66 protein-coding genes and 12 pseudogenes are annotated in these 56339 nt (G+C 33.8%); 30 read left to right on the forward strand and 48 right to left on the reverse strand.

The window, feature by feature from the left end; all coding sequences use genetic code 11:
• Positions 1 to 829: IS4 family transposase (locus MKX37_RS26930; protein ID WP_341089565.1), on the reverse strand; the 829-nt coding region annotated here is incomplete at its 3' end.
• Between the two features lie 367 nt (positions 830 to 1196).
• Between MKX37_RS26930 and MKX37_RS26935 the strand changes: the two genes are divergently transcribed.
• Positions 1197 to 1952 carry an SDR family oxidoreductase gene (locus MKX37_RS26935; RefSeq protein WP_341089568.1) on the forward strand — a complete coding sequence of 252 codons (756 nt, stop codon included), beginning with the start codon at positions 1197 to 1199 and terminating at the stop codon, positions 1950 to 1952.
• A 1176-nt stretch (positions 1953 to 3128) separates the two neighbouring features.
• Here the strand turns inward: MKX37_RS26935 and MKX37_RS26940 are convergent.
• Positions 3129 to 4076 carry a DUF4179 domain-containing protein gene (locus MKX37_RS26940; protein ID WP_075313394.1) on the reverse strand — a complete coding sequence of 316 codons (948 nt, stop codon included), beginning with the start codon at positions 4074 to 4076 and terminating at the stop codon, positions 3129 to 3131.
• A gap of 3 nt (positions 4077 to 4079) precedes the next feature.
• Positions 4080 to 4610, reverse strand: a complete 531-nt coding sequence (locus tag MKX37_RS26945) for an RNA polymerase sigma factor SigX (protein WP_033728808.1) — start codon at positions 4608 to 4610, stop codon at positions 4080 to 4082.
• A 512-nt stretch (positions 4611 to 5122) separates the two neighbouring features.
• Between MKX37_RS26945 and MKX37_RS26950 the strand changes: the two genes are divergently transcribed.
• Complete coding sequence (locus MKX37_RS26950) at positions 5123 to 5566, forward strand: DUF5065 family protein (protein ID WP_002169336.1); 444 nt, start codon at positions 5123 to 5125, stop codon at positions 5564 to 5566.
• A 524-nt stretch (positions 5567 to 6090) separates the two neighbouring features.
• Here MKX37_RS26950 and MKX37_RS26955 read toward each other — a convergent pair.
• A complete protein-coding gene (locus MKX37_RS26955) occupies positions 6091 to 6495 on the reverse strand; it encodes a hypothetical protein (RefSeq protein ID WP_078206805.1) in 405 nt (134 codons plus the stop codon).
• A 206-nt stretch (positions 6496 to 6701) separates the two neighbouring features.
• A complete protein-coding gene (locus MKX37_RS26960; protein WP_078206804.1) occupies positions 6702 to 7106 on the reverse strand; it encodes a YkvA family protein in 405 nt (134 codons plus the stop codon).
• Positions 7107 to 8688: 1582 nt separating this feature from the next.
• Between MKX37_RS26960 and MKX37_RS26965 the strand changes: the two genes are divergently transcribed.
• From MKX37_RS26965 to MKX37_RS26975, 3 genes are all read left to right on the forward strand, one after another.
• Positions 8689 to 9510 (forward strand): ParA family protein, encoded by an 822-nt coding sequence (locus tag MKX37_RS26965; protein WP_078206802.1) that lies wholly within the window; start codon positions 8689 to 8691, stop codon positions 9508 to 9510.
• A 1-nt stretch (position 9511) separates the two neighbouring features.
• Positions 9512 to 9880, forward strand: a complete 369-nt coding sequence (locus MKX37_RS26970) for a hypothetical protein (RefSeq protein ID WP_078206801.1) — start codon at positions 9512 to 9514, stop codon at positions 9878 to 9880.
• A gap of 122 nt (positions 9881 to 10002) precedes the next feature.
• Complete coding sequence (locus MKX37_RS26975) at positions 10003 to 10353, forward strand: hypothetical protein (protein WP_078206800.1); 351 nt, start codon at positions 10003 to 10005, stop codon at positions 10351 to 10353.
• A 114-nt stretch (positions 10354 to 10467) separates the two neighbouring features.
• On the opposite strand, the gene MKX37_RS26980 is transcribed toward MKX37_RS26975, so the two are convergent.
• Both MKX37_RS26980 and MKX37_RS26985 read right to left on the reverse strand, forming a co-directional pair.
• Entirely contained in the window at positions 10468 to 10839 is a 372-nt protein-coding gene (locus tag MKX37_RS26980; protein WP_078206799.1) for a hypothetical protein, read from the reverse strand.
• 138 nt (positions 10840 to 10977) lie between these two features.
• Entirely contained in the window at positions 10978 to 11304 is a 327-nt protein-coding gene (locus tag MKX37_RS26985; protein WP_078206798.1) for a hypothetical protein, read from the reverse strand.
• Positions 11305 to 11513: 209 nt separating this feature from the next.
• Here MKX37_RS26985 and MKX37_RS26990 point away from each other — a divergent pair, with 209 nt between their 5' ends.
• Positions 11514 to 11675, forward strand: a complete 162-nt coding sequence (locus tag MKX37_RS26990; RefSeq protein WP_165690509.1) for a hypothetical protein — start codon at positions 11514 to 11516, stop codon at positions 11673 to 11675.
• Positions 11676 to 11752: 77 nt separating this feature from the next.
• Here the strand turns inward: MKX37_RS26990 and MKX37_RS26995 are convergent, their stop codons facing one another.
• On the reverse strand, positions 11753 to 12340 hold the full coding sequence (locus MKX37_RS26995; RefSeq protein ID WP_078206797.1) for a DUF3967 domain-containing protein: 588 nt from the start codon (positions 12338 to 12340) through the stop codon (positions 11753 to 11755).
• A gap of 294 nt (positions 12341 to 12634) precedes the next feature.
• Here MKX37_RS26995 and MKX37_RS27000 point away from each other — a divergent pair, with 294 nt between their 5' ends.
• A complete protein-coding gene (locus MKX37_RS27000; RefSeq protein WP_254841671.1) occupies positions 12635 to 13450 on the forward strand; it encodes a hypothetical protein in 816 nt (271 codons plus the stop codon).
• 338 nt (positions 13451 to 13788) lie between these two features.
• Here the strand turns inward: MKX37_RS27000 and MKX37_RS27005 are convergent, their stop codons facing one another.
• From MKX37_RS27005 to MKX37_RS27015, 3 genes are read right to left on the reverse strand one after another with little or no spacing between them, the layout of a single operon-like run.
• Positions 13789 to 14397 carry a replication-relaxation family protein gene (locus MKX37_RS27005; protein WP_078206796.1) on the reverse strand — a complete coding sequence of 203 codons (609 nt, stop codon included), beginning with the start codon at positions 14395 to 14397 and terminating at the stop codon, positions 13789 to 13791.
• Positions 14387 to 15553 carry an FtsK/SpoIIIE domain-containing protein gene (locus MKX37_RS27010; protein ID WP_078206795.1) on the reverse strand — a complete coding sequence of 389 codons (1167 nt, stop codon included), beginning with the start codon at positions 15551 to 15553 and terminating at the stop codon, positions 14387 to 14389. Before MKX37_RS27010 ends, MKX37_RS27005 begins: the two co-directional genes overlap by 11 nt.
• A gap of 12 nt (positions 15554 to 15565) precedes the next feature.
• Positions 15566 to 15760, reverse strand: coding sequence for a hypothetical protein (locus tag MKX37_RS27015; protein ID WP_078206794.1), 195 nt, complete (start codon positions 15758 to 15760; stop codon positions 15566 to 15568).
• A gap of 299 nt (positions 15761 to 16059) precedes the next feature.
• On the opposite strand from MKX37_RS27015, the gene MKX37_RS27020 reads away from it, so the two are divergent.
• From MKX37_RS27020 to MKX37_RS27030, 4 genes and pseudogenes are all read left to right on the forward strand, one after another.
• Entirely contained in the window at positions 16060 to 16281 is a 222-nt protein-coding gene (locus MKX37_RS27020; protein WP_078206793.1) for a helix-turn-helix domain-containing protein, read from the forward strand.
• A gap of 88 nt (positions 16282 to 16369) precedes the next feature.
• Positions 16370 to 16504 carry a hypothetical protein gene (locus MKX37_RS27535; protein ID WP_373688949.1) on the forward strand — a complete coding sequence of 45 codons (135 nt, stop codon included), beginning with the start codon at positions 16370 to 16372 and terminating at the stop codon, positions 16502 to 16504.
• Positions 16483 to 16608, forward strand: a pseudogene (locus MKX37_RS27540) (YolD-like family protein); the annotation flags it as partial. The gene MKX37_RS27535 and the pseudogene MKX37_RS27540, both read left to right, overlap by 22 nt.
• A 210-nt stretch (positions 16609 to 16818) precedes the next feature.
• Positions 16819 to 18900 (forward strand): zinc-ribbon domain-containing protein, encoded by a 2082-nt coding sequence (locus tag MKX37_RS27030; protein WP_078206792.1) that lies wholly within the window; start codon positions 16819 to 16821, stop codon positions 18898 to 18900.
• A gap of 192 nt (positions 18901 to 19092) precedes the next feature.
• Here MKX37_RS27030 and MKX37_RS27035 read toward each other — a convergent pair.
• Positions 19093 to 19773, reverse strand: a pseudogene (locus MKX37_RS27035) (hypothetical protein).
• Between the two features lie 446 nt (positions 19774 to 20219).
• On the opposite strand from MKX37_RS27035, the gene MKX37_RS27040 reads away from it, so the two are divergent.
• Both MKX37_RS27040 and MKX37_RS27045 read left to right on the forward strand, forming a co-directional pair.
• Positions 20220 to 20393 (forward strand): hypothetical protein, encoded by a 174-nt coding sequence (locus MKX37_RS27040; RefSeq protein ID WP_254841672.1) that lies wholly within the window; start codon positions 20220 to 20222, stop codon positions 20391 to 20393.
• Positions 20394 to 20527: 134 nt separating this feature from the next.
• A pseudogene (locus MKX37_RS27045) lies at positions 20528 to 21054 on the forward strand (IS6 family transposase).
• Between the two features lie 102 nt (positions 21055 to 21156).
• On the opposite strand, the pseudogene terS reads toward MKX37_RS27045, so the two are convergent.
• The 8 genes and pseudogenes from terS to MKX37_RS27090 form a co-directional block, all read right to left on the reverse strand.
• Positions 21157 to 22000, reverse strand: a pseudogene (terS, locus tag MKX37_RS27055) (phage terminase small subunit).
• Positions 22001 to 22360: 360 nt separating this feature from the next.
• Positions 22361 to 22657 (reverse strand): hypothetical protein, encoded by a 297-nt coding sequence (locus tag MKX37_RS27060; RefSeq protein WP_078206790.1) that lies wholly within the window; start codon positions 22655 to 22657, stop codon positions 22361 to 22363.
• A 122-nt stretch (positions 22658 to 22779) separates the two neighbouring features.
• Positions 22780 to 23124 carry an HNH endonuclease gene (locus MKX37_RS27065; protein WP_078206789.1) on the reverse strand — a complete coding sequence of 115 codons (345 nt, stop codon included), beginning with the start codon at positions 23122 to 23124 and terminating at the stop codon, positions 22780 to 22782.
• A gap of 77 nt (positions 23125 to 23201) precedes the next feature.
• The gene (locus tag MKX37_RS27070; RefSeq protein ID WP_078206788.1) at positions 23202 to 23777 is read right to left on the reverse strand and encodes a recombinase family protein; all 576 of its coding nucleotides are present in this window, start codon (positions 23775 to 23777) and stop codon (positions 23202 to 23204) included.
• Between the two features lie 255 nt (positions 23778 to 24032).
• Positions 24033 to 24257, reverse strand: a complete 225-nt coding sequence (locus tag MKX37_RS27075; protein ID WP_033728886.1) for a hypothetical protein — start codon at positions 24255 to 24257, stop codon at positions 24033 to 24035.
• A gap of 492 nt (positions 24258 to 24749) precedes the next feature.
• Positions 24750 to 24947, reverse strand: a complete 198-nt coding sequence (locus MKX37_RS27080; protein ID WP_016119215.1) for a hypothetical protein — start codon at positions 24945 to 24947, stop codon at positions 24750 to 24752.
• Between the two features lie 829 nt (positions 24948 to 25776).
• A complete protein-coding gene (locus MKX37_RS27085) occupies positions 25777 to 26148 on the reverse strand; it encodes an ArpU family phage packaging/lysis transcriptional regulator (RefSeq protein WP_078206787.1) in 372 nt (123 codons plus the stop codon).
• A 136-nt stretch (positions 26149 to 26284) separates the two neighbouring features.
• Positions 26285 to 26918: pseudogene (locus MKX37_RS27090) on the reverse strand (Holliday junction resolvase RecU).
• 131 nt (positions 26919 to 27049) lie between these two features.
• Here MKX37_RS27090 and MKX37_RS27095 point away from each other — a divergent pair.
• Positions 27050 to 27340, forward strand: a complete 291-nt coding sequence (locus MKX37_RS27095) for a hypothetical protein (RefSeq protein ID WP_033728788.1) — start codon at positions 27050 to 27052, stop codon at positions 27338 to 27340.
• Positions 27341 to 28033: 693 nt separating this feature from the next.
• On the opposite strand, the pseudogene MKX37_RS27100 reads toward MKX37_RS27095, so the two are convergent.
• Positions 28034 to 28769: pseudogene (locus tag MKX37_RS27100) on the reverse strand (DNA cytosine methyltransferase).
• Between the two features lie 351 nt (positions 28770 to 29120).
• On the opposite strand from MKX37_RS27100, the pseudogene MKX37_RS27105 reads away from it, so the two are divergent.
• A pseudogene (locus tag MKX37_RS27105) lies at positions 29121 to 29310 on the forward strand (hypothetical protein).
• Between the two features lie 740 nt (positions 29311 to 30050).
• Positions 30051 to 30524 carry a CDI toxin immunity protein gene (locus MKX37_RS27110; protein WP_078206786.1) on the forward strand — a complete coding sequence of 158 codons (474 nt, stop codon included), beginning with the start codon at positions 30051 to 30053 and terminating at the stop codon, positions 30522 to 30524.
• A 207-nt stretch (positions 30525 to 30731) separates the two neighbouring features.
• Here MKX37_RS27110 and dut read toward each other — a convergent pair whose 3' ends face one another.
• From dut to MKX37_RS27195, 17 genes are all read right to left on the reverse strand, one after another.
• Positions 30732 to 31178: a dUTP diphosphatase gene (gene dut, locus MKX37_RS27115; RefSeq protein ID WP_078206785.1), complete on the reverse strand. Its 447-nt coding sequence runs from the start codon at positions 31176 to 31178 to the stop codon at positions 30732 to 30734.
• Positions 31179 to 31190: 12 nt separating this feature from the next.
• Positions 31191 to 31358, reverse strand: a complete 168-nt coding sequence (locus tag MKX37_RS27120) for a hypothetical protein (RefSeq protein ID WP_165758161.1) — start codon at positions 31356 to 31358, stop codon at positions 31191 to 31193.
• Positions 31324 to 31446 carry a hypothetical protein gene (locus tag MKX37_RS27125; RefSeq protein ID WP_265177111.1) on the reverse strand — a complete coding sequence of 41 codons (123 nt, stop codon included), beginning with the start codon at positions 31444 to 31446 and terminating at the stop codon, positions 31324 to 31326. The genes MKX37_RS27120 and MKX37_RS27125 overlap by 35 nt, the downstream gene beginning before the upstream one ends.
• Positions 31446 to 31574 carry a Fur-regulated basic protein FbpA gene (fbpA, locus tag MKX37_RS27130; protein ID WP_078206784.1) on the reverse strand — a complete coding sequence of 43 codons (129 nt, stop codon included), beginning with the start codon at positions 31572 to 31574 and terminating at the stop codon, positions 31446 to 31448. Before fbpA ends, MKX37_RS27125 begins: the two co-directional genes overlap by 1 nt.
• 8 nt (positions 31575 to 31582) lie before the next feature.
• Positions 31583 to 31981, reverse strand: a complete 399-nt coding sequence (locus MKX37_RS27135) for a hypothetical protein (protein ID WP_341089587.1) — start codon at positions 31979 to 31981, stop codon at positions 31583 to 31585.
• Between the two features lie 10 nt (positions 31982 to 31991).
• Positions 31992 to 32255, reverse strand: a complete 264-nt coding sequence (locus MKX37_RS27140) for a hypothetical protein (RefSeq protein WP_078206782.1) — start codon at positions 32253 to 32255, stop codon at positions 31992 to 31994.
• Positions 32252 to 32539, reverse strand: coding sequence for a helix-turn-helix domain containing protein (locus MKX37_RS27145; RefSeq protein ID WP_088045506.1), 288 nt, complete (start codon positions 32537 to 32539; stop codon positions 32252 to 32254). The genes MKX37_RS27140 and MKX37_RS27145 overlap by 4 nt, the downstream gene beginning before the upstream one ends.
• Positions 32454 to 32717: a hypothetical protein gene (locus MKX37_RS27150; RefSeq protein ID WP_078206780.1), complete on the reverse strand. Its 264-nt coding sequence runs from the start codon at positions 32715 to 32717 to the stop codon at positions 32454 to 32456. The genes MKX37_RS27145 and MKX37_RS27150 overlap by 86 nt, the downstream gene beginning before the upstream one ends.
• Positions 32717 to 33544 carry an ATP-binding protein gene (locus MKX37_RS27155; protein ID WP_078206779.1) on the reverse strand — a complete coding sequence of 276 codons (828 nt, stop codon included), beginning with the start codon at positions 33542 to 33544 and terminating at the stop codon, positions 32717 to 32719. Before MKX37_RS27155 ends, MKX37_RS27150 begins: the two co-directional genes overlap by 1 nt.
• The gene (locus MKX37_RS27160) at positions 33492 to 34352 is read right to left on the reverse strand and encodes a phage replisome organizer N-terminal domain-containing protein (RefSeq protein WP_078206778.1); all 861 of its coding nucleotides are present in this window, start codon (positions 34350 to 34352) and stop codon (positions 33492 to 33494) included. Before MKX37_RS27160 ends, MKX37_RS27155 begins: the two co-directional genes overlap by 53 nt.
• Positions 34353 to 34574 carry a hypothetical protein gene (locus MKX37_RS27165; protein WP_078206777.1) on the reverse strand — a complete coding sequence of 74 codons (222 nt, stop codon included), beginning with the start codon at positions 34572 to 34574 and terminating at the stop codon, positions 34353 to 34355.
• Positions 34575 to 34743: 169 nt separating this feature from the next.
• The gene (locus MKX37_RS27170) at positions 34744 to 35685 is read right to left on the reverse strand and encodes a RecT family recombinase (protein ID WP_078206776.1); all 942 of its coding nucleotides are present in this window, start codon (positions 35683 to 35685) and stop codon (positions 34744 to 34746) included.
• 3 nt (positions 35686 to 35688) lie between these two features.
• Positions 35689 to 37224 carry an AAA family ATPase gene (locus MKX37_RS27175; protein WP_341089589.1) on the reverse strand — a complete coding sequence of 512 codons (1536 nt, stop codon included), beginning with the start codon at positions 37222 to 37224 and terminating at the stop codon, positions 35689 to 35691.
• 329 nt (positions 37225 to 37553) lie between these two features.
• Positions 37554 to 37742, reverse strand: a complete 189-nt coding sequence (locus tag MKX37_RS27180; protein ID WP_341089592.1) for a hypothetical protein — start codon at positions 37740 to 37742, stop codon at positions 37554 to 37556.
• Positions 37743 to 37892: 150 nt separating this feature from the next.
• A complete protein-coding gene (locus MKX37_RS27185; RefSeq protein WP_265177112.1) occupies positions 37893 to 38027 on the reverse strand; it encodes a hypothetical protein in 135 nt (44 codons plus the stop codon).
• A 116-nt stretch (positions 38028 to 38143) separates the two neighbouring features.
• Positions 38144 to 38911 carry a phage antirepressor gene (locus tag MKX37_RS27190; protein ID WP_078206774.1) on the reverse strand — a complete coding sequence of 256 codons (768 nt, stop codon included), beginning with the start codon at positions 38909 to 38911 and terminating at the stop codon, positions 38144 to 38146.
• A 65-nt stretch (positions 38912 to 38976) separates the two neighbouring features.
• Complete coding sequence (locus MKX37_RS27195; protein ID WP_078206773.1) at positions 38977 to 39177, reverse strand: helix-turn-helix domain-containing protein; 201 nt, start codon at positions 39175 to 39177, stop codon at positions 38977 to 38979.
• Positions 39178 to 39372: 195 nt separating this feature from the next.
• Here MKX37_RS27195 and MKX37_RS27200 point away from each other — a divergent pair, with 195 nt between their 5' ends.
• Positions 39373 to 39723 carry a helix-turn-helix domain-containing protein gene (locus MKX37_RS27200; RefSeq protein WP_078206772.1) on the forward strand — a complete coding sequence of 117 codons (351 nt, stop codon included), beginning with the start codon at positions 39373 to 39375 and terminating at the stop codon, positions 39721 to 39723.
• A 5-nt stretch (positions 39724 to 39728) separates the two neighbouring features.
• Here the strand turns inward: MKX37_RS27200 and MKX37_RS27205 are convergent, their stop codons facing one another.
• Positions 39729 to 39866 (reverse strand): hypothetical protein, encoded by a 138-nt coding sequence (locus MKX37_RS27205; protein ID WP_165758162.1) that lies wholly within the window; start codon positions 39864 to 39866, stop codon positions 39729 to 39731.
• A 363-nt stretch (positions 39867 to 40229) separates the two neighbouring features.
• Between MKX37_RS27205 and MKX37_RS27210 the strand changes: the two are divergent.
• Positions 40230 to 40331, forward strand: a pseudogene (locus tag MKX37_RS27210) (NUDIX pyrophosphatase); the annotation flags it as partial.
• A gap of 176 nt (positions 40332 to 40507) precedes the next feature.
• Entirely contained in the window at positions 40508 to 40639 is a 132-nt protein-coding gene (locus tag MKX37_RS27215) for a hypothetical protein (protein ID WP_000442756.1), read from the forward strand.
• A gap of 280 nt (positions 40640 to 40919) precedes the next feature.
• On the opposite strand, the gene MKX37_RS27220 is transcribed toward MKX37_RS27215, so the two are convergent.
• Positions 40920 to 41390, reverse strand: coding sequence for a DUF6773 family protein (locus MKX37_RS27220; protein WP_254841674.1), 471 nt, complete (start codon positions 41388 to 41390; stop codon positions 40920 to 40922).
• Position 41391: 1 nt separating this feature from the next.
• Positions 41392 to 41589 carry a helix-turn-helix transcriptional regulator gene (locus MKX37_RS27225; RefSeq protein WP_002016851.1) on the reverse strand — a complete coding sequence of 66 codons (198 nt, stop codon included), beginning with the start codon at positions 41587 to 41589 and terminating at the stop codon, positions 41392 to 41394.
• Positions 41590 to 42403: 814 nt separating this feature from the next.
• On the opposite strand from MKX37_RS27225, the pseudogene MKX37_RS27230 reads away from it, so the two are divergent.
• Both MKX37_RS27230 and MKX37_RS27235 read left to right on the forward strand, forming a co-directional pair.
• A pseudogene (locus tag MKX37_RS27230) lies at positions 42404 to 42526 on the forward strand (recombinase family protein); the annotation flags it as partial.
• Positions 42527 to 42585: 59 nt separating this feature from the next.
• Positions 42586 to 43046, forward strand: a pseudogene (locus tag MKX37_RS27235) (IS6 family transposase); the annotation flags it as partial.
• 92 nt (positions 43047 to 43138) lie between these two features.
• On the opposite strand, the gene MKX37_RS27240 reads toward MKX37_RS27235, so the two are convergent.
• From MKX37_RS27240 to MKX37_RS27260, 5 genes are all read right to left on the reverse strand, one after another.
• Positions 43139 to 44446, reverse strand: coding sequence for an HlyD family efflux transporter periplasmic adaptor subunit (locus MKX37_RS27240; protein ID WP_078206828.1), 1308 nt, complete (start codon positions 44444 to 44446; stop codon positions 43139 to 43141).
• On the reverse strand, positions 44439 to 46658 hold the full coding sequence (locus MKX37_RS27245; RefSeq protein WP_078206827.1) for a peptidase domain-containing ABC transporter: 2220 nt from the start codon (positions 46656 to 46658) through the stop codon (positions 44439 to 44441). Before MKX37_RS27245 ends, MKX37_RS27240 begins: the two co-directional genes overlap by 8 nt.
• An 81-nt stretch (positions 46659 to 46739) precedes the next feature.
• On the reverse strand, positions 46740 to 47090 hold the full coding sequence (locus MKX37_RS27250) for a PH domain-containing protein (RefSeq protein WP_078206826.1): 351 nt from the start codon (positions 47088 to 47090) through the stop codon (positions 46740 to 46742).
• Between the two features lie 102 nt (positions 47091 to 47192).
• Positions 47193 to 48587 (reverse strand): glycosyltransferase family 2 protein, encoded by a 1395-nt coding sequence (locus tag MKX37_RS27255; protein WP_078206825.1) that lies wholly within the window; start codon positions 48585 to 48587, stop codon positions 47193 to 47195.
• A gap of 82 nt (positions 48588 to 48669) precedes the next feature.
• Positions 48670 to 48897, reverse strand: a complete 228-nt coding sequence (locus tag MKX37_RS27260; protein WP_078206824.1) for a hypothetical protein — start codon at positions 48895 to 48897, stop codon at positions 48670 to 48672.
• 247 nt (positions 48898 to 49144) lie between these two features.
• On the opposite strand from MKX37_RS27260, the gene MKX37_RS27265 reads away from it, so the two are divergent.
• From MKX37_RS27265 to MKX37_RS27300, 8 genes and pseudogenes are all read left to right on the forward strand, one after another.
• Complete coding sequence (locus MKX37_RS27265; protein ID WP_078206823.1) at positions 49145 to 49633, forward strand: CPBP family intramembrane glutamic endopeptidase; 489 nt, start codon at positions 49145 to 49147, stop codon at positions 49631 to 49633.
• Between the two features lie 106 nt (positions 49634 to 49739).
• Positions 49740 to 50773: pseudogene (locus MKX37_RS27270) on the forward strand (IS4 family transposase); the annotation flags it as partial.
• Between the two features lie 470 nt (positions 50774 to 51243).
• A pseudogene (locus MKX37_RS27275) lies at positions 51244 to 51402 on the forward strand (DUF6241 domain-containing protein); the annotation flags it as partial.
• A gap of 208 nt (positions 51403 to 51610) precedes the next feature.
• Complete coding sequence (locus MKX37_RS27280) at positions 51611 to 52093, forward strand: PH domain-containing protein (protein WP_078206822.1); 483 nt, start codon at positions 51611 to 51613, stop codon at positions 52091 to 52093.
• Positions 52094 to 52118: 25 nt separating this feature from the next.
• Positions 52119 to 52589 carry a stress protein gene (locus tag MKX37_RS27285; RefSeq protein ID WP_078206821.1) on the forward strand — a complete coding sequence of 157 codons (471 nt, stop codon included), beginning with the start codon at positions 52119 to 52121 and terminating at the stop codon, positions 52587 to 52589.
• 146 nt (positions 52590 to 52735) lie between these two features.
• Positions 52736 to 53377, forward strand: a complete 642-nt coding sequence (locus MKX37_RS27290) for a hypothetical protein (protein WP_078206820.1) — start codon at positions 52736 to 52738, stop codon at positions 53375 to 53377.
• 18 nt (positions 53378 to 53395) lie between these two features.
• Positions 53396 to 53740, forward strand: coding sequence for a DUF4064 domain-containing protein (locus tag MKX37_RS27295; RefSeq protein ID WP_078206819.1), 345 nt, complete (start codon positions 53396 to 53398; stop codon positions 53738 to 53740).
• Positions 53741 to 53813: 73 nt separating this feature from the next.
• Complete coding sequence (locus MKX37_RS27300; RefSeq protein ID WP_078206818.1) at positions 53814 to 54638, forward strand: NADH dehydrogenase; 825 nt, start codon at positions 53814 to 53816, stop codon at positions 54636 to 54638.
• A gap of 282 nt (positions 54639 to 54920) precedes the next feature.
• Here the strand turns inward: MKX37_RS27300 and MKX37_RS27305 are convergent, their stop codons facing one another.
• Entirely contained in the window at positions 54921 to 55055 is a 135-nt protein-coding gene (locus MKX37_RS27305) for a hypothetical protein (RefSeq protein WP_265177113.1), read from the reverse strand.
• Positions 55056 to 55434: 379 nt separating this feature from the next.
• Between MKX37_RS27305 and MKX37_RS27310 the strand changes: the two genes are divergently transcribed.
• A complete protein-coding gene (locus tag MKX37_RS27310) occupies positions 55435 to 55776 on the forward strand; it encodes a hypothetical protein (RefSeq protein WP_078206817.1) in 342 nt (113 codons plus the stop codon).
• 242 nt (positions 55777 to 56018) lie between these two features.
• Here MKX37_RS27310 and MKX37_RS27315 read toward each other — a convergent pair whose 3' ends face one another.
• Complete coding sequence (locus tag MKX37_RS27315) at positions 56019 to 56339, reverse strand: hypothetical protein (protein ID WP_078206816.1); 321 nt, start codon at positions 56337 to 56339, stop codon at positions 56019 to 56021.

The raw sequence follows: 56339 nt of genomic DNA on the forward strand, positions 1-56339 counted from the left end.
CATCAGCTATTTCACATGTTTGTCCTGGTTGAAGGGAGTTCATTAACGTCTCCATATCTATCTGTATATACTCGGTACCCTTCTTAATTCTTCCATCTTGAAAATAATCAGGGCTAGGATTTTTTTGATACATACGTGTATTCGACTTGATACGAGAGATATAGTAGGCCTCTTTATCTTGTATATATTGAAGGTCTTTTAAATGAAAATAACCTAAATCTCGGATACATAAATCATTCGCTGTCACAGTTGGGGCACACAGAGAGCCGTAAGTGCGATCATGTTGTTTACCTGGACCTGTATGAATATGTAGGAACTGTCCACTTAACAAATCATACTCAAGTTGAATTTTTATCCCAGCTGTATGGCTGCATCCTCCTGCACCTGGATAAACCGATGAAAATACATCCGGGAGTTGAAATGCAGTTGAATCTAAAATACGAATACGCTTGAAAACAGAAGTGCATGGAGAAGAAATCGGCATAGATGCGGCCAATTTTTTGCTTAGTAGTTCGGCTAGTAGGTGTTGTAAAAGTTGGACGGCCGCCTTATTAAACCGTTGATTCAGTCCTTCAGGACTGACGAGTACTTCAGGACTGACGAGTACTTCCGTTGATGCTTCTAAACAGCTAGATAACTGAGTTAAAGAAGTCATAGCTACATTTTGGCTCACCCATACACATAAAGCGACTAAATCTTTTGCTTGGTACTTACTAGTTCGTTGTACAAAACCAACATCTCTAGCAAGATCCCGTAAGGTATTTGGAGATAAAAAACTTTGAATCTCTTGAGCAAATAGTTGTAATTCATCAGATACAGAAATAGACATACAAAAACGCCATCCTTTCCTATGATTCTATAGAAAGAATAGTACATTTTTTTGTTTTGGAGTAATTAATTTCTTTAGCTTGCTAGCAATGTAGTCGAACCTCTAATAGTTACTAGTAATAATTTCATGTTAATAATTGGATATATTGATTATCACCAGCAAGAAAAGTATAATAATGGTAGAGATGTATACATATACGGGTGAAGTATGTCTATTCATTGCAAGAATAATCATTCAAGGAATGTATGGTGTTATCATTCTATTTACTAGGTGGATACCTTTATGTATCGGCTTATATTAGTGATGAGAATAATACATCTCTAATTACACATATCATCATGTGCTTATTTATTAGGGGGAATATGAAATGACACATTTACAAAATAAAGTTGCTCTTATAACAGGAGTAAGTAGTCCAAGAGGTATCGGCGCTGCTATATGTCGTAAATTTGCTTCTCAAGGTATAGATATTTTCTTTACACATTGGCAGTCTGAGGCTAGTTGGCCAGAGAAATTTCAAAAAGAGATTTTAGAGTTAGGAGTCCGCTGTGAAAACCTAGAAATTGATCTCTCAGATACAAATGCTGCATTTGAAATAATGGATATTGTTACAAAGCAGTTTGGTACTCTTTCAATTTTAGTTAATAACGCAGCATACTCAGACAGAGATGGATATGCAAAGTTAGATGCTCAAATACTTGATAACCATTATGCAATTAATATGAGAGCAACCTTTCTTCTTTGTGCGGAATTTGCTCGCCGTTTTGAGAACTCGAATATAGATGAAGGAAGAATTATTAATATGACATCCGGACAAGAATTAGGGCCAATGCTTGGGGAATTAGCATATGCTGCAACAAAAGGAGCAATTGCAGCTTTTACTAAGTCTCTATCAGCGGAACTGGCTCCTTTAGGAATTACGATTAATGCGGTAAACCCAGGACCAACAGATTCAACGTGGATGACAGATGAAATTAGAAACCACCTTTTGCCTAAATTTTTAATGGGGCGTATTGGTATGCCGGAAGATGCAGCGTGCATAGTGGCATTTCTTGCTAGTGACGATGCAAAGTGGATTACTGGTCAAGTTATAAACTCAGAAGGTGGATTTTTACGAAGTTAAATGAAGTAAAGGGTTTATAGTTGCCGTATTGAGTGTCCTTATGTATGTTGTAACCGCTCTGTATCTCGAAAATGTAGTATATACATGGAAAGTATATGTTAAAATATTTGCTGCAATATTAGTGATTGTTGCTAAGTCAAATCATCTCGTTTACTAATGCCGCATTACCATACTACAATATTACTATTAATGACAGCAAAGATGATGGATGGACGATGATTAACTAATCCTATTTTCCATAAGAAAGTAACACCATTTAATAAAATAGATTATTTGAGTATAAATAATATAACCACTAATCCTGCCAAATTTAATTGGGAGGATTTTTTATTCTCCTTTTAAAGAGAGTAATAGAAGGTACGAAGAAACCTTTTAAAATAAGGGGTGTCTCCGTGGAAATAATAGGGAATACTGTATTTAAACATAGGAATTTCGTTTTGGGGGCAACCTGTTCTGTTAGCTTGATAGCGATGTGGCGGTACCCCAAATATAGATTTGAACAACATATCTCAATGTGTGAAATAACTTAACGGGGTAAAATAATATTCGGATGAAAGTCCAATACATATTATTAAAATTAAGATGGTTCAAGTCGGAGGAAGGCACCTTAGGGTGTCTTTTTTTATTATAAAAACCCCCGAGCATTCATACACTTGAGGTTTTATCGATTGAAAGGTAGGGCTGTCTGGAATTCCTTAAATTAAGAACAAAGTGGGATTACTCCTAAACCAATTAATAGAGCTGCAGCAAATGTTAGAATTGGTACAGGAATCTGGATACCTTCTACAACTAAGAAGTATTGTCCACTCACTACTTTAAAACATATGATGTTTTGCTATTCTTAGAGTCCTTATGGTGTCTTTACAAAAGGCCTGTTCAATTCATTCATATAAGCATAAAGTAAAGAGAATCCATTAAAATACATGAACGACTCCTTGTTTTTCTCCTACTAGGGGTCACCATATCCAAAAAAGAAAATTGTATGTTTAGACACAAATTAACCGATCCCCTGTACGTTAAGGAACCGGCTATTTACTTTACTACCTTTTTATGATTATGAAATTAAAAAAGATATAGTAGAAATCATGTATGAAATAAATGCAAGTAACACAAGGAAGAATATAAGCATGGTATTGGAAACACATCGTTCTATTCTTTTTTTCATTTGAACTTACTTTATTTTTTTAATTTGGTAGGGTCAATTTGAAGTTGTGTTTTCCAAGACCCAGATACTTTTCCAATTCTGTTTATGTGTACATCTAACGTGAGCGGTTGTTTGAAAGAATCTTTGCCTTTAAGACCTTCGATAAATGTGATGACGCCTTCAGGTCTATCCTTAAAACGAATACCAATTTCCTTTAATGCTACACCTGATGCCTTTAGTTCGAATGGCCCATCATTTGCTCCGTCAATAAATGCTAATTGTCCGAAGTACCCATTTTTCTTATACTCTGGGTTTTTTTCTTGATGACCATTTACTTTGCCGTCATCTTCAAGTTCTAACCCTGTTGTATCAAATTCAAACGGTACTACATTTCCATCTTCTTTTTCAATTTTGTAATGAACGGATATACGTGCATCCGCTATATATAATTCTTTCAGATGTACTGTAACACCTTGATCTGTAATCTTTTCATCAATAGGAATAAATTGACCTTTTGTAACGTCTCTTCCTTCATCAATAATCGTATCATTTGATATTGCATTGGAAAAATAAGAGGCAACATCTGTAGCTGCAACTCGGACTTGTGGAATCATGGCTGTTGCAAAAAGCCCTGCTACCGCTACTGCAGTATACATGAAACGTTTTGATTTTTTATTCATATTTGTAAACAATCCCTTCTTCGGTACAGTTTTTTCATTGATATAAGAAACATTTTCTAATTTTGAGTGACTTTCAAATACTTTCCATGCTTGGTCAACATCAATCTCAATTTCTTTTGATGAATGTATTGTTGCTTCCTCTAACTTGACATTTTCCCATTGATTTAATTTGGTGATTTCGAGTAATAAATCTTGGCATGCGTTACAAGTATCTATGTGTTTTGTGAATTCTTTTCTTGTCCCATCAGATAATTCACCGTCTATATATGCTTGAATAAACCCCATATCATAACAATTCATTTATTATGCCTCCTCTAATTGTTGATAGATTTTACGAAATTTTTGCTTGGATCGGACTAATAATGTTCCAATAGATGATATGTCGATTTGAAGAACTTCTCCAATTTCTTTATATTGAAAACCAGAAAATTTCATTAATAAAATGGTTCGATCTTTCTCATTCATTTCACTAAGCGCCATTTGTACTTTTGTAATTTCTTCTTTTCTAATCCAATCATCATCTAGGGATGAAATGTGCTGTACTTCATGATATTGTATGGTTTTATCTACTCTCGCCTGATGTCGTTTTTCGGATCGTATATACTTATAAGCTACAAAAGTAGAAGATTTTATTAGCCATCCAGATAAGTTCTCAATCCCCTTCCAATTGTTGCGGTATAACTGTAAAAATACTTCTTGTGCCAATTCTTCAGCAATCGTCTGGTTTTTGACAATCCAAACAATCTGTTTCACAACGTACACATAGTTTTGTTTAAACAAATCTTCAAATGTCACATCCGAAACAGGCCTTTCTTCCCTTTTAATCTTAAACATGTCGGTTAAAACCTCACTCTCATTTGATGCCTGTATTATATAGAACCCGGATTAAGAATTTTTGTGACAAAAATTCTTATTTTTTTTATATGTACAAAAAAAACATTCATCTGATTGAAAGGTGAATGCAAAAATTAAAATCATTTTGGTTTCTTAGATTATTTGTGTATTTTAAACCAAAAAACAAATTTTAATAATCTAAGACCATTACGAGAGAAAAATTATATAAAAAAGTAAGTATCCGGTTTCTTAGCGTACGAAATTCGCGTTTTGTTGGCGAGACCTCAATGAACAAAATCACTTAACATGGTAAAATAATATTTGGATGGGAGTCCAATACATATTATTAAAATTAAAGTGGTTCAAGTCGGAGGAAGGCACCTGTTGGTGTCTTTTTTGTTTTTATGGATTTTTTTAGAAAATATTTGAAATATAATACAATCAATTATATTATTATGTGTGTATGACTTCTGATTTTGAATAATTCTGAAAATTAATAGGGGGAAACAATAATGAAATTAGGAAAATTAGCATTAATTGGGGCGTTAACATTTAGCGGGTTTACTGCAATAGAAATGAGTAAGCCTACCTCACAAGTTGCTGCAGCTTACTCAGATCCATTTAATGATGATTGGGGATTTAAAACCATTGTGGATCTGGAAAGTTCCGTGGAAAGTACATATCAACCTGATTGGAAGATTGGGAATTTAATAACTGGTGATACATTTTACTTAACACAGCACTTTGGTAGAGAACATTTTGGTGCGCAAATGAAAATTTTTAAAGTCCACACAAATGGTTCCCTAGAACGATTCCAAACAATAGAACCAGAATTTCTTCCTGGGGCAGAAATTTGGCAAACCCCTATCACAGATAGCTATACAAGTGGTACTTATGTAGCTGCAATTAAATATCGTGGTGAATTCACGTATTCAAATCAATTTACAATCAATTAAGGATGTAATTAATTAGAAACAGGCACTCAAAAGAGGGCTTTTATTATTTCTCAATAACTGAAATTATTTAACGTGGTAAAATAATAATTCGATTGGCATCCGATACCATATTACGATGGTTCAAATCGCAGGAAGGCACCTTTGGGTGTCTTTTTTTTATGTAAAAAATACATCCAATTGGGGTATAGCCGAGATACATGTAATTTTGAACATTGGTCATACATTTATTTCCAAACACACTTGTAATCACTAATTTCCCTATTATGTTTCAACTTATTATCATACAGTTGAAACAAAGTGTTTTCAGTAGCTAATAGATGGATGATTAGGGTGTACCCATAATAAACAAAACGGTATTTATAAGTCATATAAAGCCCATGACCTATTTTTACACGTATCTCGGCCAAACCCCAAAATGATAATCAAACAAAAAACATTCATGGAGGGAGATTAATTATATTATGAGAAAATCTTTTAATATAATTAATCCCCCATTAAAATTAAAATCCTCCTGTTCTACTAACTTATTCTAACTTTAATTTTACTAAATCATGTTGTAAAACAGTATCAACTGCCTCAGGATCAAAAATTGGATTACTGCTAATTCCAGAGACATTAATAACAACATCCTCATCCCCAGGATGAACTATCCTTACTTCATAAACTCGAACATTTGGAAGCGGAGGAAGACTGTTTGAAAAAAAGAATACAGCCTGATTAGGAGATACAAACTGTAAAGAAGGTGTTTGCAACGGAATAACAACAGGTAAATTTGATGACCAATCAAACATTTCAACAGATACTGAATGAACATTATTTGGATCAACATTCATAACATCAACAGCAATAAAAACAACATTAGAATGTCTACGTAAAATACCAGTTGATAAAGTTTGAGGACCCGATGGTTTAGGTGGTTTAGGTGGCATATTAATTACTTCCCCTTTCATTTATAATATTTGGACAAGTAGTCCTAATACTATAAAATGCTTTAAAAAGAAAAAGGCAACAGGCAAAAGTGGAAATACTAAAAAAATTTCACATACTATATCTGATTGATAAAACCAAATCCTGCAATAAGGCCTATTTTAACCATCCTCTACCTAAATAAAAACCCCCTAAATAGGAGGCTTTATTAATTAATCTTAGAATCTACTTCAGAAGTATCAACATCTTCACCAAATAGATCTACTAATTTATCTTTTGCTTGTCTTTTTACATCTTGATCTATATACATCATCACTTGCATTAAAGCTAACCCTAAGGCACCCAAATCATCCGCATAACCAACAACAGGCGTGAAATCCGGTATTAAATCAAAAGGTAAAATGAAATAACCTAAAGCACCAATTATAATCCCTTTAGTTTTCATTGGAACAGTATCTTTTTGAAGAACATAATACAGTAATAAAACTGTATATATAGCTTGAGTTCCTGCCTTCTTAGCATATTTCTTTACTTTCTCCCAAAACTTATTATCAGAATAATGTTCGCCTGAACTTTGCAGTTCTTTCTCTAAATCCTTAGGTGAAGTCGACATAATGAATATCCCCTTTCGTATATACAAAAATAATAATATCAGGTTACTGAATAAATAGTATAGTAAATAACTAAAAATATCCATAATCCCTATTCTAACCATCTGTCCCCTTATCCTCTAACCAAGTAAATAGTAATTCCTATATTTATTCCTCTATCTTAGTGAGTAGTTTCCCCAGGTCTTAAACAATCCCATGTTTTTTATCTTTTCTTGGCATTTAACCTTGACTGAAGGTTTTGAGGGTTTTTATCATGTGGGAACGATTATGGAACACGGCTGGAAGGCAGATTTATCCCCTATTTTGAAAGACTACAAAAAAGCAATCAGTCAAAATAGATGGATAAGCGTCTTTGTTTTCGCCATGCGGTCACTTATAAGGTATCCGTATGTATAGACCCTGTTCACTCAGCGATTTTCACCGCATACATCCTTTTTCTATGGCTTGTCCTTGTAATATCGTCCCTACACGACAAACTGAATGTATTCCCTAGCACCGTAATGCTAACGATAACCTCCCGAACCTTTTAGAGAATCGTCCCTGGGCAAGTTCTCGCCCACCCTCACTAGAAGAACAGGATTCCAATGAGGGGTGCTGTTTTTGTAGGCGTATACTCTGTACCCCCTGCACGACTAACAGCTAGCCACGCCGTAACACGTTCCCGCTAAATGTATGGCAGCACGGAATTACGGCTTATCAGTTTTTATTTACGTGGTATCAGGCAATTCCACGCGAACAAAAAACAAAAAGGACATCCCAAATTCCTAAATGGCCTGTACGTTCACAAGACTTCTAGATTTAGAAATGCCCGTTATATATCTTTTGGACTACAAAATAATAAAAACTAGTATTTACTAGTTGATATTTATCCAAACAATAGATAAAATGGGTATATCAAAGAAGCCTCGTGAAAAGGCATAGTTGTTTAAGGTTAGTGATGGTACACTACTTAAACGTAAACACTGTGGGTTAATACAGTTCATTCTAGCCAAGTGGTGGTACACTAGCTAGAAGAGTCATTCCCGTTATCGGTTGGTAGCCAATAGCATATGGGAGTGGCTTTTTGTTTTTTGTTCATATTCAATTGTTCTATGGATCTTCGTTTATGTAAAATATCAAATTATGTTTTGTTTTGTAGAATGTTGCTTGTTGTGTACTACGTTACAACAAGCTTTATCCTTTGTAAACAGCGAATTCACGCACTTTCCGAATAATATCCCTATTTCCCTATATCCCTATTTCTACTTATAGAAATAGGGATACTTCCCTATTTCCCTATATCTATATTTCCCTATTTTCGTTATTTTTTCCTCTACTAACTTCTCTACGAAATTACATATTTATTTCTTAACTCTCTCTACTTCATACATCAAGAGAATCTTTTGATACCAACGTTTTTGTTATTAATTACTAACTCTATGATTCTATTGCATAACCCAAATATCATTGTTATAATTTCTTTAAAGATATAGAAATATCCCTATTTCTATAGTTAGAAATATCCCTAATTCCCTATTTCTATTTTTCCCTATTTCTATAAAGGGATATAGGGAAATTTTAAATAATATAACTGGAGTGTTAAAAATGGCTATTACAATTACGGTAGGTAATTACAAAGGTGGAGTCGGTAAAACCACAAATGCTGTATTGAACTCTTATGAATTTGCTAAAAAAGGCAAGCGTACATTACTTGTTGACCTTGATCCACAAAGTAACGCAACTAAGTCTTTAATGTTAACAAAATCAATCCTTAATCCTGATGAGATTGTTACAGTTGAAAAAACATTAATGAAAGGAATACAAGAGGGAAACCTGGAAGGCCTAGAAGTGGAAATTATGGAGAATTTACATTTACTTCCTTCTTACGTTGATTTTCAGGACTTTGCAAAATTCCTTTATAAAAATTGTTCTTCGGAAGCTGAAGAAGATCATTACTTTAAAGGTTTGCTAGAAAAGATAAAACATAAATATGACTACATATTTATCGATGTTCCTCCAATGTCACTAGAAGTTACGAAGAACGCAGTTGTAGCTTCTGATTATGTTCTCATTGCTCTACAAACACAAGAACGTTCTCTTACTGGTGCAGAGAACTACATTAATGAACTTATCAAGTTAAAGGAACTATATGATCTTGATATTGAAGTAGTTGGTGTTCTTCCTGTCCTACTAAAAAACAACGGTAAGGTTGACGAATATATCATGGAAAATGCTCGTGAAATTTTCGGGGAAGAAAACCTATTTAAAAACATCGTCCCTCAAATGGAACGTATTAAAAGATTTGATGTGAATGGTATTACTGAAAAAGATCGACATGATATGAATGTAATTGAATTATACGAAACAATTAGTGATGAATTGTTATCTCGTATTGATATGTTTGAAAAAATGAAGGTTGGTGTGTAATATGGCGAAAACTCCTGGTTTGTTAGGTAGAAAGAAAAGTAACTTTGAACCTACTGAACCTTATGTACCAGAACAAGCTACAGTTGAAAATAACGAGGTAGCAGCTGTTCCTTCTCAACCTAAGACAGAAGAAAAACAAGTGAGTCGAAAAGAGAAAAGAAGCGAAAAAACTGAACCAAAAAAGAAATTTAAGAATCAGCAAGGAAGTATTAAAATTTCTTATCAATCAAAAGAAGAACTTGAAGTATTAATGAAACTTACAAACACAAAATTCAATTATGAAATCATCGATTTACTTATAGATCGTTATGTAGAAAACGAGCTAACACCTGAGCAGAAAAGGAAATTCAAGCTCTTAACAGAGCTTTAAAAAATATAGAAATATCCCTATTTAGAAATAGGGATATTTCTATATTTCCACCTTCCCTCTATCATAACACGCAAAATAGTTTTAACAGTTTAAGATAAAAAAACTAAATAGGAGTGGTAACTTTGGAAAGTAAAAGTAAATCTTTTGTAGTAACTGTGACACCTATTACCGAAAGTTCAGATTTAAATACTCAACTCGATCATGCTAACACGGAAAAGGAAATGCAGACATCAGAGAAACCAGATCAACGTTTAGTCCCATCTAAAACAGCTAAAATTTCACCTGCTGTTTTGCTAAAGTTAAATACCCTTAAACCATTTATTCAAGAGCAAGAAAGTATGGATAAAACATCAATTAATAATATCATTGATATGCTTGTTGATAGTTACGTAGATACCCAGCTAGCAAATCGACATTCTAAAGCATACAAAGATATGTATAAGCGCCTTTATGAGGTGTTAGAGAATAAATAAAGAAAAAGAAGCGTCCTTTTTTTATTAAGGATGCTTCTTTTTTCTGCTTATGTTACAACTCCTTACCAGAACCACCACTAGCTCATTTACATAATTATCGTTAGCTGAAGTTAATTATATTTTTCTACGTACTAAATAAAAAGCTAAGGAACCCATAATAATAGGTGTAACCAAACTAGAAGAATATGCACTAGTAATAGTAAAAAGAGAGAGTATAAGTATATAGACAACAGCTAGTCCTATAAATACAGGAATTCCAAATTGAAACTTTTTACATTGTTTTATGTTCCTGTATAATACTTCTCCAATTAGGCAAACTACAAGATCTAGTATACTACCAAATATGATGAGAATTATAATGAATCCAACTATGTTAGGCAAATTATTCTGGGAAGAATAACTAGGATCAGAAATATATGGTATTAAGAACCACATGATAATAAAAGTAAGCAGACTTGCAGCATAACTAATTAAAAATTTTTTCATTTGTATCTCCTGTATAATTCATAATGTTATTTCTATAACATTACAATTTCTTTACGCAAGATAGATAAAATATAATATGTATACCGCATTCATGATTGGTTGACATAATATCTCGTTAGCGGAAGTCATTTTAAAATTCTATGTGTCAATTTTTTCTTTGCTCTTGCGGAGAAACCACCATATCAAAGCTACAAATAGTATGAAAAGCGGAATTGCCTGAATGAAGAAAAATCCTTTCCAAAAATAAAATGGATTATTATATGTAAATTCTGTTGACGCCTCATGTGTATAAGAAACAAACGAACCTACCAAATAAGCCATTGGAATTGTGATTAGATTTATCCCTAGAAAGACCATTATCAATGATAGGTTTTTATCTTTAATTTTTGGTGAACTAGACTGGATAAATAAAAATGTTGCAGTGCCAAATATAAGAAAAAGTGGTATTACATAAAAAATTCCCATAATCCCCCTCCATGGATTTAATTGTACCATCAGTAAGGATTAATTTGAACAAATAGGATATTTATGTAAGTCAGGTATAGTGTTTCATTATCGGTAGCAAGAAAAAGCGGATCCTTAATCTCACCAAAATCCCCACCATATTTTTACATTTTCACCTAACAACGGTCTTTAGCTGTGCTATACTCTTGGTAACAATATTCCATAGGAGGGTGATTATCATTAACATACTTTTAGGTATTATTGGAGCAATTGTTGTACTCGTTTTTGTTGTCCATCCAGGTGTCCCAGATAAACGTATTCCTCTAAAAAATAAACTTGCAGTAATCCTTCCATTGATTGTTATAGCTGGTCTAATTTCTCTATTCATATAGTTGCATATCGTACACAGCAGTAAAATAGGTAGAAATGCATTCTACCTATTTTACCTATGCGTAGTTTGTACAAACCCTCACCAGAACTTCCACCACGGCTTCTTCTCTTTTGCAGCTGCAACCTCATCACGAAATTCCTGCATCATTCTCTTCGTCTCCTGCATCTCACGTAGTGTCTTCATCAGCGTCTCATCTCGCGCTTCCAATCGTTTTTCCACTCGTTCATTATGCGCTTCTATACTCTCTTTGATTTCCTCATTGCTTCGCTCTGCCTGCTCACTCAATCGCTTCTCCATTGCTAACATGCCTTGATTCATTTCTTGCGCCATAACGCTGTATTGTTGCTGGAGCTGTTCTTGAATGTGGAATGGTATTAAACTCGTTTCCTCAGATTCTTCTTTAATTAGATCCGGATTAACTTTTTCTATTCGCTGTGCAATCATCTTCGCTGCCTTCTCTAGCGTCATACCGTCATGCTTACTAAGTTCAATTAATTTCTCAATAACCGTAATGTCACTTTCTGTGTATTGGCGTCTACCACGATTATCTTTCTTTACTGCGAATCCTTCGCGTGATAATACCTCCATGTATTTTCTAAGGGTGCTATCACTTATTCCTAGTCGTTTATATACTTCACTAGCAGAATAAACAATTTCGTCCGTCATAACGTCACAACACCTCCTAGTGAGAGTATTCCATGATAGTTAAGAATTTCCTGCAAGTAAAAAGCCCTGTATTGGCCTGTTAAGTCTTTATCATATAGTATTTAAATCAGCAGCTTATCAGTGCTAGTGAAATGCGTAAGATGCAGGAAAATAAGCGTGTATTGTTGGAGACACTGGCAGCCAATAAGAAACTTTGGTGGAGATTCTGGTGAGCTGTCTCTAAAACATGTTATAACTCCTTATCATGTTATAATTAATATAGAAAGAAATTTTAAAATAGGGAGCGTAATAATTGTGACAACGACTGAATTTGTATATGTAGCTATATCTTTTATTACAGGATGTATTGTAATAATAGCAAAAGATTTTTTATCCGCATTTACTAAAGAAAAAGGAAAGAACATTGCAGCAATGGATGATCTTGAAGAAGTAACGATGCTTAAAAAGAGAGGGGAAAATATTGCTACAAAGGAAGACATACAAGATATCACAAGGCTTCAAGAAGACATCAAAGCAGATTTTCAGTTAAAAATGGAGCAACAAAAATCTGAGATAAGTAGATTATCTAAAGAGTTTGAACTGTATGTTGTAAAAAAGCACGAGTATTATCCTGAACTGTATAAAAATATCGAATTGTGTATCGGAAAAGTAATGGGATTTAGAGGTATTACGAAAGGCATTGATTTTCGTAATGTTAATAAAGAAGATATAGAAAAATATATGGAGGAAAAACAGTTTACACAAGCGGATAAACATCTCGTTTGTTCTGACTGGGATACAAATAAAGAACAAGCAATCAAAAACCTTCATTATAGACTTGAAAGAATCAACTATAATGAAGGAGAAGAATATTATGCTAAAGTGCATAATTTTTATTTATTACACCGATTGTATTTCTCAGATGACGTTAGTTCAAAGGCTAAAGAGACACTAGATAAAATCCATATATTATGGACTAATTATAACCCAGATATAATGTTAGTAAGTGGTAGTAAACTTGTTTTGGAATTACATGAAGAAAATACAGAAATCAGAAAAAATATAAATGTATTGAGAGAAGAGTTATTTGAATTACTCCAAAATGAATTGAAAGCAGGGAGCGCGATTTAGGTTATCGATTTTTTCGATAAATCCTAACCAAGTTAAGTGTATGATTCAACTGTTTTAAAAAAAGTTGTGGAGAATTTGAGTTTAAATATAACATTCAAGCCCTGAATAATCAGGGCTTGAATGTTATATTTCCTTAGCAATTTCAACAAGTAATCTCATAAACAACGGAATCATTTGAACAACTATATAACCAATCCCAGCACGACTTATTAGCGAGAATCCTCGTTCCTGGCTACCCACCATAATGAATAGACCGCCGCATAACGCTACAACGGATGCAATTGTATTGATTATTAAGAGATTCTCAAAAATAACAAATCCCTGTTTAGAGCTTCTTATTATGCTTTTACAGCAAGACTATCCATGAAATTGCTAATTGAAGAAGATTGAAAGATACGTAAATTAGAAGAGTTAATATCATACTGTTTATCAGTAATAATGAGGATTGATGGGAAGAATTTATTATCTTTTGGTTGCCATGATTCCTTATGCCACTCCTGACTGTGAAAATATAACTCATATCTGTTTATCTTATCTTGCATAATCTTCTTGCTGTAAACTGACTTTTGGACTTCAATAAAGAATGGAGATCTACGCCATATTGTAAATGCATCTGGTTCCATAAAATCACGCCCATACTTAGGTTCAACTTTGAATAGTTTCGGTTTTTCATAATGAATGAGTTGTTTGTATACGTCCACAATACCGAGGAAGTGAGGAATCTTTTGGCTAGTTTTTCGAAGTGTACTAGGTTGATGGAAATATATAAATGGCTGCTGCGAAACATTGGCATCCACATGACCATCTCTTCTTAATCGCTTCATGACTGTATTACAGCAAGTAACCGCGTTATTTAATCCTTGAAAATGTAAGTCGATAATATCATCACGAGACATACACCTAAAACGTTTCAAATCGCTTAGTATCGCTTTGTCTCTACTCCTCATAATCTAACACCCCAAACAATTGATTTTCTTCTTGTGATGGATTCTCTGGCTTCATATCCTCTTTTGGAATACGATACGGTTCAACAATCTGTTTCGCCTTGCTTAATTCTAAAAATGGAGCTTGCACTTTCTTTAATCCATTTAATTTTAAAATCGTCTGGCCTGATTGCTCTAAGTGTTCTGATCCAGGTGTACCCATGATATTACTGTTAATCGTACTATCACATTTAAAACCCATTCTAACTGTCATATTAAGCTTTAACTTGCCATCTAATACTTTTGCATCAGGACGTTGCATACTGAGCATCAAAAAGACTCCTAGTGCCCTGCCGACTGCCGATATCTTTTCAACTGTAGCCATACATTCTTTTTCGCCTTGAAGCATTGCTACTTCATCAATAGCAAGCAAAATATACGGCTTATGACTGTCAGGATTCAATTTGTTGTATTCTTCAATATGGTCCACTTCATGCTCTTCCATGAGTTTTCTGCGCTCTCTGATTTCCTTCCACACTTTCTGAAGCATGATCTTCATTTCGATTTCTTCCATACAAACTTCTTTTACATGTTTCACTCTTCTTAAGAAATGAAATTCGGAGTTTTTTAAGTCGCCCAGATACAAATGTAATTTATCAGGAGACATGTATTGAATGAGTGTGGACAGAACAACGCGTACCATACTACTTTTTCCGCTTCCTGTTTCTCCTGCTATTAGCAAATGCGGTGTATTAGCCTCAACCATATCGTACACAATCATATTACCGAATTGGTCCCGTCCTACCACAACAGGAAGACGATGTTGTTTTAATAACGGCTGCCACTTCTTATAAGTGTAATTGTATGATTGTAGTCCTGCATCTGAATGAAATACATTGAGTACAAACTTTTTAATATCGCCCTCAATCGCTACATTCCGTCCTAATATTTGTTGAAAACAAAACCATTTCTTTTCGATGGTCTTCGGATCCAAACCATTTGGAATGGTGAATATATATCGAACCTTTTCTTTTGAGGAAGAAATGTCATGTATCTTCGGATAAATGGGTACTTTCCCACCTCGTGTTTGATGGTCCACATACAAACCAGCTTTTCCAAATACCTCTATAAGTCGATTCTTCAAACTTTGTTTATGAATCCAATCCTTTACAATTCCCATGTGCTTCCCTCCTTAAAACATCATCACAATTCGAATAAATACATAACCGATGAAACAAACTCCGCCTATCCTCATACCGTGATACATTCCATCACTTAAAAGTTTAGCTGCCGCAACGTGATCATTTTTAACAAGATGTTTTTCTAACATTGCTCCTCCTATTGTAGTTACTCCTAAAGCTCCTAATGAAATAAATGTAGTTAACATATAAAACTCCCCTTTATAAACAGAATTTAAAATTCGGATGATATATGCGTTTACCGCCTCAATACCTTGATAACATTACCTTGATAGCTGCTTTGATAGCTAACTTGATAGTACAAATACTAGTTACCTTGATAGCAATTAAGCTGGTTACTTTGATAACAAGTTTGATAGCTATTTTGGTAGCGACCTTGATACATCATATTGCGGACGGCTTGTACATTATTAACACTTTTGTTTAAAAAAAATAAACTTTGGTAAAAATGTGAGTAACAAAGCATTTGAGAATAGGAGTGTTTAATGTGTTTGGCTTGGGGAAACCAATATCAAAGTTCGGTAAGTTTTTAAGGAAAAATAATATTTCTCAAACAGATTTAAAGGAATGGAGCGGAGTGAATCAAAATACACTTAGTCGAATTTCAAGATCAAATGAACATAAGCCATCATTAGGTAACGGTCAAAAAATTATTAAAGCTTTGAAGAAAGAAGGATATAAAGTTGATTTTGATGATTTTTGGATGTAGCTTCGTAAAACCGGAGCTATTTTCACACCCCCAAAAGGATATACATTCGCGTATGTTAAATATAAATTACACGAATCGGGGGATCATCATGGAAAATCAAAGCTGGGGAACACCTAAATTACGTGGGAGCGGTATGGTTAAGTGGCAACCGCCAGTATGCCGGAACAATACGAAGCTATTAGAGAAATACTTAGTGATTGAATGGTCCGGGATATGTACATAACTGTATTACATATTGAACCGATGACAAAAACTGTGTACTGCACTGATGCTTTCGGCTTGAATACAAAATTTAAACTTCATGAACTTATTAATATAATTGATTAATTGTAGTCAGCCTTTAGGATTACAAACAAACAGAGCAGTCATCTCGATTACCCTGTTTTTTTCAAATTCCAAGTAATTATTTTTATAAATTTAAGCAATTACTGATCCGCCATACATACACCTACATCTGGGTAAAAATCATATTTCATCACAGTAACCATTATGTATAGTCTATACCCCTAGCAAATAAAGGAGAGGAGGTAATGCTGCATGGATAACATCTTAGCAAAAAGAAGACCTGAATTAGCCAAACAGTGGCATGAAACTAAAAATGGAGAATTGACCCCTTTTGATATTACATTTGGTTCCGGTAAAAAAGTATGGTGGAAATGTGAGAAAGAGCACGAATGGGAAGCCTCTCCAGTGCATCGGAATAAAGGAACAGGATGTCCTTATTGTTCCAATAAAAAAGTTTGTATTGATAATTGTCTTGCTACATTGAATCCAGAAGTAGCTAAAGAATGGCATCCCACTAAAAATGGAACAATGACTCCATATGATGTAGTTGTAGGAAGTGATAAAAAAGTATGGTGGATGTGTGAGGAAGGGCACGAATGGGAAACTAAAGTAAGTTGTCGTACAAAACGCGGTTCTGGATGTCTTTATTGTTGTGGGCAAAAGACTCTCTTTGAAAAGTCTATTGCAGTTACACATCCTGATTTGCTAAAAGAATGGCACCAATCAAAGAATATTCCTGTTGATCCTTCAACAATTTCTTTTGGTTCAGAAAGAAAGATTTGGTGGAAATGTAATAAGGGACATGAATGGAGAATTTCAGTATACAGTCGAACAAGAAAAAAAACGGGCTGTCCCTACTGTTCAGGACGTAATGCTACTATCGATAACTGTTTAGCTAAAGTATACCCGGAGATATCAAAAGAATGGCATCCAATTAAAAATGGATTACTCACTCCAAATGATGTCACTCCAAAATCGGGGAGAAAAGTATGGTGGATGTGTGAAAAAGGGCATGAATGGAAAACAACAGCTTATCAAAGAGTTGTAGGAACAAATTGTCCTTTTTGCAAACCTAGAACTTCTTTTCCAGAACAAACAATTTTCTATTTCATAAACAACAGATTTAAAAATACATTAAGTCAACACCTTACAGAAGATGGTGTAGAATTTGATATCTTTAATAGTGAGTTATCGTTTGTAATTGAATACGATGGATACTATTGGCATAGGAAGCGATATGAACAGGATGTAAAGAAAAGTAATTATGTTGCTCAAAAAGGTTTTTTGCTAATACGAGTTAGGGAAGAAGGGTTACAAGCAATAAACAATAATTCCACAATAAATATTCCCATTGGAAATCCTCCAAGTTTTAATGAATTAAACAATGTAATTTCAGAAATATTCAAACTTATATTCCTGTATAATAATCTCTGTTGTGAAAAAGTGCATATTGATACTGAAAATAAAAAATACGAGATCACTAAATTATTTAAGAAAAAAAAGGTTGAAAACTCTATCGCATTTCAGTACCCCCATCTAGTCAAAGAATGGCATCCTACCAAAAATAACAAATTAAAACCAGAACATTTTAAAAAATGGGCTCACTTAAAGGTATGGTGGAAATGTGAAAAAGGACATGAATGGGATAGTGCTATATATTCCAGAACATCTGGAGTGGGCTGTCCTTATTGTGCTAACAAAAAAGTTTGTATTGATAATTGTTTAGCTACATTAAATCCGAAAATAGCTAAACAATGGCATCCTACTAAAAATGGAACATTGACTCCTTATGGTGTAGTTGTAGGAAGTAATACAAAAGTATGGTGGATTTGTGAGAAAGGACATGAATGGGAAACTTCAGTTAATAATCGTACACAAGGTTGTGGCTGTCCTTATTGCATTAACAGAAAAATATGTATTGATAATTGTCTTGCTACATTGAATCCAGAAATGGCTAAAGAATGGCATCCTACTAAAAACGGCGAATTAACTCCATATGATGTCATGAGAAGTTCCAATAAAATAGTATGGTGGATTTGCAAAAAGGGACATAAGTGGGAATCCAAAGTGTATAAACGTATACGCTGTCCCTATTGCACTAACAGAAAAGTTTGTATTGATAATTGTCTTGCTACATTGAATCCAGAAATAGCTAAACAATGGCATCCTACTAAAAATGGCGAATTGACTCCGTATGATGTCATCAAAAATTCAAGTAAACTAGTATGGTGGAAGTGCAAAGAGGGGCACGAGTGGGAATCCAAAGTGTATCACCGTACCCAAGGTAGACGTTGTCCTTATTGTTCAAAAAGAAAAGCTCAACAAAACATGTAAAAAGATCTAACTAAACGATCTTTTTATTCTTTAATGCTTATCAATTTTTTAATTGGGCAGTTATTGGAAGTAACTTTGCACTTCCTGTCACGTGTGTTCCTAACCCTTAATATCATACTTTTCGTCTTCTGAAACTTGCAAGTTTGCAGAATGAATCAAAATTTCACAATAGACATTAAAATCATTCCTTAACTAATAAATTTCATAATCATCTAATATATCTTTCAGTTCAAACCAATCATCATCTGAAAAAACATTATCGAGTTTGGATAATTTAAATTTCAATTTCTGCGCAAAAATAAAAATGCTATCGGCCAATTTTATTAATTGATTATCATCTAACTTATATAGCGTATCACCATATAAATATTGCCATACATATTCTGTTACTTCTTTATCTTGCTCAGACGAGTTTTCTATACATTCTATAATATAAACAAAATCTTCCTTTATCTTCTCATACACTTCTTCTAATAGTAATTTTTTTGGTATCTCCATTTGATTTTCCGTTAGTGATTTGATTAATTTTTCCTTCTATTTTTTACTCAAGCTATCGCTATTAAACTTAGTTTTCAAATCAAGTAATCGGTCATATTCCGTATTCATAATATTTATGATTTCTTTCTGATTAACCCTAAGAAAATCAATATCATTATCCGTGTAAATTCCATCTGTATTGATCCTTCTAATTAGGCTATTTATATTCTTACCAATATAATTTATTTCTTTAGTTAAATCCCTATAAGCTTTCATATCCACTTCAAGTTTAAAAAAAGATTTTGCACTAGCAATTAGAAATGCTGAAACATTTTTATATCCTAATTCAGTTGCTTTATTTTTTATATAATCTTTTTCCTCATGTTCTAAAGACATTTGCAAATATGTTGTTCTTCTTTTAGCTATAATAAACACTCCTTTTTTTAAAAAAATCGAGCGAAGCGACAACAAATATATAAGCAATTTTGTAAAAAATCGCTTATATATATTTGTAAAGGTCGTAGGAATCTCCTACCAAGTCAAAAACATCGTTTTTGGGGTTTGTCATGACAAACCCGTAGCTTGCCCTTTGCTAAAGCTTCAATATTTCCTCTTCAAAATCATACCATCTTTTCCAGTTCAACCGCATAATGTGTTAAATATTTCATGAAAAAGTTGGTATGCAAATGGTGACCATAGATGATAACACAAAGATCGTAATGGAAGTCGTAGCAAAAACCTTTAAATTATAAGAGCAATCCTTATTACATGTTTTAAAATCATTAGCAAAGTTACTGGAAAATAAAGAACAACCTCCAAAAGTTTATATTCTTGATGAAAACATGAAAGTTGGTAAACAAAAAATCAATGAGCTTATTAAAAAGCATGATAAAGATGGTAGTGTAATTGCTTTAGATGAAAATTTAATTAAGTGGCAAAGAGGATTATTCTTTCTTCTTTTCCGCAGCACAAGCAAATATAATCAAAAAAGTATTAAAAATGTGGATTTGAAATAAAGTCGTACCGTTTATAAAAATGACGAACCGAAATCGGTACTGTTGCAAAGCTTTCTAAATGAGACTACACTCTAGAAAAGAGATTAAGGAGAAACACAAATACGAATTTTAAAGGAAAACGGTTCAAGAAAGATATTGTTTTGGTAGCCGTTGGCTACTACTGCCTTTTTTCTTTAAGTTATCATGATGCCTCTGAAATTTTAAAAGAGCGTGGAATCTCAGTTCACCCAACAACTATCATGTGCTGGGTTCTTGAATATGGAAACCTTGTCTATCAAATTTAGAAGAAGAAAAATAAAAATGTCCAATTATCTTGAAAACTAGATGAAACCTATATAAAAGTTAAAGAAAAATGGTGTTATTTATATCTTGCAATAGATAAAACGGGATTATAAGGCTGCTTATACCTTTATGAACAAATTAGTGAAAACATTTGGCAAACCAACAGCCCTAACAACAGGCAAAGCACCGGCATTACTTTGCCCATTTAAGAAAACAAGGTTTTTATTCAAATACAAATCATTGTACAATCAAACATTTAAACAATCTCATCGAACAGGATCATAGACATATCAAGAGGCGTTTTGCCAAGTCCACAGAATTTCAAAACCTTTGTCATGTTTCGCGTACGATAAAAGGAATCGAAGCCATTCATTATTAATCACTGCCTAAATGGTTCCAACATTTATCAACACCTGTTTATGCTTTTGAAACTTTGCAACAGAACCAAAAAATCCCCAAACAATGTGCAAGGATTAGTTAATTACGTATTTAATACCGCTTTTTTCCTTGCTAAATGATTCTTTACAGCCTCTTTGGCTTTCTTTAAGTCTATTTTCTCATTCGGAATAACATCCATTACATTAAATTTAAACAAAAAATGTTGTTTTTCTTCGGTTTCCACATAGATCATATACTGATCTCTACCAACTACATTCCCCTTCAAAGACTTTTCATTACTTAATACAAACGTACATGGCATTTCATAATGTTCTAGGTGCATTAAGATACTATCAAAAAACATATGCATAAACCTCATCGCCCTGGATTGAGCATCCATAAATGTAGCCTGTTTATCCCAAGCAAACTGAATCTCGTATTCTACTTCTTCAGCAGATAAAGATGATTTTTCTTTCCGTAATTCCTTCGTCATGTCGTTATGGTGCTTAACTAACATGATTCGTTGCGCCCTCACTATAGCGGCATACTGGATCATAATGTTTTCCCATAGCATATCCCAAAGGGGCTTTCGTTGCGATTTCTTCCATAAGATCCACAACTTCTTCTGGGAAGTGTTTACGGAAGAAACCATACGTCATAGCGTTATGGTTCCCTTTAGGAGCGCCATGACCAACAGCATTCTTGTTACCCCATTTAGGATTCTTGTTACCTGGGTTACCTACTGCATTCTTATTACCAATGGGTGCACCCGTCTTCTTTTGTGTGCATACTTTTTCTTCTTTTGTATGCACACCTTTTCGGTCCCATTTGTACCTGGTCTTCCATGACTTTACGGTGTTCACGCTGACATCATGTTTCTCTGCTATATCTTTGTACTTCATACCTTGCATGTAATCTTCTTGAGCTAACTCGTGTTTTTGCTTCACTTCATATCACCCACCACCTTCTATATAATAGGAAGAAACTCGTCATAACTCCTCCTTATGGTAACTCCTTTATAAAATAAGTATTGCTACTTAAAATACCTCAATGTAACATTAAATTGAGGTGAACATAATGCAAACTTTAAAATCTTTAAAACGTGACCTATACATATTCATTCCATTGTTCATTTATTTTTCTTCCATCTTCATTTCAATATATATTATTGACAATACATTCAACTGGATAAGTTTTATACTTGCAATAGGAATGTTATATGTCTGGGTATCGAGTTTAATGGATATTAAGAAGAAGAATTACAAAATAAAATAAAAAAGCAGCTGTTAAGCTACTTTGAATTCTTCTTATCCCCAAATGAAATGATATATATATTCTCCCGTTACACGTTCATTAATTCCAGCAATCCTAGCGAATCTCATTAAGTCCATCCCCTGAAGGAAATACATTTGGAGTGTAACTGGTACCTGTGACCACATAAGTTGATAAAGCTCATTCACTCTCTGATTCGTCGAAACGATTAAATCATTTACAGGTCCATGATTCCATGCAGAGGTTTGAACTGAAGTGAACTCAAGGTCTTTCCCATTAACCACTATTCTTGCCACACTTTGAGTTATGTCAACAACAAACACCTCCGTCATTACAAAAATCATCCTGTTTCTATACTCATATTCTTGATTGGAATTAAATGTTTATGGCAAACCCCTATTTTCATTTCGACTCAGAAACAATTTATTTTATAAAATAAAAAGCAGCGGATTCGCTACTTTAACTGTTTATTATTCACTTCTATTTCTTCTTCATTAAATGATTTTTGTACATTTCTTTTTAAATCCAATCCTTTATAAACGAGTCCCTTGAACTCTTTCATAGATAATGAATCCACTAATGGATCATTCAATACTTCCCATAATCCTATCAATTCTGTATATTTAGGCGTTTCCATGAAATATTCATGTGGTTTTACAGCTTCAAAGTGTCTATGAAATTCCCAATGACATTCTTCACATAAAGGAATAAGGTTTTTATAATCATTTGTTCCGCCTGTTTTTAACGGAATTTTATGATGTAGGTGAACATCTATTTTTGAAAAGCATTTTTCGCACATTTTAGGTTTTTTAGTCTGCTTTCAGTATTGCTTACTTATATTTCGGAATTTCTGCCGAAGCTGTTCATATTCCTCCATCATAATTCCTCCCCTTTTAATTCTTTCGCTTTCGCATAAATAGTAGAACGCGGCACACCTGTCATTTTTGAAATATCATTTACACTCAAACCATTTTCCTTCCTATTTAAAAATAAGTTCATGGCTTGTTTAACTTGCTTTTCATCCTGCCCTTTACGTCCCATATGTTTACCCATCGCTTTAGCTCTTTCTCTGCCTTCAGCTGTTCTTTCATTAATTAAATCTCTTTCAAACTCAGCAATAGCTCCTAGCATAGTGAACATTAATTTACCCGCCGGTGTAGAGAAATCAATTTGTTCTTTAAGAAATAACACCCCTATTCCTCGATCAGCTAATTCATTTGCAATCTTATGTAAGTCGAATATTGATCTAGCTAAACGGTCTATTTTACAAACAACAAATTTATCTCCATCTCTCATATACTCTAATGCTTTTTGCAATTCTTCTCGATCGCTATTAGCTCCACTATATTTTTCAGAATATATTTTTTTACATCCATAATCTGTTAATATTTCAATTTGCGCATCTAAATTTTGATCCTTTGTACTTACCCTTGCATAACCAACGATAGCCATCTAAATCACCTCAAAATAGTCTAAAAGTCTTAAGAATTATATACTTTTATTTTAGACTATCTTTTAGACATTAACAACTATCTGTTTACAAAGTTTTTGACCTATAAAATTTAATTGTACAAAAGGGTCAACTTTTAGACAGGTAAGCAAGACATTTATTTCCGTCCGTTGTGTTCGTTTGTTTTGTTATCTTTCCTTAACAACAAACAAGACGCCAACCAGATCACGGCAGCGCCTAAGATAATTGCTATTGGTTTAATCATTAACAAATATATCTGGCCCCTTCTTCAACGCGTACGAGAAACCCGAAATAAATACAACACTAAATATAATAATAGAAGACCACATATTAAAATGATATCCTTTACCTGCAACTAAATTATATATGTTATGGACCAAGAAATTAGCACCTATAATAATTCCGCCTAACATTGAACTAATTAAAATGCTCATTAAATAAAACTTGAACTTCTGGAACATTTCCCTTCTACCCCTTTTCTAAAATAAATTTTATTTAGGTTATACCAGAAAATTGTACCATTTATTTTCCATATATTATCAAAACTATGTTTTAATTAAGGTTATTTTAAGGAAGGCATTATCTATCCAAATATCCATTTTGTTCAATAAAAAAAGAACACTATAAAGTGCCCTAAACTTCTGAGTATTAAATATACGACAATGCCCAGACCGTTCTAATGGCGCAACATAAAAGAGCTTTATAGCGGAATATATATAGCTCTCGGAAAAGGAATAAGTTGGTTGGCATTGACTCGATATTGTATGTTTGGGAATTCCTTATGTGCAATAAAAAAAGAGCCCTATAAGGTGCTCGTCCGATACGATTATAAAGAATGAATACGTCGTGTCAGTTATTAGTATATGCTTGTCTCATTCAAAGTTTTACTGGTTTAATGTGTAATTTCTACATAACAAAGAAAAAAGCACCCATTATGGATGCTTTTTTTGTATTTAATCCTTCTTCTCTTTTACCACCAAAGAGAATACATTGTCCAAATTAACCATACGATCTCCAAATCTGAAGAATCTAGCTTCTCTTGCTTGTATAGAATTTTCTATAGCAGCAACTGTTACTGTCTTTTTATGCTCAATTTCAAATTCGTGTTGTTTACCATCGACTGCTTCTATGCTTATTATAAATTTTTTCATTTACTTATTCCCCGCCTCTCCCAATCTATCTATTCGACAGAAAAGAAGAATATCCTACAAAACAAAAAGCCATCACCGAAAGGTGACAGCTCCTAAAGGGGAAGAAAGATAACAAATGGCAATAAGTATCTCTTCATTTCAAGGCTGATTACTCTCAACCTTCTCCAAGCCACCGCATCAATAGTATGGCTACACGCCCTGTGTCGGTGACTGGGAGAAGAATAAGAATCTTCTCTTTTATACTCCGTGGAGTCGGCTACTTAATGTCATTTTCGCCAATTACGTTTACACAACGTGATTATATCCAGACGCATATATTTCTTCCTACGCCTTGTTTGAACCAACACACAAGACTGAGGGGAATGTTCAGCTGTATTGGCTCAAACAAAGAGCGGAAGCTCTCTGCTCGTTTAATCGTTTAGAAGAAGAACCTTGACTTACATTAGTTATTGTCGTGAGCAACTCCTTATAAATCAATTGACACTTCTTTTATAACATATAGTTCATTCAATCGAACGAACCATCATTCCATCGGTAAAACGATCCAGTTTTAACATAGAAATCAAGAAACCACATGACAGGGTGGTTTTACTACCTATGAGTTTACAAACGAAAGGCGGTACGTTTATACACTCAATAAGAAGTAAAATATAAATAATTTCGGGAAACTCTTATCCCCTCTAGCCTCCGCGTCACCGAGTAACGTTATTATAATGGGAACGCTATCCCCAAAACGTATTCTCTTTTCAAAGAACTGTTTATAGGAATAGCTTATAATTTTCACGTTTTTATTTAGTCCCCCAAAAAGTTCGCGTTTTGTTCGCGCTTTTTAGATTATTCCCAGCGCTGTAGCAATCAACTTAACCGCACTCTGCTTCTTCTCATAGAAGTATGTCTTCTTGAGTAATAGATCGTGATAAACATCTGAATCCTTTACTCTCTCATTTGTCAGGAACTTTCGCTCTACAATATTACGCTCATCCTCATCTAATAAGTTATTAAGTGCCTTTTCAACCTGCTGCACCTTCCATTTACTCGTATTCCTTGAATCACGTAACTCAGGAAACAAACTGATCCCTTCTTGCTCCACGTCATTGCTGAATCGCATCTTGAGTGCTCTGTATTCCTTTAATACGCTTACTACTTCCTTCTGTACTTTCTTATCATCGATATCCGGTAACAAAGTCAATTGTCTCTCCAAGTCGGAATCCCCCTATTTCAAATTTTGGTTTTTACATTCACATCAAGTACGTGAAATTTTAATATCTCATTGTTGAATAAGGGAAACATGCATAGCAAGTATCCCCACCATCCACTCTGCATGGTTCCGTTATCCATTAAGCCTTTAATAATTTACGTTTCTTATTGGTCATCTTCTCTTTTGCTGCTTCAATGTTATTTGCTATCCTTGTATGGTCCTGATCAAATTGAATCATTCCATCTAGCGTTCCTGAAATTAATCCTGTCTCATCAATGTATTGTAAGTAATCAACTGGAGCTCGATCCGTCTGATCTACCAAGTATCCATAAATATCAAAATCTGCTCTCGGTATCGACTTCTTGCCTTTTGGTTGCTGTGACATTCTTATATAACATCGAATCGCTGATAGTGGTACCACGAATACTGACTTATCCTTGCTGAACTCTATAAGGAAGAAACAAATCGCTCCCATCTTCTCTGCTTTTTCCAGGTAATCCAACTGATGCTGCGCGATGTTCTTTAAATCAAATCGTGTAGCATTCTCTGTAGACTTCGCTTCAAACGCAATAGCTCGTCCCTTATAAACGCCATCATAGTCCACTGTACTTTTAGCTTCATAGAATCCATTTAATACACGACCGCCTTTACTTTTTAACACCTTCACAGGAGTTGGACGCTTGTTTATAAGCGCCACACCCCCTCTTTGATACATTTTCATTCGCTAGATTGATAACCTTCTCAAAATGCATTCCTCTGTTTCCTAAGCCCATTGTTATTTCCTCACTTTCTATTCAAAGGATTATTTTGTTCAGTCTTTTCACTTCATTCAATTAAAGATTTTTCATGGTATAATATTATTCATTTACATAAATTAACTATTTCACAAAAGGAGGTAACGATTATGAATAAATGGAGTATCGCTATCATATATTGCTCTCTTTTAACAACATTTTGTTATTTATCCATTAAAACTGTACTTTTATCTGCTATGACTCCTACATCATCTCCAAACCCTAAGTTTTTTGTTGGGATATTTGGATTAACATTTGGCGGTTTGATATTCGGATTCGGAATACGAAAATACGTCTCGTTTGCTACCGAAGATGAAAAAGAACGCCGAAAACTTAAAACCATGTTTTCTATCATTTCGATTTTATCTTGCTATATTGCAATTATGTTATTTTTTATCTAATTCATTATGTCCACCTGAATAAAACTCAATATTCCGTCAATACTGCAGATACAGTTTCTGATTCCCCTTCATACCCGAAGGCTGAGCAGTTAGTTTTTGCTAACTGCTCTTATATTTATAACAAAGATAAGATTCTTTAGAATGATTCTTCTTTATTTCTCAATATAAGGAGCCTTGGATTTTCATTAAAACTCCTGTAGTATATGAACAAAGAGTAAGGTAAGAGTTACTCTTTGCCATTTTAGGAAAGGTTCTGTTGGAGACAACAGGATCTTTTTTCGTAAAGAGACGGTTTTGCTTAATTTTTCACCACTAACCACAAAAAAAAATCTTATAATCGTTATATAATAAATTAAAGGATTAGGGGTAGATCAAATGCCAGTTACACTAGAACTTATTCTTTTCATTCTTATAGCAATTAGTGCTGTTGGCTATTTAATAAAAGAATTTCAAAAAACTAGGAAAAGAACACTTGGAATTTCAATAGAATTTTTGGTTCTTTTCTGGTCAATATGGAGAATATCGACTATCATAATCTAATTTGTAAAATATAATCTCCCCTGAATAAAACTCAATATTCCGTCAATACTGTAGATGACATTAGATTTTCTCCTTGTTCCCCCTTGGAGAACCGAGTGGTTAGCTTTTGCTAGCTGCTCTTTTTTTGTTTTAAACTAATACAAAATGAAATTTTTATATTAAACCTTCAATCTTTGCTATCGCTTCAAATATGGGATAGATCTGTTGAGGAACAACGGCATTTCCTAAGAATCTCAATCTATCTTCGTCCAATCTTGTGGCAGTCCCATCATCCATTCCACAAACTGTGGGTTGATCTTCTTCCCAATATATTCTGGAAAGTGTTCCCCGATTGATCCTGGTAGTGTTTTTCCGTGCTTCCTGTTTGCTTCTGAAGGGCACAACTCGCGAATCGGCTTGTAATTTTGACTTGTCGTTGGAGTGGCCAATAATAAATGTCCGGTATCTTTGATGTGGCGCGCCGACACTGACAGCCAGAAATACGAACGTCCTTGTCGAGTAGTTTTCTTCTTCCAAGTCGGAGAGCACGGTGTCCAGCAACATTTTCTCCAACAAACCAAGTGGGTCTGAGTTCTCTAATGATTCGGAATACTTCTGGCCATAACCATCTTTCGTCTTCTGCGCCTCTTCGCTTACCAACAAGACTTTCTCCCTGACAGGAATATCCTGCTGAAATAACTCCAATTGCATCAACGTCAACACCTCCATCTATTAATGATTGTTTCGTAAGTTTATATAAATCCGGGAAAATAGGAATGTTAGGATAGTTCTTCCTGAGTACCTTCTGATTGAATTCCTCTATTTCACAAAAGGCTGCTGTTTCGATCCCAACCCAATCTGCTACCATACTTATTCCTGCAATTCCCGAACATAGATCCAACATTTTCATATCCTATTCCCCTTTGTTTTAAACTAGAGTTTTTGTGTAGTTCCATCACACCATAGATGTATAGATAACTATATATTCCGATGTTAAAATGTTATTGTGATTCTCATATAGAGTCACATACGACTTTTTCTCTGTTTATGGGGCTCTTACTTAATAGTAAGAGCTATTTTTTATTTAATTATCATTGTCACTTCTTCGTATTCTACAATTCGATATGCAATATTACATATTCTGTATGTTCAATTTACAAACATGAGATAATTATTTTATAAGAATATTTAAAGTTAATATTGAAGGGGGAATACTAAATGTCTTTCTTTTCTTGGGCTCCTCTTATTTTCTTAATAATTGTTGCAATCAGCATTTCTATTAAAAGGGCTAAGAAACAATAACTTTATATAGTTACAACACTTTATTACTAGGAGGTGTAATTATGTCATTTGCAACCTGGAGTGCGATTTTTATGACTATAATTGGTGCAATGTCCGGAGCAATCTTTGGTACAATTTCCTCTAGAAATAAGAACAAAAATACCAACTAAAAAACCTAATAATAAAACTTAATATCTATTTTAGTGACAGCTGATACGATCTTAATATTTTAGCTGTCATTTTCTATTCAAATTACGCTTTTGTTCACTTTTTTGATACATTTACGAAACATCCATGTGTTATCTTCAGTAAGTTCTATTCTTTTTTATAATATCGTGTGAAATATACCAAACCGAGAAGCCCTAGCCCCCTAATCCTAGGGCTCCTTCATTTAAATATGGATTTTATGCACTTTTATTCTTTTCACAAACTTAAATATTTGTTATACGTAATATATAAATTTATGTTATGATGTTTTTGTGAAACATCACGTGTTTCAAATACAACATTTTTTGATGACCCCTTATCTTTCCGTAAGAGGTCTTTTTTTTATAGCTATTTTGTTTAAATTTACCTTAATTCGCATCGAATTTTCTTAACATTCAAATTAACAACTGTATAATATAATTAAACTATTTGTATGAGAGGTGATTTTTATGAAATGGAAACAAAAATACAATCCAAAGTATCTCTTTTACCGCATGTATAGTTATATTTATAAAGCTCTTGATGATATATCATGGTCCTTAAAATAATTTAGATTGGTATGAGTACATATTTACTGTGTGCTCTTTCCACATTTCCATAAGATAACGCTTTTGTTTAATTTATATTATAAAAATTCATTTTCATAGGGACTTCCCTTATATGCTATACTCATTCATAAATAATTGTATAAGGAATGTTAATAATGGATGATAGATCGTCAAGACAATGGAAAATACGACAAAAGTTAAGAGAACTGAAAACAAAAAACAGAAATGATACAAACCCTTTGTTTAATGAATGCCTTGAATCCCTAGGAAACGAAACTCTCATTTTCTCTCAGGAAAAAAGCCAGCAGATTGCTACTACTTTAATGAATTCATTTCCTATAACTGTCTCGGGAAGAATAGATTGGGAACAGATAGACAGTCAATTAATAGCTTCGAACAAAGAACAACTAATCTCCCTTATTAGAGAAAACCAACTAGATTTTGATGAACAAATTTTTATAATATGGGATAACTATGAGATCCCTGTATTAAGTACAAATCTTGATAAAGTATTCCAATCACTAGTTGACGTTGATGCAGTCAGTTTTTATTACTGGCTATTAGATAAAGAATATAGATTCATAATTGAAATAAACAATGAAGAATTGATTAAGGTTGGATTTCGCTAATACTCTAAGCATATTTCCTTATTCTGCTGTTCTATAAAATTCATTTTTTATTTTAATCAAATACTTCAATCAGATGTAAAAGTTACGTAAAGATTGCTATGATTCAATCTTCCTACCCCAGGAACGTTATATAATGAATTTGCAAACATCAGATTTGCACCTTTCTGTACGACATAACTCTTTGCTAGGAGCAAATCCTAGCCTTTTTTATTTAATCCCCGTTGATCCGAAGCCATAGCTTCCTCTCTTGCTCTCAGACAGCTCGTTCACCTCAACGAAATTAGCTGTTTCTACTGGCGCTATGACACCTTGAGCAATACGAGTTCCTCTTTCAATTACATGGGCTTGCATACTTGCCTCTTTAGGGACTTCAATGTTATCAACTAGAACACCAATCTCTCCTCTAAAACCACTATCTACAGTTCCAAGAACCACTCGTAACTTTGTATCACGCGTCATACCGCTACGCGGGCGCACCTGCAACTCATATCCTGGCGGGATTTCGAACGCCAATCCCGTTGGTACAACCTTTGTTTCTCCAGGCCATATAATTGTGTCCGCTGCCGCTACAAGATCAAAACCCGAATCCCCTGGTTTCGCATACTTCGGCAATTCTACATCTTTCAATCGTTTAATTTTCATTCTTAACTTCATTTTCCCCGCTCCTTATAAATAACTTCTCAATTCTTCTTTCCGGTTCTTCAACTCTTCCAAAGAACGCTTTGTCTTACATTTTTCACTATCCAATCCAACCAAGTGATATTCCAACTTACGAATCTCGCTTTCTACTACATAAAGTTCACTTTGCACCTGCACCACGGTTTCTTTTTTCATTACTTACCTCCCACTCTGCTTCTTGCTTTCTGTAAAAATCCTTAATTGCTTGTTCCCAATACGTGTAATTGCAACTTGTTACGACCATTACTCTTCACCTCCTTTCAATAGCTTTCTTAGTTCCTCACATGACCCTTCATATAAATCACGGCCATCAGGTAATTTAAATACATGCCTATCAATTAAACGTTCTATTAACCTGTCTTGCTCGTTCATGCTGCCTCCTAACTGATTTGCTTCTTCTTATACTTACGTGGTGGCTTTGTAGCTGCTTCATATGGATCCATCTTCCTTTTAACTCTCTGGTAAAAGGTCTTATTACTAATCCCATTCGATTCCGCTAAAGGAATGTACTTTTCGAATCCTTTTGGCGTGGTAGCTGCTTCGTATGACGTCATGCCGTTACGTTTTCGTCTGTAAAAGGTGGATTCACTAATCCCATTTTTCTCAGCTAATTTCAGTAATTTTTTATTCTTTTCATTTCCTTCCCAACTCGTACCGACTGGTGTCGTTATGGCACGTTCCAAACTCCAATGCAGCTCTTCCATTCGTTGATCTAGATTTTTCTTGCTAACGCCAATTTCAGCAGCCTTTGCATAATCTTTTAATGTTGGCTTCCCCATTTGCTCCCTCCTAATCCAGTGACATAATTTCATCTCGTGTACGATTAGAAATAATTACCCTAATCTTCTGAATACCTTTACCATGTTCTTTCACCGCCGTACTCCATGCTTCGCCTTCCGTTTCAACATCGAACCAGTCTATTTTTTGTCGCTTATCTTGGTCATAGAAGTGCACTTCATACGTTATGACGTTATGCTGTAAGAACTTTTCCGCTGTACTTGTTGCGGTATAATCAAAACTTCCTACTACATCCTCAAGTGTTAGTTGTTTCATGCCCCTAACCCCATCGGACGGGATTTAATTTTATTCTTATCCACCTGATCCATGATTAAGGCTGCAATTTCTAACTGATGTCTTCCCATCTCTACTGCAATTTCAATGAAGCTTTTATCTTCTTCCCACATTTCTTGGAATCGAATCACTTCACTCGCATCGAATAACAAGTCCAAATCTTCTAACGCTACATACATGTTACGACGCGAGTTCTTCATGTACTTCCTTTGTTGTGCTGCTATTGTGTAATTCTCCTTTTCCAAATCCGTTCCAAGTCTTGGCATCCCATTTCCCCTCCAGTTGTAATTGATGAATTACTCTTAGTCTCGCCATAACGGCATGACGTCTTCTATCCACTTCTTCAGGTGTTTGATTCCCCGCCGCACAAATACATGGTCCAAATTGATAACAGCCGTTCCCTTGGTCGTTTCTGATTACTCCCGTTCCGTTACATGCACACATTAATAAGCACCTCCGAATTTTTGTAGTCGTTGTTTAGCAATCTCTCTTCTATAACTTGTTGCTTTGTTTTCAACCGTTAAACTTGTTTCTACTATCCGATCATAGGAGCGTTTTCCGACTTGCTCTTGAAGTTCCTTCGGTTTCAAATTACCTGTATAAAGTGTCGGTAGTTCTTTTCTATATCGGCCATCTATAATATTGAAAATCTTTTCTTCTACCCATTCTGTTGCTTTCTCCGCTCCGATATCATCTAGAATAAGCAGGTCGCATTCCAGAAGCGCTCGCATGATTTGCGATTCATTTTCCTTGTTATCGTTATTAAACGTGCTACGAATACGTTGTAATAGCTCTGGTACACTTTGGAACACAGTGATAAATCCTTTGCTTGTTAACTCATTTGCAATAGCTGCCGCTAAGTGAGTCTTTCCATTACCAGGCTCTCCCCAAATCATTAGTGATTCGCCATTCCACTCTTCGAATGTTTTTACATAGTGAGTAGCAATCTTATGAGCCGTTTCCGATCCATTTCTTTCTAAAAATGATTCAAATGTACTCTTAGCAAAGCGATCACCTAAATTGTTAATGCTGAACAGCTTTTCAATTTCTCTTTTCTTAGCGAAGTTTTGATATTCTCGCACTTTCGTTTCTTCTCGCTCAACGACACATTCGCAAGTAGGAAGGACCTTATTTTTGATTCGTAACGTTGGTACCTCAACTACAATTGCTTTAATGAATGTATTGCAGTGTTTACATATATACCCTTCTGTTTCCTCATCACAAGCCGATGTATTCAAAATCTGAGTCATCACTCTTCCTACTGCTTCCATTTGGTCTCGCTCCTTTTTTAGAATTCATTTGGATTGTTAACTGATCGAACTTTTCACGTAGTTTTTTAGGAGATAAAATGTTTCCTTGCCAAAATGGATCTGCTTGGCACCAATCAATAACATCTTTAATCTCTTGTAATTCACGGTTATCCTTTTCACGCATTAATCTAAAGTCATTAGCCCAAGAATCAAAGTTAGGCTCTTTTTGTTTAGGATTATTACTCTTAATTTTTTCAAACAAATACTTAGCCCCATTGGTGTCGCAAGTTTCAAACTTGTGACGGGAAGGTTTTTCTTTCTTCTTTTTATCTTTTTCTTTATCTATATCTAATTCTTTATCTTCTTCTATATCTGTTGCGTCACGTGACGTCACGCAAGCGTCACTTTCTTCACCCTTATTTTCTAGTGCTAATTGCTGTTGTTTCTTGCGTTCGCGGTACTTTTTGTTTCGTTCTGCATTCAATTGTTTTACGCGTTCTAATCCATCAATGTTCTGATGCTTCTCCCAGTTCGAGATGCATATGTACTGATCATCTGTTACATCAATCATTCCGAACTGTTTAAATGTTTGTAATGCAAGTCTTACAGTTGCTATCGGTCTATTAAAAAGTGTAGAAAGCATTTCCTCTGTAAAAGGAATGTTTTCGCTCAAGAAAATGTAACCATTGGCATTCGTTCTACCTGCTTGAGACAACAATTTAATCCAAATAATTAGTAGTGTGTCTGCATCTGGTAAGCTTTCAATCAATCGAATCTTTTCATCTTCAAACATACTAGTAGAGAGTTTTATCCATTTAACATCTGCCATTTAGTGCACCTTCTTCATCCAACATTCGTAACTGACATGATCGTCCATGCCTGTAAACCTAATCTTGTCTTTCCCTTTGAATTTTCCATCGTTATAAAATGTTTTTTCTGCCCTGTACACTCTCTTAATAGGAGTTACATAGTCGTAACCTCGTTTTTCTAAATCACGAACCGCTCTTAACATTTCTTTCATTGATCCACGTCTTACTGGCACTTGAAACATCATGTTTCCTCCGGTTCACAGATAGCAAATCCGTTCGATACTTTCAGGACCCTATAACCTGGGTAGCGTTTCGGATTTATATATTTCAGTACATTTCGTTTTACTTCATCTGTTGATTTGGCCTCCTTCCAGCACCAAGCCGGAAGGAGTACCTTACTTTGTTTATCGATCATGCTATATCCATTTCCATGTTTTCAAAGTCGATTTCTTCTTGTTCTGGTTGTTCTTGTGCTTTCTCCTGCTCTTTCAGACGTTTCTTATGTTCTAAACCTAAGAACTTAACAAGGCCTGTAAGTTGTTGAAGGTTTAAATCTGCTGCTGGCACTTTGAAATGTTTAACTGCGATTTCTTGCAAATCATCAGTAGTCATGTTGTACTCGCTTAGTTTTTCCATTACTTCGCTTTGCTTTTTCTTTAACTCAGCTTCTTGATCTACCGTTTCACCTTCTTCAACTTGAATCTGATTTGATTTATTTGGTGTGATATCTACACGTTTTTCAGGTTCATAAGATTGAACACTATCTACTGGACTTGATGAAACTGCTTCATCTTCGTTAATTTCAATTCCATACTGTAATTTAGCCGCACGTTTCATTGCATGTTTTTTGAACATATCGTTGAACCAGTTATTCCACATGTGCTTGTTTGTGCCGTTCTTCATATGAATTACTTCGTCTGTTTCCATCATGACTACAACATCTTTGAAGCCTTCACGTTGAGCTACCGCATAGCAACCAATTACTTTTCCACGAGGGAATTTAACTTGGTGCTTTCTGATAATCCATTCACCTTCTTGAGAACGATCAGCTTCAAATTCGTCATTCTCATGAACCGTTTGAACATCAATTCCTTTATATCCGTTCTTTTGTCTTGCTAGGTGCAGCACGCCTTCTACTGATACTTGAATGCTCATTTTCCCACCGTATACAATGCAATAAATGTGATTTAAGAAAGGATTAAGTTCTGAATTAACGCAAGTTTGTACGAATAAAGCGAATTGTTCATTGCTTGTTCCTGTTGCGATGGTACTTTTGATTGTGTCTAACTCCATTTTTGTAAAGTTACCAATTACCTTTTCAGTGTTTGGTGTTGCTGCTACTTGATTGGCCATTGATTACTTCCTCCTTTTGGATTCCTTCTGATTTAATCGTGAACGCTGTATCGTGAACGCTGTATCTTCAACCTTCGCTATGATTAACTGTCCTGCTGGCTTAGTGAAATGTAGGATACTTTCAGCGTTATCTACGAAAGTCGGGACAATTAATTGAGATTGTTTGCTCAACACTTCAACAAGCTCTAGTCCTGCTTTAATCTTTTCAGCTGTAGAAAGTCTGCTGTATGGCTTGCTATCCATCAATATTTCAAATGTCGCTCTCTCTTCACCGTTTTTAAGAGTTTCGTAGAGCTGTACATCAATGCTTGTAAATAAGCTTTGAATCTTGCTTACCATCAATTCAGAACGCTTCGTGCGGCAGTCTTTAATAGCATCAATGATTGCTATTGATTCATTCTTTTCTTTGCGAATCTTCTCTTGTGTACTTGCTGCATCATCGATTTCTTTCTGTAATATCTCCAGTTGTTGTGATTGTCGAAGTAATCCGTTCAGCTCGTAAATCTTTTCATCGATTTCTCTTGTTTGATTAAGATCAAATTCTTCAACAGACATTTCTTTTATAGAAGCTTCTAGTTCTTTTAGCTTCTTGACCATTTTTGTACCAATCTGTTTAGCTTCTTCAAATCGGTTAATTTTGTTTTGTTTAACCTGTTCAACTGCTTCGTCTTGCAAGGCTTGTCCGCATGTATGGCAAGTGTCTTGTAATTCCTCGTCACGTATACCCAAAACCACTTCTTTTTGCTTTAAAACTTGTTGCTTCATGCCTTCAATTTGATATTGCGCTTGGTTGTATTGCTGTTGTTTTTTCTGTGAGTCCTTAATCGTTTTATCGATTTCTGAACGCTTCGCTTGTAATTCGATTAATTGCGTTTCGATTTCTTCTTTATTAACATCAGTACTTTCTGCTTTTTGCTTTTCGTACTGTTCTTTTAATGTGATAACTCGTTCACTTGCACGCTCATATGATTTTTCATGTGTTTTCTTACGCTCTATATGAACTTTCTGTAAGTCTTCGCTTGAAAATTTCTTTAAGTTTTCTTCTAATAACTCAACTTGTATTTTTGGTAACTCAGCAAATACTTCTTTCTTTAAAGGCTCACTAACATATGTAAGTAACTGTTCACGTTGTGTTTGCCAGTGTTGCGAGCTGAAGTAACCAGGATTGAATAGTGATAGGAAAGCTTGTTTATCGAACAACTCGTCTACAAATGATTCGAATTCCTTAGCTTTCTTTGGAACCTCATTAATGAAGTACTTTGCTGTTTTCTTCTGAGCTTTACCGATTAAAATATCCTTATCATCAACTTGGACAAGAAGTTCTATTTTTGTTTCTGCATCTTCATTACCAATTGGTTTAGGATCATTCTTAGTTCCGTATGGATCCGTTCCGTATAAAAGCCAAGTAATCGTTTCGCCTATTGATGATTTACCTGCACCATTCGGGCCACTAATAGTTGTTACTTCACCAAATGCCACATTAAGGCTGTCATGATTTTTAAAGTTAGTAATACGTAGTTCTTTAAAGTTGATTTTCATTATTTTCCCTCCTTGTTATGAGGAGAAACCATTTGATATAATATAGGTACGTTATGTTTTTTAGTTTCTCCAAACCGTCCTAGGGGTAGGGCGGTTTTTTATTTTTTTTTGATGCTTTCACGCATCGTAATATCCAGGAACCCATTTGCTAGGTGGGAAATACCTTTAGATTCCTGAATATTCCGACAAGAGAAGGCTTGTCCATTGTTCATAATTCCGTAACACATATACATGAGTTCCTGTGTTAGACTAAGGTCATTCGAAGAAGTCATTCGTTATTAATAGAATCAACAATTCTTAATACCCCATCCCCTGCCCTAGCTCCCCTGCTAGGGTTTTGTGTTTTCTCTCGACTCTTTTTGGATTTCTAAAAGCGCATGGAACGTATTTCTTTTAATCGTTTCTAACAATTGAAACGCCTCATAAGCTGTATAACCTTCTTCTTCAACTAATCTTGTAAGACCGGTGATTATTAGCTGTTGACCGAAACTATCTAGATTTAATTCGTCTTTACTCATTTTTCATTCCCCTTTGTTCATAATTTCGTAACATCTATATATAAAGTTTTCATAAATTACATGTTACACTTTGTACATTCCAATAAGTCCTTATGGAATCGACAACTCAATACCCTTAGTACTGCCCTGCATCCCCTGTAGGGTTTTTTCTTATTTAGCTAGAGTGATATACTTGTATGTTTCCTCAACCTTATCTGCGCTGTTATGTACCCCTCTAGCTCTTAAATCCTTTATGATCCACAAGATTTTCTTTCGTTCGTATTCATCATGCTGTTGTTTATCCATCACTTTTCATCCTTCATAATCCTTTTTTCTATGCGTTCCATCAGATAAATAAATCCTGCAAGTCCGATAACTACAACTAGCACCATGAAATGTGAGAATGTGCTTTCCTCTAACATTTAAACCGCCTCCTGTTCCTGTTCTTTCTTCAGTCGGTCTATGATGTAAGCTTGTCCTTTTGGTGTTACGTATGTTGTTGTCCATGTGAACGGCTCTCCACTTGGTTTCTGTTTAACACCTTGTGTGATTTCGAATAATCCTTTTTCAACTGCTGGCTGAGTTGGTTCAGTGGATCGTTTGAACATTAGGTTCCACTCTCTAAGTTTTGCGAATAGCTGACGTTGCCCGATTTTGATATTGTGTTTCGCTGCTAACTTAGCAACTTCACTCACTTTTAGTGATTTATCTGACTGCATACACGCTTCTGCGAATGTTACTAACAGTTGTTGCTGTACGATTTGCTGTTGTGCCGCTGCGAGCTTTTCTTTTTCTTCTTTTAATTTAGTGAGAAGACCAATTGCGAAATCTGGATTAGTTACCGCTTGTTCCAGGACTTGATCTGTCATGTATGCGCCGTGTTTTCTAATAGAAGGAAGTACTTCACTTGTTACCCATTTTTTGAATACTTTTGCTTGTGGTTTACGACTTGTTAATATTAGTGAGTAAAGACCACTTTCGTTGATGATTGTCATTTCTTGCTTTCCACCATGGGTAGTCATAGTATGACGCCCCTTTTCATCTTCATCTAATCTTGCGATTGATCGGTGTGGCTGTGAAAGTTCTAAAATCTCACATACATCTTTTGATACAAACCAAACTGCTTCACCTTGTACCACCGTTCGAACCTGGCCGAACTCTTTATTATTGAAAACTTGTAATTGATTCATTTTGTGTTCCTCCTTTAAGTTCACAAAAAGTGAACATTAGGTTAAAAATAATAGTTAACTTTTCGTTAACCTTCTACTAACTCATTAACCGTTAACCCATATAATTTAGACAGCAAACCTAACCTATATAAACTCGGTTGTCTTTTTCCTGACTCAAGTTGTGAATAAGAAGATTTTGTTGAGTATCCAAGAAATTTTCCCACATAGACCTGACTATAACCGCGTTTCTTACGTAACGCCTTGGCTTTTTCTATATTTAGTTTCATGTTTATCACCTTTGTTCGTTTCGTTAATTTGATTATAACAATAAGTTCACTTTTTGTGAACCTTTAAATTAATTTTTTCAGGAAACATTTAATAGGTTGTCTTTGAGTGAACTTTTCTGTTACATTTTAATTAGATGTTGACTAAAAAATAAATTCTTGGTATATCCTGATCGTTACAAAAAGGGGAGAATACAAATGAACCATCAATTAATTAGCAAAAGAGTTAAAGAAATTAGGACGGAAATACTCAAAATGAGTCAAACCGAATTCATTAACGCACTTGGACTAAAAAGTAAATCGGCAGTTTCTATGTGGGAAAATGAAGAAATGGAAAAATGCCCCTCCAGAAAAACATCTTTAGATATAGCTAAACTTGCAAATGTATCTGTATCTTATGTATTAGGTGAATCTGATCAAAAAGATCCAGAGATAGCCGCGAAAGATGAATTAGAAGTTCTTATGTCACAAATAAGAACAAAAAATCCAGAAAAACAAAAAGAACTTTTAGAAATAATCCGAAACCTCGTTAAAATATCAGGCGATTGATAGTTTTAAATGTTACCAATCGCTTCTTTTATTTTTAGTAACATTTCATATGATATTGAGTCCCCAGTGTTCGCTGCACGCACAATACCACTTAACTCTGTTTTAATTTCTGTCTCTATGCATTCAACTTGTACTTTTTCCATCCCCAACATCCTCCGATATCTCCATAGTATTTTCTGGATATTTCACAATATATCAATTTTTACTTAAATTAAGAAAAAAACGAACGAGAATTCTTTTTTATGTCCATATTATACCACGAAAAACGAACGTATGTTCCTGTCATATATGTTGTATTATTTAAATATTTTTCTAATAACATATCCTTTTAAATTGATAGTGCTAGAACTTAAGCCAATGTGTTAAGTAACAATTAAGTTGTTTAATTTACAATGAAATTCTTTGAAAAATAATAAAGTTGTTTTATTATAATTAGACTAACTGGGATGATGCTTGAAGAAGACAAAAGAAATTTGAGTACAAAAAGAGAATAGATTTCAGATAATTTTTTTGGGGGAGAAGATGTTTATGTAATAAAAGAATTTTCTTTTGGAGTTAAAGTTCCTACAAAAAATATTAAATTATCTAAAGAACACTTCAATTATAAGATGTGGTGAATCTTTACACCCTTATTATAGTAAGCACTTATACATATATAATAATAATGCATTTTAATATGAAATATTGCATATTTATACATTTAGACCTCTATTAGTCATCTCTTAATGGTATCATAGCGAGGTGAGAGTCTTCAAGGGTTCTCCTTAATAGGAGGAAACGATATATGGAAAGAGTGCAAGCGATTGACAGTAATCTGAAACTCAAGAGCTGGGGTAAACAGGTACTAGCTGTAGGTGGAATGTTAGGGTTCTGCTACTTGGTGTTATATGTTTTCAGTTTCTTAGTTGTTATATAAATACTATACAACTACACTAGTGGAGTCTTGCCTACAGAGGTAAGGCTCTTTTGTTGTACCTGAGGTAAACATACTATACACAATACCTCTCAAGATTTTCGGATTACCCTGTATGGTGCCTTGTTCCTCAGATGGTACAAATATAGGTTGATGGGCATGGGGGACCGCCACATCACCATCAAGTTAAGAAATTCATTGTACCCCAAAACGAAAAAAGATGAAAAGATAATAAAAAGCTTATCATTAAGTGCGAAAAGATAAGCTTCTTTGTCTATACTTATTAAATTTTATTGGATTTCTTCCATGCTAATACTGTAATAAGATATTGAACACCAAATAGGAAAGCGAAAAGTATAATGAATCTTGCTATTACTGATAACCATCCAACGAAATCTTCAGGTAAGTTATATTTGTATGTGGTAGCACCTATTGCGACAAAACAAAAAATAAAGGTATTACTCATTTTTTCTTTTAATTTTTCATTTAATTGTTCTTTATTATTAATATCTGTTTCATAAACACCAGTCAGAATAGATTTAATAAAAAAGAATATCATATAAAAAATTATAATGGCTAATGAAGCAGCCCATTCTAGAAATGGACGGTGTAGATATGCTCCTCTTATTATAAAATCAGCAAAAGCTATAAGTAAGACAACAATTCCAGATTGAGCCCAAATTCTCATTTCGATTTGTTGAATTCTTTCATCTGAATGTGTACTGAGTGAAAACCATTTTTTTAGTTTTTCCAATTTAAAGTTCCTCCCAAAATAATTTATCTAAGCTTTTATCTAATGTTTTAGCTATATGAATGCAAAGTTTTAAAGAAGGGTTATATTTGTTACTTTCAATAAGACTAATGGTTTGTCGTGTAACATTTACAATATCGGCTAACTCTTGTTGGGTCAGGCCTTTTTCTACTCTTGCAATTTTTATTTTACTTACAGACATTAAATACACCTCATGGGTAAAAATAAACCTTATAACATAAATCTTATATTCTATATATTATGTTATTTCTAAATTAAATGCAACATATATTTTACATTAAGACATATATAGATTACTAATATCTTTTTTCATTTCTGTTATTTTTTGCATCTAAAACCATCCTACAAATATGAAAATACGATATCCTGTCTGTAGAATCATAGGAAAGAATATCGTATTTTTTCATTTAATGATTAACAAATAACATTAAAATTATTAATTCACTAGATTATTAAAAAAACTGGTTATCTATATAATGTTTTGGTAAAATACAGATATAATTTAAGAAGGTAAAGTTAATATAGATCAACTAAATAACGCAAAGAAAATGTTTTATTGCATAAAAAAAAGCTCCATTGCTGGAGCGTTCAAAAATAAAATAAGTAAATGAATTAAAACAAATAACAGACAATTTAATTATATAGATTAAACATAAATAAATCTATATATATGTAATATTACATATAAAAACTCTATTTATTGATGCTATAATAAGCTTACTCGATGATTGTTATATATTTTTATGTTTTTTAGGCAATACAATACCTTCTTAACACCAAGTGTACAAGTAAAAGAAGACATCTTAATCGATGTCTTCTTTTCTTATATAATAATAACACAATAAAATTAAGAAGCGGCAAGTCGGAGGAAGGCACCTTAGGGTGTCTTTTTTGTCTTTATGGATTTTTTTAGAAAATATTTGAAATATAATACAATCAATTACATTATTATGTGTGTATGACTTCTGATTTTGAATAATTCCGAAAATTAATAGATAGAAGAAACTTATTCAAAGTGGAAGAGTGGAGAAATAACTGCTGTTATGTTTATGGAAATGTTAGAACTAAAGAAAAACACGTTTTATAAAATAATGAAGGAATATGAAGAAAGAAAATAGCATCGCTCCTATAATAAATGCTACTTTCCCCCTAGTTGTAAGAACGCTGGTACTACTCCATCAAAATAAAAGGTCAATGGATGTACTTGTATCGTGCTGTTGATTCGAAAGGAAGCACAATCGATTTTTTCCTAAGCAAAACAAGAAATCAGAAGGCTGCAAAGCGCTTTTTCAAGAAAGCTTTGCGTTCTTTTCATATTTCAAAGCCTGGTGTTATAACGGTCGGCAAGAATCCAGCTTATCCTATAGCAATTGAACAGTTAAAAAAAGAAAAAAGCATACCTAACGGTATGCAACTTAGATAACAAAAGTACTTGAATAACATAGTAGAACAAGATCATCGCTTTATAAAGAAACAAATCCGTTCTATGCTAGGGTTCAAATGCTTTGACACAGCTACATCTATTCTTTCGGGAGTAGAGGCTATGCATTTGATAAAAAAGAACAGATTGATTTACGGGACCAGTCTGTCCAAAACCAGAAAGAATTCATCCATCAATTGCTTGAATTTGTAGCATAAAATACAATTTTGTTAGGAATATATGCGTTTTACTGGTTTCCATTTTATCTTTGCACTAGAACCCTAATAGTTACTCCATTTCTCCTTTTAGACTAATTAGAAATAAAATCTAACTTACGTAAAATAAATTTCCAAATGGATTCTTCACCCGTCACGACAGAAACTCTGCCTACCATTCCCATATGTAATTCATCAAATTCATTTGTATCAATTGAAGCTTCCATTTCATACATATATGTTTTGGAATCTTTATCAAAAATAGGATGGGCAGATATATAAGTTACAGTCCCAACTTGCTTATCGGTCTTTTTTAATTTAAAGGAATACTGTGCTTTGTCTCCTTTTTTTATCCCTTTTACTTCTTGAGCAGGCATTAATATCTTTATCTTTTTGATATTTTCCTTTGGAATAATCGATATTAACTCTTGACCTGGGTCGACTAAATCACCTGTTTGTAAAATAGAGGGAAATTGTATAATACCATCCTTTTGTGCCTTTATAACAGTCGTTTCACCTTGATGATGTAAGCTATCCATTTCTTGTTTTTTTACAAATAGTTCTTGCTCTACTGACTGAATACGCTGATTAATTGAAACAATAGCATCCTCTTTATATTTTCGTAAAGTAAATTTCTTTTGCTCTTGTTTTCCTTCCTTAACTGATTCAATTTTACTTCTTTCATTTTCTAATGTTACTTTTCTTTGTTCTACTCTTTTTTCTACATTAGTTTGTTGCGCCTCTAATGATTGAATACTTTCATTAATTGAATCCATTTGTTCTGATGTCGTCTTTTCTTTCTGTTTTTGAGTAAATTTCAGCTCTCTTTGTATGTTTTCCTTTTCCGCAAGTAACCCTTGTAAAACCTCATCTTGTTCGTTAGGTAACTTATTATTCATGAGGGATTTAATCTCATTATCCTGTTCTTTTTCTAAAGCTTGATACCCTTGCTCATATGCCTTGTATTCATCACGTATTTTTTGATCTAGATCCTTAGAAAAAATTGCTTTTTCAGATTTAATACTTTGTTTTAGCTGTTCTAACATTGCTTTTTGTTCTTCTACATGTTTTATAATGTTATTTAGTTGATTCTGTTTACCTGTTAACTCCTGGTTCTTCAATTGGAGTAAGGTCTCTCCTTTTTTTACTTCATCACCAGATTGCACAGAAATTGTGTCTACAATACCTACAATTTGCGTACGAATTGTACTGATATTTGATTTTCTTTCAACTATCGCAGTACCTTTACTGACAATATCTACTTTTCCAACATATGCCCAAATAGAAAAAACTAATAGACACAAAAAAAGAGAACTCAACAATATAGCTATAAAACGAGGCGGTTTTCTTTCTAATAACTCAACACTATCAGTTAATTCATCAAAAGAGTATATTTTAACCATATTGTCCACCTCGCATTGTATCGAATTCAGTCTTCAGATATTCCGCATGAACGGTTTGATTTTTCCATAGACGATAGTACTCTCCTTTTTGAAGTAATAATTCCTCATGAGACCCTTCTTCTAGGATATTTCCTTTTCCCATTACAAAAATTCTGTTGGCATGTTGAATGGTGCTAAGTCGATGAGCAATCATGATAACCGTTATGCCTTTGGATCCTAAGTCTTTTAACATATCTGTAATATGCTTTTCTGTTGTTGAATCTAAGTTACTAGTTGCTTCGTCTAAAATAATAATATCTGGTTTTTTTAACAGTGCCCTTGCAATAGCTAATCTCTGCCTTTGACCGCCAGATAGATTTGAAGCATTTTCCTCTAAAGGAGTTTCATAGCGTAAAGGTAAATCACAAATAAATTCATGCGCACATGCACTCTTACAAGATTGAATAATTTCTTCTAACGACAGCATTCGTTCTAGTCCAAATCGCAAATTATCATAAATAGATCCACTAAAGAAGAAGGAATCTTGTGATACATAAGCAATTCGATCTCTTAGTGCCGTACGATTAACCTCTTTTATATGAAATTCATCATAATATATGTCACCTTTTTGTGGTTCATAATAATTCATTAATAACTTAGCAATAGTCGTTTTACCTGAACCACTTTCTCCTACAAATGCGACTTGGTGACCTGATTGAATCGAAAAGTTGATATTCTCCAACACGTTTTTACGTGTTCCATATCGGAATGTAACATCTAAGCACTCTATCTTCCCAGATAATGCTTTAGGAGAAACTTTACGATGTTCTGTTTCATCTTTTTCTCCATCCAAATCTAAAATTTCATTTAATCGTTCGCCAGCGACTAATGCAGATTGCATAGTAGGTTGAATACCGATTAAATTTTCAATTGGATTTAAGAAATATCCTAAAAGTGCATTATATGTAATTAATTCGCCAATTGTCATATTTCCTTTTAGGACTTGTATTGCTCCCACCCAAAGAATAATAGTACCTCCAATAAGTGCCAGAACCATTCTAATAGAACCTTGTAAATTTGATAACATTCCTCTTTTAAATATATGTTTTAATAAGTTTACAAAGCGATTTTCTGTTTGAAAAAACACTTCTTGTTCCGCATTATAGGACTTTATTGTCGCAATTCCATTTAATGATTCCACTAAATACGATGTTAATTTAGCGCTGCTTTCCATTTCATTACGATTTATGGTCTGATAGGGCTTATGAAATAAAAAAATAACCCCTATATAAAATGGGATGAGAAGTAATGTAACCACAAATAAAGTGGAGCTTTGCACATATAATAAAATACCACCCAACAAAACCATAACTGTATCAATCATTAATGTAATAGTAATTGTCGATAAAGCTTCACGTATTTTACTTGCATCCATAAAGCGGGAAATAATTTCACCGACTTTTCGGGTTTCAAAAAAATTCATGGGTAAGCCTACAACATGATGATAATATCCAAGCATTAATTGAATATCCATCCGTCTACTTAAATATAGAATGAGGTGCGTCCGAAAATAGGAGAGTAATACTTTAAAAATGTATAAAATCACAATTCCTATAGATACTATATGCAGTGTTTGTAACAATTGTTTCGTCACAATATCATCAATTAAGAACTTAAAATAAAATGCGCCAGCAAAACCAAATATATTAAAAAAAATAGAAGCTACAAATAGTGGAAGTAGCAAGCTCATTTGAGGTCTTAATAGTGAAAAAAATCGAGATAATGTTCCTTGAGATTGCTTCCCTTTTTGGAAATTCTGACGAGGAGCCAGTAGTATCAATATTCCTTGCCAAATCTGACCGAAATCAACCGATGTATATGTAACAAGCCCTTGTGCTGGATCTGCTACATAAATTTTACCGTTCTTTACTTTGTGTATGACTACATAATGAAGTAGTCCACCGTCCATAACTACATGAGCAATAGCTGGCAAAGGTATTTCTGACAATGCATCTATGCTCTCTGCTTGTACACCCTTCGTATCAAAATCCAATCTATTAGCCGCTGTTAGTAAACCCTTAATGTTTGTGCCATGTAGGTCCGTTCCAGCAATTTCTCGAATTTTTGATATGGATATTGTAAGGCCGTATTGGCGTGAGATCATAGCTAAACAAGCTGGACCGCAGTCTTTTAAATCGTGTTGTTTGATACAACGAAACTTCTTTCGAACCAATATACTACCTTCTCTCTCAGTGATAAAACTGCTAAGTTACAAAACATTTTATTATCAATGTGGCAGATACGAAATTTGCTATTACTTTTTACGTAGGGTATTTACTGTTTCTACAAATGTAGTAGCATCTCCATTAGTAATTTTATTAAATTTCAAAAATTCATCATTGTACTGCATTCGGATTCGTATTCCGAAAATATTTTTTTTCAATGTCAATGAAAAGATCCCTTCATAAAGGAATTCTTCAACTATTTCGTTTTTAAAATTCATAAGGGGTGTTCCGTAAAAAATCATTCTTCGCTCAGTGGCAACCAATATGCCGGGACGAGCACAATTTCGGTTGACATATTGGTCAAATGAACATTGTAATGTACACAATATGTTTTCAGTAGAATCCAATTGTTCCTTTATTTTTCCTAATGACTTTTGCATTCCAAAAACTCCTTACAATTTTATTTTGAGTTAGGATCTATCTCTCTTAGCCATAAATCCTAACTCAAAATAAAAGTATTTACAGTAGTTAGGATATACTATTCATTTCCTTAAAAAATTTTCAATATTATCTTTTAAAGCATTTAAGTTTGATTTGATTTCATCTAGCATAATATCATCCTTTATTATAGAAAACATTTGAAAAGCCTTTGCATAATTCCCCAGATTAAAATACTGCCTGCCTAATAGATAAAAGATATGATACCCATTAGAATTTATTATGGAATAAGGAGATTCGACCTTTCTCATATGTTGAAAACTTTTCTCGGTAAGATGTGAAATTTGAGATGACTGGTATGCCCAACTACTGATTAAATTATAGTATAATCCATCAATACAATATGGGAATCCATTAGATAATTCATTAGCAATTCCATGTAGCGCTTCAAAATTATGATTATTATGATATATATCTGCTAACATTAAAAGAGATAATAAATAAAAATGATTATTTTCTTGCTCATTTTTACTGTTCTTTATTCCTTGTACGAGTGTATGAATTACTGCTTCATCAGAGTAACCAGCTAGTTTTCTTTCTCTGGCTAAGAAATAAAACCATCTGATATTGTCTGGTTCAATGCGTACCATTTCATTTTCTAAATCTAGATTTCTTTTATATTTGTTTTTTAATTCAATTATTTCTGGCTTGTACCCATCATGGTTAAGTACAAAATCAGTAGTAAAATAGATTAAGTCGTCCCCTTTTTTCTGGATATTATAACGTAAATCTTCATGGATCATTCCAAAGTATCTGAGATTATCATTCTTTTTAAAAATCCTTTTATTAAAATCCAACTCTTGATTATCATGATTTTTAATTTTCGGACAGATAACCAGTGGAGATTTAGGAAATTCATAAAATAATTCTAAGAAATCCCTTAAATTCTCTTGGTTGATTTCTAAATCCTCATCCGCATCAATCTGAAATATCCAATCGCCCGTCGAATAATCTATTAACTGATTTCTACATTCCGAAAAATCATCTTTCCACTCTGCGCAATATAATTTTACATCCGGGAATTCTTTTTGTATGATTTCTAGTGTTTTATCAGTAGAACCAGTGTCTAAAACAATAATTTCATCCGCAAAATTTTTAATACTTCTAATACATCTCTCAATACATCTTTCTTCATTTAAAGTCATGATATTCACAGAAATCTTAATTCTTTTAGTGACTAGACAGCTTCTTAACATTTCCACAAATTGTATATCACTTAAATGATTTATCTCATCAACTGTGCCTGAATGTAATTCAGAAAGTAATTCGTTAACTTCTTCTGAATATTTATGAATGTGTTTTAACAATGCTAATCGTTTCTTTACCTTTTTTAATAAGCTATTATCATCAATATTCATTGTTAATAATTTATTACATGCTATTTCAAAAAAAATTATATTATATCTTAATTCTTTTGAAACATAATTAAAGTTTGTCATATATCATCCCTGCTTTAATGTAATAGCTACAGGGTTAGTTTTGTAAACTAACCCTGTAGCTATTACCTATTAATAAAAGTTATTAACGGCTACCATATGATCCTTTTAAGTAACCACCGCCACTAGAAGTGTATGTGCTACCTTTAGTATATGCGTCGCCCATACCGCAACCATAATTGAAGGATACAAGCCCTCTACCGAAATCTGCTCCCCATCTTACGTGGTCTCTCCAGCCTCCACCATTAATTTCTTCTAGTTCGATTTCTTCTAGATTTTTTAATAAACTATTTTCTTTGTTTAAAGTTTTCATACATAACATCCTCCATTTTTTAAAATCTCTATATAACAATATTGTAAGCTTACGATATTGATTATACACCCATCAGAAAACGTTTTCAATAGTATTTTTTCAAAATATTAATCTTAGATTATATTTGCAGGATAATATATTTAGTATACATTTTCCAAGTTTGCCCACCATTATAATTAATAGTATAGTAAAATACATAGTTCCTAACCAGGATGTATAATTTTACAACATGCCAAAGGAGTATATCATGCAGAAACGTTTACATCATTTTATTTATAACTTAAGATTCCCCTATTTCATCATACTTATGACTATAGCTACATTTGTACTACCATTGGTATCCATTCTTATACCGATAGAAGAAGCAGAACGAAATCCGATTGAGGATATCTCTCTTATTCGGCAAGTTATATCTGGTTGTATCGTAGCTCCGCTAATAGAAACAGCCCTTTATCAAATGTTTTTGTTTTGGATTTTAAAAGATATTCCATTTGTGCGTAAATACGATAATATCCCAACGATTTTTCTTTCAGCCATTATTTTTGGAACTATTCACTCATATGGGCTTTCCTATATAGTTTATAGCGCCCTAATGGGTGTCATTCTAGGATACTCATATTGGATTTATCAAAAAAAGAAAGAAAAAACATCCAAAGCCTCCTCCGCCTATTGGGTTGTTTTTTTAATCCATGCATTACATAATTTATTTACCTTTCTATTAAAAAATTTCTTTTAATAGGGTCCCTTCACATTGCTATCAAGCTAAGATTTTAAAGTACCCCCTAAAATAAAAAAATACGCTATTCTTTCTGTAGAATCATAGGAAAGGATGGCGTTTTTGTATGTCTATTTCTGTATCTAATGAATTACAATTATTTGCTCAAGAAATTCAAAGAGTCTTATCCCAAAATATCTTAAAATATCTTAAAATATCTTGCTAGAGATGTTGGCTTTGTACAACGAACCAGTAAGTATCAAGCAAAATATTTAGTCGCTTTATGTGTATGAATGAACGAAAATGTCGCTACGACGTCTTTAACTCATTTATCTAGCTGTTTAGAAGCATCAACAGCAGTACTCATCAGTCCTGAAAGACTGAATCAACGATTTAATCAAGCAGCCGTCCAATTTTTACAACACATACTAGCTGAACTACTAAACAAAAAAATGGCCTCATCCATGCCGATTTCTTCTCCAGATACTTCTGTTTTCAAGCATATCCATATTTTAACTCCCGGATGTATTTTCATCGGTTTATCCAAGTGCAGGAAGATGCAGCCATACAGCTGGGTTAAAAATTCAACTTGAGTATGATTTGTTAAGTGGACAGTTCCTACATATTCATACAGGTACACAACATGATCGCACTTACGGATCTCTGTGTGCCCCAACTATGACAGTGAATGATTTGTGTATCCAAGATTTAGGTTATTTTCATTTAAAAGACCTTCGATATATACAAGATAAAGAGGCCTACTATATCTCTCGTATCAAGTCGAATACACGTATTTACCAAAAAAATTCCAATCCTGATTATTTCCAAGACGGAAAAATTAAGAAAGGTACAGAGTATATACAGATAGATATGGAGACGGTAATGAACTCCCTTCAACTAGGACAAACATGTGAAATAGCTGATGCTTATGTAGGAATGATTGATAAAATGCCCGCTCGTGTAATTGTTCATCGATTAACAAAACAACAACAAAAACGATTACAAGATCAAGCTGTAAGAAAAAAAAGAAAGGAATGAAATATTCTTCTCGTAGTAAACGACTCAGTGGTATCAATGTATATATGACAAACACCCCCTACAGATATTGTCCCGATGGGACAGGTACATGACTGGTATTCTTTGCGTTGGCAAATTGGCGTGTCCAGATAAGGGCATATTATCTAGTTGGTGAAAGTCTAATCGGGAGAATAGACTCCACTCCCGTAGCCTGAGAGGCGCCATGAAGTGAAAGCGACATGGCGAAGCCCTCCGACATCACGTGCAAAAGGCAGTGGATAAATCTCCAGGTTGTAACGTACAGTGAACGTAGACGTAGCCTCGTTATACGCAATTCCGGTGGCTGAGATAGTCGATAACGTGCGAAAGCAGCAAGAACTGACCGAAACGAGTCTAGAACAGAAGTTCTCACCGGCGACATGGAGAAAAAGATAATGTGGAAACTGGAGAAGCCCTCGACATCCGATGAAAAAACTAATTCAATATGAAAGAATACGAAATGAAACTAACCTTTAAAAAATAAAAACCGATTCCTTAACGTACAGGGAATCGGTTAATCTGTGTCTAAAATATGTCTAAACGTACAATTTTCTTTTTTTGATATGGTGACCCCTTTTAGTAAAATCGTAGAAGAACATAATTATTTCTGGGAACTTCAAGACGGCAAGATAGGTGAAGCTGCAGAAATGGATCCAATAGAAGAGCAAACATTCTCTTTAAATAATTTCGGTGATGAAGTAACAGCCGCATTACATAAATCAGGAGATCTTTAATAAAAATCTATAAATTATAGTTAGAAGCACCCCCTTTTGTATTTATCTTTTCTAAATTTCTTCAATACATAGATGTGATTCTCAAGTCGGAGGAAGACACCTTAGGGTATCTTTTTTTTATTTTCATTCGACAAAATATGACAAACTAGTTGTAACTGGATTTGTTATGCTTGGTTGAGAAATCTTACATTTTTAAAGGGGATATAATATGGCTAATCCAAAATACACTAAAATTGATGAGCGATTTGGCATCATTGAATACCCAGTTACACTTACGGAAATGGTTGAAATATCAAAAGAACTGCCGAAAACGGAACGTAAATACTATCAATATGCTTTCGATGCTCTAAAAAAGGTTATGAAAGCAAAAGAAGCTATCCATTACTTTGAAGTTGCTGATCCTAAACTGACGAAAACAGGATTCATTGTTGTTGGGGAACATAATCTATACCTGGTAATGATGAAAGGTGGATTATTTGGTGGCTCTGAAGCTGAAGTGGTGAAATACAAGGATATTAAAGAGGTTGATTTCGATATTATTCAAGGACCATTCGGAATTTCTCTTATGAATACAGGGATTATTTATCTTGAAATGAAGAAAATGTTTGGAACAAAGAAACGTACCATCCGCAATATTCCTGATTACAATGTCGATGGGGTATTAAAGGCTATTCGAAATAAATTGAAATAAGTAATACATACTGGAGGAACGAAACATGAAAAGAAAATTACTTACAGCATTAACGTGTAGCACATTACTTATGGGATTGGCTGCATGTGGTTCAAATGATAAAGCAAGTAATTCAAACGATTCTAAGTCTAAACAAGAAGCGAAAAAGCCAGTACCGGTTACTACAACTTCACTTATAAGTGAGTTCAAGAAATCTGGGTTAGAAGCTGAGAACGCTACGGATTTAGAGCAAAAAGAGTTTGGGAACATGCGTAAAGATGGAAAACGAATCCTTACACCGAAATTAGGTGAGGATAAAGGCGGCCGTGTATTTGAGTTTAGTAAGAAAGAAGATTTAGAGAAAGCTAAGAAGTATTATGATGAATTAAGTAACTCAGCTCCAATGCTTTTCTCGCATACATACGCTAAGGGGAATTTCCTTTTACAGATGAATGGCGATATGAAAGATGATGAGTTTAATAAGTATAAAGAGGTTATGGATAAAGTAGTCAAATAAATATTGTAAAGTGGTTCAAGTCAGAGAAAGGCACCTTAAGGTGTCTTTTTTTATTTCATTTCGACAAAATACGACAATATTGTTGTAACCGTTTCTGTTATGATAGTTTCGGAAATCTTACATTCTACATAACTGGAGGAAACATAATGTATAAAAAAATGGGTACAATCGCTTTAACTGGAGCGCTTGCTTTTAGTTTAGCAGCATGCGGATCTAATGAAAAAGCAAGTAATGACGTACAAACGAAAGAAAAAGAACAACCAAAACAAGAAGTAAAAAAAGAAACTACAAAAGAGGAAAATAAAGAATCTGCAAAGGGGAATCGTTCAAACCCTGTAGCTTTTAATGAATCTGCAACTATAAATGATGTAATTTTAAATAGTGATGGTGGAGAATTTAAGAAGTTTAAAGCTAAAGTTGAATTCTCTGTCCTTGAAGTAATTCGTGGAGAACAAGCTCAACAGATCCTACAGCAAGAAAATCAATTCAACAAGCCAGCTCCTGAAGGCCAAGAATGGGCATTAGTGAAAGTTAAAGGGAAAGTTATTGACGCTGAAACAGAAGATTACCCTTACCCACTATATTCATCTAATATTTCTTTAGTTTCAAATGAAGGTCAAGTGTACCAACATGAGCTTTCAGCTGTAGTTCCAAATGAATTACACCAAGAGTTATTTAAAGGCGCTGAAGGTGAAGGTTACATTTATCAAGATATAAAAATAGGCGACGACTTTAAGATTCAATTTGAAACTCATGAAGGAAAAAAAGTATTCTTTAAATCTAAATAATTATATAGGGAGATTAAAATGAAAAGAACAGCTGAATTTGTATTAGGACTTATTGGTGGTATTTTCGGTATTATTTGTGCATTTATCGCTTTACTGATTGGCGGTATGGGAGCTGCATTCGAAGCAGAAGGCGCAAATACGATTATCGGATTAGGTTGGGGTGCTGTAGGCCTATCAATCTTAGGAATTGTTGGCTCTGTTATGGTAAGAGGTAAAGCGAAAGTTGGCGGTATCATGATGACAGTCGCTGCTATTGGTGGGTTCATCTGTATCTCTATCGTTTACTTATTACCAGGAGTATTATTATTGATTGGTGGATTAATGGGCATCTTACGTAAAGGAAAAGCTTCTGTATCTGCTTAAAAGTGAGCACTCGAAAGAGTGCTTTTATTTTGTAGATTGCATCCAGGAAAAACAACAAGAATTGAGGACAACTATGAAAAGAATCATTTTAACTATTATCACGGCAATGTTAGTTTTATCAGGTTGTGGTGGACCAGAGTATACCACTGAGAATTTAGATGGTATTGTCTCCGGAATATCAAAGGATAAAGAGATTAAAAAACATCTAAAATCCGTAACATACAAAGAAACAGAAAAATCAGATCAAAATGCTAAAAATCCATATTATTATTATGATATCGTAGTTTACCTTAACGATTCATTTGATAACTTACAACCTAAAGAACAATATGAATACTTGGTATCTATAGGTAAAATCATCAAGAAGCAAAGCGGAACGCCGCAAGGTAAAGATGGTGAGGGAGAGTTATACTGTGGAAAAGACATTAAATGTGAATTGTTAAATGTTGTATTAAAAACAGGTAAGCACGAATACTACGCAAATTATAACCTACCTTACTTAATTGGAGATTGGCTTCACTTAGATGATAAAGGTAAAAGTGTTGCTGAAAATAATATAATTTACGATGCAAGTGCTAAAGATGGAAAATATATCAAACCTGAAACCAGTACTACACCACCTTCAACTGGCACTTCCTCATCAGCTAATGAAGAAGTAGAAAAGATTAAGAATGCCACTGGTAGAGATTGGGTTGAATTATCATTTGATGATAAATTTATATATGTCCAAACAGTTATTGAATCAATGAAATCTGCAGGTGGATCGGTAACGGCCGACGCATATTGGTTTATTGATGCATTAAACGCTTACTATGGTGGTGGAAAAGAAGCTAATGTATCAGATAAAATCATTGATATTATGGCGATGTCCGGAGTTGCTGGTGATGTAATCAAGTAAATTATAAATATAGAATACTTTTATACAAAATATAGATTTTAAGAACATTTTTCAATGTGTAAAACAACTTAACATGGTAAAATAATATTCGGATGGGAGTCCAATACATATTATTAAAATTAAAGTGGTTCAAGTCGGAGGAAGGCACCTTAGGGTGTCTTTTTTAGGGCAAGGAATAAATTTTACCAGGATATATATGAAAATAAATCATCTGATTAAAAAATAAAAAAAACGCTCATTTGAGCGTTTCATCTATATACCTAATAATTACTTTTTCTTCACTTATAACTCTTCTTCAGTAATAATCCCTCGATCCAATAAATCTTTATATTTCAATATCCCATCATCCCCACGGCTCTCCATGCGTATATTATATAACGCTTGTTGTATTAACCTTTGATTGGTCCGTTGAAACATTTACTCCATTAGTAGTAGCTATTTAAATTTGGTAGATTCTTTTCTTTTGTGTAATTTCTCCAATAATACATACATAATTCATATAGTTCATTTTCAATAAAAGCGCATAGAGTAATTACAAATGATGAATAAAATAACTGTGGTAATCTCTCCATATCCATATCCCTATACATAATTCATTGATATTTTATATCAATGTTTATAGGTTCTAAAGTACCTAATGATCGTTCAACCATTTCATTTAAAGAACTTGCATAAATGGATAATATCGGAAAAAGCGAATACTCAATGAATTATATATGAGTTATAATGATAGATATAAAATAAGCACTCTAAGCTTGTTAGCTAACCAATAACAAATATCCAGGGAGGGTAAAAGGTGATTTGTTTATTTAGATTTGAATTAAAAAATAATAAAATAGATTTTATTTTAAATAACAAAATAGAGGAAGTTATAACTCCTTATCACAATGAATTGTTGCAACCTTTAATTAGTTCTCTGAGCCAGACTTTATATTTATATCATCAATTTAGTAAACATTCTACTATTTTATCTTGTCAAGTCTCAGGTAATAAGCAATTAGAAATAATACTAAGTAAGGGATTAGGACAATATATAAACGTTAATACAAGGGAGGAGATTTTTTTGGGAAGTGGTAAAAGTATAGCGGATATTTTGATGCAGTTTATAGATTTTCCTATGACAATGCCACCTAAATGATGATTTTTTATATATGTAAAAGTACTTTTTGTATATTGTTATATGAAATTTCATTTCTTTTTATTATTTAAGTATAAAATAATTTTTATGTAACAACCCACGTAGCGATTATTCCTTATTCATCTTTACATACTATTTTCAGCTTTACTAATACTTAAACCTATAAAAAATACAAAAGAGATCTTTTATCAAGACTTCTTTTGTGAGTTATGGAAATGCTAAGAATAAAGATAATTTAATATTTATTTGTACTTTTTTACCTTTCCTTCATAATAACATACAATCGAAAACGAAGAACGTTCTTGAGAAACGAGCTGAAGAGTTCCTTGGAAAATATTATCATCATATGTAAAAGTATTAGGAATTCTTACTATTGGACCAAGAAGAGGATTCGGAAATATTTTAATACAGCCTTTCACATATTCGTTCGCTTCTACATTTTGCGTAATGGTTTCACATGTCCCGTTATTTTTAGGGATATTCAATTCATCCGCTTTTGTAGAACTTCCTCCTGTAACAAAAAATCCTAATGTTAATACACTTGCAACAATTTTTTTGTACAT

The sequence above is a fragment of the Bacillus sp. FSL R5-0709 genome, from assembly GCF_038004785.1.
GTDB lineage: Bacteria > Bacillota > Bacilli > Bacillales > Bacillaceae_G > Bacillus_A > Bacillus_A mycoides.

Bases quoted from the DNA above. Each gene is read 5' to 3' on its own strand.
- MKX37_RS26965 (WP_078206802.1), top strand. From the start codon at position 8,689: ATGGCTATTACAATTACGGTAGGTAATTACAAAGGTGGAGTCGGTAAA.
- MKX37_RS27290 (WP_078206820.1), top strand. From the start codon at position 52,736: ATGTATAAAAAAATGGGTACAATCGCTTTAACTGGAGCGCTTGCTTTT.
- MKX37_RS27145 (WP_088045506.1), bottom strand. From the start codon at position 32,539: ATGCCAAGACTTGGAACGGATTTGGAAAAGGAGAATTACACAATAGCA.
- MKX37_RS27120 (WP_165758161.1), bottom strand. From the start codon at position 31,358: ATGAAAAAAGAAACCGTGGTGCAGGTGCAAAGTGAACTTTATGTAGTA.
- MKX37_RS26945 (WP_033728808.1), bottom strand. From the start codon at position 4,610: ATGTTTAAGATTAAAAGGGAAGAAAGGCCTGTTTCGGATGTGACATTT.
- MKX37_RS27170 (WP_078206776.1), bottom strand. From the start codon at position 35,685: ATGGCCAATCAAGTAGCAGCAACACCAAACACTGAAAAGGTAATTGGT.
- MKX37_RS27315 (WP_078206816.1), bottom strand. From the start codon at position 56,339: ATGTACAAAAAAATTGTTGCAAGTGTATTAACATTAGGATTTTTTGTT.
- MKX37_RS27295 (WP_078206819.1), top strand. From the start codon at position 53,396: ATGAAAAGAACAGCTGAATTTGTATTAGGACTTATTGGTGGTATTTTC.
- MKX37_RS26955 (WP_078206805.1), bottom strand. From the start codon at position 6,495: ATGCCACCTAAACCACCTAAACCATCGGGTCCTCAAACTTTATCAACT.
- MKX37_RS27125 (WP_265177111.1), bottom strand. From the start codon at position 31,446: ATGGTCGTAACAAGTTGCAATTACACGTATTGGGAACAAGCAATTAAG.
- MKX37_RS27140 (WP_078206782.1), bottom strand. From the start codon at position 32,255: ATGAAACAACTAACACTTGAGGATGTAGTAGGAAGTTTTGATTATACC.
- MKX37_RS27160 (WP_078206778.1), bottom strand. From the start codon at position 34,352: ATGGCAGATGTTAAATGGATAAAACTCTCTACTAGTATGTTTGAAGAT.
- MKX37_RS27165 (WP_078206777.1), bottom strand. From the start codon at position 34,574: ATGTTTCAAGTGCCAGTAAGACGTGGATCAATGAAAGAAATGTTAAGA.
- MKX37_RS27175 (WP_341089589.1), bottom strand. From the start codon at position 37,224: ATGAAAATCAACTTTAAAGAACTACGTATTACTAACTTTAAAAATCAT.
- MKX37_RS26985 (WP_078206798.1), bottom strand. From the start codon at position 11,304: ATGGGAATTTTTTATGTAATACCACTTTTTCTTATATTTGGCACTGCA.
- MKX37_RS27215 (WP_000442756.1), top strand. From the start codon at position 40,508: ATGGAAAGAGTGCAAGCGATTGACAGTAATCTGAAACTCAAGAGCTGG.
- MKX37_RS27005 (WP_078206796.1), bottom strand. From the start codon at position 14,397: ATGAGGAGTAGAGACAAAGCGATACTAAGCGATTTGAAACGTTTTAGG.
- MKX37_RS27135 (WP_341089587.1), bottom strand. From the start codon at position 31,981: ATGGGGAAGCCAACATTAAAAGATTATGCAAAGGCTGCTGAAATTGGC.
- fbpA (WP_078206784.1), bottom strand. From the start codon at position 31,574: ATGAACGAGCAAGACAGGTTAATAGAACGTTTAATTGATAGGCATGTA.
- MKX37_RS27065 (WP_078206789.1), bottom strand. From the start codon at position 23,124: ATGTGCGAAAAATGCTTTTCAAAAATAGATGTTCACCTACATCATAAA.
- MKX37_RS27255 (WP_078206825.1), bottom strand. From the start codon at position 48,587: ATGACAAACTTTAATTATGTTTCAAAAGAATTAAGATATAATATAATT.
- MKX37_RS26940 (WP_075313394.1), bottom strand. From the start codon at position 4,076: ATGAATTGTTATGATATGGGGTTTATTCAAGCATATATAGACGGTGAA.
- MKX37_RS26960 (WP_078206804.1), bottom strand. From the start codon at position 7,106: ATGTCGACTTCACCTAAGGATTTAGAGAAAGAACTGCAAAGTTCAGGC.
- MKX37_RS27030 (WP_078206792.1), top strand. From the start codon at position 16,819: ATGGATAACATCTTAGCAAAAAGAAGACCTGAATTAGCCAAACAGTGG.
- MKX37_RS27155 (WP_078206779.1), bottom strand. From the start codon at position 33,544: ATGGAAGCAGTAGGAAGAGTGATGACTCAGATTTTGAATACATCGGCT.
- MKX37_RS27205 (WP_165758162.1), bottom strand. From the start codon at position 39,866: ATGGAAAAAGTACAAGTTGAATGCATAGAGACAGAAATTAAAACAGAG.
- MKX37_RS27535 (WP_373688949.1), top strand. From the start codon at position 16,370: ATGGAAAATCAAAGCTGGGGAACACCTAAATTACGTGGGAGCGGTATG.
- MKX37_RS27095 (WP_033728788.1), top strand. From the start codon at position 27,050: ATGAATAAATGGAGTATCGCTATCATATATTGCTCTCTTTTAACAACA.
- MKX37_RS26970 (WP_078206801.1), top strand. From the start codon at position 9,512: ATGGCGAAAACTCCTGGTTTGTTAGGTAGAAAGAAAAGTAACTTTGAA.
- MKX37_RS27190 (WP_078206774.1), bottom strand. From the start codon at position 38,911: ATGAATCAATTACAAGTTTTCAATAATAAAGAGTTCGGCCAGGTTCGA.
- MKX37_RS27180 (WP_341089592.1), bottom strand. From the start codon at position 37,742: ATGAGTAAAGACGAATTAAATCTAGATAGTTTCGGTCAACAGCTAATA.
- MKX37_RS26950 (WP_002169336.1), top strand. From the start codon at position 5,123: ATGAAATTAGGAAAATTAGCATTAATTGGGGCGTTAACATTTAGCGGG.
- MKX37_RS27010 (WP_078206795.1), bottom strand. From the start codon at position 15,553: ATGGGAATTGTAAAGGATTGGATTCATAAACAAAGTTTGAAGAATCGA.
- MKX37_RS27250 (WP_078206826.1), bottom strand. From the start codon at position 47,090: ATGCAAAAGTCATTAGGAAAAATAAAGGAACAATTGGATTCTACTGAA.
- MKX37_RS27195 (WP_078206773.1), bottom strand. From the start codon at position 39,177: ATGAAACTAAATATAGAAAAAGCCAAGGCGTTACGTAAGAAACGCGGT.
- MKX37_RS27080 (WP_016119215.1), bottom strand. From the start codon at position 24,947: ATGAAAAAATTTATAATAAGCATAGAAGCAGTCGATGGTAAACAACAC.
- MKX37_RS27185 (WP_265177112.1), bottom strand. From the start codon at position 38,027: ATGGATAAACAACAGCATGATGAATACGAACGAAAGAAAATCTTGTGG.
- MKX37_RS27225 (WP_002016851.1), bottom strand. From the start codon at position 41,589: ATGTCTGTAAGTAAAATAAAAATTGCAAGAGTAGAAAAAGGCCTGACC.
- MKX37_RS27265 (WP_078206823.1), top strand. From the start codon at position 49,145: ATGCAGAAACGTTTACATCATTTTATTTATAACTTAAGATTCCCCTAT.
- MKX37_RS27150 (WP_078206780.1), bottom strand. From the start codon at position 32,717: ATGTGTGCATGTAACGGAACGGGAGTAATCAGAAACGACCAAGGGAAC.
- MKX37_RS27240 (WP_078206828.1), bottom strand. From the start codon at position 44,446: ATGGTTAAAATATACTCTTTTGATGAATTAACTGATAGTGTTGAGTTA.
- MKX37_RS27260 (WP_078206824.1), bottom strand. From the start codon at position 48,897: ATGAAAACTTTAAACAAAGAAAATAGTTTATTAAAAAATCTAGAAGAA.
- MKX37_RS26980 (WP_078206799.1), bottom strand. From the start codon at position 10,839: ATGAAAAAATTTTTAATTAGTTATGCTGCAAGTCTGCTTACTTTTATT.
- MKX37_RS27200 (WP_078206772.1), top strand. From the start codon at position 39,373: ATGAACCATCAATTAATTAGCAAAAGAGTTAAAGAAATTAGGACGGAA.
- MKX37_RS27070 (WP_078206788.1), bottom strand. From the start codon at position 23,777: ATGGCTATCGTTGGTTATGCAAGGGTAAGTACAAAGGATCAAAATTTA.
- MKX37_RS27075 (WP_033728886.1), bottom strand. From the start codon at position 24,257: ATGTTCCAGAAGTTCAAGTTTTATTTAATGAGCATTTTAATTAGTTCA.
- MKX37_RS27110 (WP_078206786.1), top strand. From the start codon at position 30,051: ATGGATGATAGATCGTCAAGACAATGGAAAATACGACAAAAGTTAAGA.
- MKX37_RS27305 (WP_265177113.1), bottom strand. From the start codon at position 55,055: ATGTTTCAACGGACCAATCAAAGGTTAATACAACAAGCGTTATATAAT.
- dut (WP_078206785.1), bottom strand. From the start codon at position 31,178: ATGAAGTTAAGAATGAAAATTAAACGATTGAAAGATGTAGAATTGCCG.
- MKX37_RS26995 (WP_078206797.1), bottom strand. From the start codon at position 12,340: ATGACGGACGAAATTGTTTATTCTGCTAGTGAAGTATATAAACGACTA.
- MKX37_RS27280 (WP_078206822.1), top strand. From the start codon at position 51,611: ATGGCTAATCCAAAATACACTAAAATTGATGAGCGATTTGGCATCATT.
- MKX37_RS27040 (WP_254841672.1), top strand. From the start codon at position 20,220: ATGAAAGTTGGTAAACAAAAAATCAATGAGCTTATTAAAAAGCATGAT.
- MKX37_RS27285 (WP_078206821.1), top strand. From the start codon at position 52,119: ATGAAAAGAAAATTACTTACAGCATTAACGTGTAGCACATTACTTATG.
- MKX37_RS27015 (WP_078206794.1), bottom strand. From the start codon at position 15,760: ATGTTAACTACATTTATTTCATTAGGAGCTTTAGGAGTAACTACAATA.
- MKX37_RS27300 (WP_078206818.1), top strand. From the start codon at position 53,814: ATGAAAAGAATCATTTTAACTATTATCACGGCAATGTTAGTTTTATCA.
- MKX37_RS27060 (WP_078206790.1), bottom strand. From the start codon at position 22,657: ATGACGGAGGTGTTTGTTGTTGACATAACTCAAAGTGTGGCAAGAATA.
- MKX37_RS26935 (WP_341089568.1), top strand. From the start codon at position 1,197: ATGACACATTTACAAAATAAAGTTGCTCTTATAACAGGAGTAAGTAGT.